A 55,691-nucleotide genomic window follows, 5' to 3' on the forward strand; every position below is an offset into this window, starting at 1 on the left:
TGCGCTGGCCGAACCGGACGGTGATGCCGGTGCCACTGATCATGACTGATCCCTCCCCGCCAGCGCGCTGGAGAACCGGCGCGCGACCACGATCAACACCACCGCGCCGGCCAGCGCGGTCACCGCGCCCACCGGCACGCCAAGCCGCTGGCTGCCCGAGGCCGGGACCAGCAGCGTCACCGCCTGCGCGAGGAAATCCGCACCGCACACACTGGCCGCACCCGCGATCCCGGCCGCGGGCAACAACAACCGGTGCTCGGCCCCGGCCAGCAGCCGGGCGGCGTGCGGGGCGAGCAGCCCGACGAAGGCCACCGCACCCACCGCGGCGACCGCGGCCGCGGTGGCCAGCACCGCGCCGAGCAGGGCCAGGCTCCGCCACGGGGTGACCGCCAGGCCGACGCCGCGGGCGTGGTCGTCGTCCACCGCGAGCAGGTCCAGCGCCGGCGCGACCAGGGCCAGCACCAGCACCACCGCGAGCAACCAGGGCCACAGCGCGTGCCAGTGCTCCCAGGTCCGCCCGTTGAGTGAGCCGACCAGCCAGCGGGCGGCCGCCCCGGCCAGCTGCGGGCGAGCGGTGAGCAGCACCAGGGACAGCCCGGCCAGCACCGCGGACACCAGCACGCCGAGCACCACCAGCCGCAGTGGATCCGCGCCCGCCCTGGAGGCGATCAGCCACAGCGCGGCGCCGCCGAGCACCCCGCCAAGGACCGCCGCCGCGGTGAGTCCGCTCGCGGTCCCGGCCAGGCCGAACACGGTGGCGGTCACCGCGCCGAGCACCGCGCCGGAGCCGACCCCGGTGACCTCCGGCGAGGCCAGCGGGTTGCGCAGCACGGCCTGCAGCACCACGCCGCCCAGACCGAGGCAGGCGCCGGTGCCCAGGGCGACCAGCATCCGCGGCAACCGCAGTTCGCCGACGATGGTCAGTTCCAGTTCGGTCCCGCTGCCGAACAGCGCGCCCAGCGTGTTCAGCGGGCCGACCGAGCTGCCGACGGAGAGCTGGGCGAGCGCGGCCACCGCCAGCAGCACCGCCAGCACGGGCAGGGCGAGTGCGCGGGTCATCCCAGTGCCTCCCGGTCCGCGCGGCGACGGAACATCAGCAGCGCGCCCAGCACCACCGCGACCACCGCGGTCAGCCCGCCCACCGGCAGTTCGACCGGGTAGAGCACGGTGCGGGCGAGCAGATCGGCCACCACCACCAGCAGCGCGCCGAACAGCGCCGACCAGGCCAGCCAGCCCCTGGCCTCGGCCGAGGGACGCAGCCGCCGGGCGAGTTGCGGGCCGAGGAAACCGACCCAGGCGATCGGCCCTGCCGGTCCGACCGCGACCGCGACCAGCGCACAGGCCAGCACCAGCACCGCCAGCCGGGCCCGGTCGGCGCGCAGGCCCAGGGCCGAGGCGGTGTCATCGCCCAGTCGCAGCAGGCCCAGCGCCGGCACCGCGAGCAGGGCCAGCGGCAACGCGGCGAGCAGGCCGGGCGCGGCGAAGGCGACCGTGTCCCAGGTGGTGCCGGTCAGCGAGCCCAGCAGGTAGCGGAAGAGCACGCCCTGCTCCCGGGAGTCCGACAGCGACAGCCCGGTGAACATGATCGCCTGCAACCCGGCGCTGACCGCGGCCCCGATCAGCAGCACCGCGGCCGGTCCGACCGCCTTCCGCGCGGCGAGCAGGGTCAGCAGCCCGCCGAGCACCGCGCCCAGCAACGCAGGCACCAGCGGCGCGCCCGGCACCGGCAGCGCCCACACCACGGTGATGGCCACCGCGGCCGAGGCGCCGCTGGAGACGCCGAGCAGCTCCGGCACGGCCAGCGGATTCCGTAGCGACTCCTGCAACAGGAGTCCAGCCGCGCCCAGTGCCGCGCCCGCGCACAGCCCGAGCAGCAGCCGGGGCGTGCGCAGCAGCACCACCACGGCGTGCTCGAGGTCGGTCTCGGCGGCGAAGGCGGCAGGCAGCCGGTTGATCCCGACCAGCGGGGTGCCCAGGCAGAGCGTGGCCGTGCCGACCACCAGTAACGCCAGCACGGCCAGCAACGGTGCGCGGAACCGTCTCACGCCGCGGGCGCCGCGGACACCTTGGCGATCGCCTCGTCGATGATCGCGCCGAGGCTGCGGGTGCCCCGGCCGGAGCCCCAGAGCTTGGGCACGACCTCGTGCACCTGACCGGACTGCACGGCCTTCACCTGCTTCCACACCGGGTTCGCGGCGAGCTGTTCGGACAGCTTCTTGTCGGTGGCCGCGAAGATCAAGGAGTAGACGAAGACCACGGTCGGCTGCTTGGCCAGGATCTCCTCGACGCTGTAGGTGTTCGCGGTCTCGGCGTTGGTGCCCTTGGCCGGGAACGGATAGCCGAAGAGCTGGCCCAGCAGCTTGCCGTTAATCGAGTCGGCGGTGTCCACGCCGATCGAGTCGGCGCTGCCGAACATCAGCAGCACGGTCTGCTTGTGCAGGCCCTTCTGCTTGCTGGTGGCGATGGCCTGGGCCAGTTTCGTCCGGAATTTGGTCTCCGCGGCCACGGCCTGCTCGGTGCGACCGGTGAGCGCGCCGAGGTTACGCAGGTAACCGACGGACTGCTCCCAGCTGTTCGGGTTGACCGTCCACAGTGGAGCGTTGAACTTGGTCACCGCGGGCCGGAGTCCGTCGTGCACACCGGAAAGTCCGATCACCAGGTCCGGTTTGAGCGCGCCGATCGCCTCCACGTCCTCCTGGCCGAAGCTGCCGGGGACCACCGGCACCGACTTGCCGGCCTCGCCGGCGAGCTGCGGCAGGGTCAGCAGCACCGCGTTGGAGCTGCCCGCCGGTTTCAGTCCGAGTTCGGTGAGCGCGTCGTCACACAATCCGGTGAGGCAGACGATCCGCTCCGGGATCTTGGGCAGGGTCAGGTTCTGCCCGTTCGGGTCGGTCACGCTGAGCGAGGGCGTCAACGGCGCGGCACTGACCGGAACGTCGGCTCCGGCGCTGCCCGCGGTGTTGGTGGGAGCGGTTGCGGGTGGTGCCGCGGTGCACGCGGAAACCAGGACTGTCGACACTGTGACCAGGCTGAGCAGGCCGATCTTGGCGTGCGGCGGACGCACCAGGCACCTCCAGGGGGGAACGGGACCAAGCAAGACGATAACGGTTTTCATCTTGCCTTGGTTTTGTCACCCGGAAGTCGTGGGGACCGTCACGATCCCCTAACGCCACGCTTGGTGAAATCCACTGTTCGAGCGGCCGGTCATCGCGCACCGCGACCGCGCTATGACCCACCGGTGGCCAAGTACGGATTGTCGCGCCGGTACCCTCACTTTCGTGTCCAGCAGCACTCTTGAAAATCCAGCGGTGAACACTGCCCGCGCGTACCGCAGCTGGGGCCGGGCCTTCGCAGACCTGCGCGCCGGATGGAACCAGCGCTCGCTCTGGGGCCACCTCGGTTGGCAGGACATCAAGCAGGGCTACCGGCGCTCCGTGCTCGGTCCACTGTGGATCACCATCAGCACCGGCGTCATGGCGCTGGCGATGGGCATCCTGTTCTCGGCGATCCAGAACGCGCCCATCGAGTTCTTCCTGCCATACGTGACCGTCGGTCTCGTCTGCTGGACGTTCATCTCGAACTGCGTGAACGAGGGCGCGAACGTCTTCATCGCCAACGAGGGCCTGATCAAACAGCTCCCCTCGCCGCTGACCACCCACGTCTTCCGGCTGGTGTGGCGGCAGGTGCTGCTGTTCGCGCACAACTTCCTGATCTACTTCATCATGCTGGCGATCTTCCCGCAGGACCTGAAGTGGACCGTGGTGTACGCGATCCCGGCGTTCGTGCTGATCGTGCTCAACGGCGGCTGGGTCGCGCTGCTCACCGGCATCATCAGCACCCGCTTCCGGGACATCCCGCCGATCATCGGCAGCGTCGTGCTGCTGCTCTTCTACATGACCCCGATCGTGTGGGACTTCAACATCCTGGCCAACCACTCGAACCCGGTCGTCCGGGACCGCGCGTGGCTCGCCGAGTTCAACCCGTTCCTGCACTTCATCGAGATCATCCGGCGGCCGCTGCTGGGCCAGGACCAGCTGTTCCACCACTGGCTGATCGTCGGCATCATCACCGTGGTCGGCTGGGTGGCCGCCCTGGTGCTCCTGCGCAACTACCGTGCCCGCGTGTCCTACTGGGTGTAAGGGGGCTGAATTCCCATGGTCAGCATCGACGTACAGAACGCCTGGGTCGAGTTCCCCATCTTCGACGCCAAGACCCGGTCGCTGAAGAAGGCCGTGCTCGGCAAGGCAGGCGGCAAGATCGGCACCGACAACAAGGTGCCGGTGATCGAGGCGCTGCGGGATGTCTCCATCTCGCTGCAGCACGGTGACCGGGTCGCGCTGGTCGGGCACAACGGCGCGGGCAAGTCCACCCTGCTGCGCCTGCTCTCCGGCATCTACGAGCCGACCCGCGGCAGCTCGCGGATCATCGGCAAGGTCGCGCCCGTCTTCGACCTCGGCGTCGGCATGGACCCGGAGATCTCCGGGTACGACAACATCATCATCCGCGGGCTGTTCCTGGGCATGACCCGCAAGCAGATGGAAGCCCGCATCGACGACATCGCCGAGTTCAGCGAACTGGGCAACTACCTGTCGATGCCGCTGCGGACCTACTCCACCGGTATGCGGGTGCGCCTCGCGCTCGGTGTGGTGACCTCGATCGACCCCGAGATCCTGCTGCTGGACGAGGGCATCGGCGCGGTTGACGCGGCCTTCCTGGACAAGGCGCGGGACCGGCTCAACGACCTGGTCAAGCGGTCCGGCATGCTGGTGTTCGCCTCGCACTCCGACGAGTTCCTGAAGAGCCTGTGCAGCACCGCGATCTGGGTGGACCACGGGCAGGTCCGGGAGCATGGTCCGCTGCGCGAGGTGCTCACCCACTACAAGGGCAGGGACCCGTTCGCCAATGACGACGAACACGCTTCCGTGGGAGCTGGTGGCACACCATGACTGATCGGGCTGGGTCGAAGTCGCCGGAGGGCAAGGTCATCGCGGTGGTGGTCACCTGCCGCCGGCGTGAACTGCTCGCCGATTCACTGAAGGTGATCGCGGCCCAGACCCGTCAGCCAGACCACCTCATCGTGGTCGACAACGGGCCGGACCAGCCTGCGCGCGAGGTCGTGGAGGCCACCCCGATCCCGACCACCTACCTGCTGTCCCAGCGCAACCTCGGCGGCGCGGGCGGTTTCGCCCTGGGCATGCTGCACGCGCTGGCCATGGGCGCGGACTGGGTCTGGCTGGGCGACGATGACGGCCGCCCCGCCGACGACACCGTGCTGGAGGTGCTGCTGGATGAGGCCAAACGCCGCAACCTGGCCGCGGTCAGCCCGGTCGTGGTCAACATCGAGCACCCGGACACGCTGGCCTTCCCACTGCGCCGCGGCCTGACCTGGAAGCGCCGCCGCGAGGAGCTGTCCAGCCCGGACAGCCCCGACTTCCTGCCCGGCATCGCCTCGTTCTTCAACGGCGCCCTGTTCCGCGCCTCCACCCTGGACGTGGTGGGCGTGCCGGACTACCGGCTGTTCTTCCGCGGCGACGAGGTCGAGATCCACCGCCGGGTGGTCCGCAGCGGCCTGCGCTTCGGCACCACGCTGAAGGTGGCCTACGCCCACCCGGACGGCTCCGACGAGTTCAAGCCGATGCTCGGCGGCCGCTTCCACGCCCAGGACCCCGGCGACCCGGTGAAGCGCTACTACACCTACCGCAACCGCGGTTACCTGCTGTCCCAGCCGGGCATGCGCAAGCTGGGCCTGCTGGAGGCGGTCCGGTTCGGGCTGTACTTCCTGGGTCAGAAGAAGGACCCGAAGGCCTTTGCCGAGTGGGTGAAGCTCGTGCTGCAGGGGCGCAGGGAGAAGTTCTTCCGCAAGTGAGTCGTTGATCGCCAAGTTCGCCCGTAGCGGATCCGCTACGGGCGAACTTGCGTTGTGCCCCAAGGGTTTCCATGGTCACCTTGCCCCCATGGCACAGAAACAGGCACTCATCCTGCACATCGCCGGGGTTGGCGAGCCGGTGCGGATCGCACTGACCGACGAGGCCGCGGCGGACCTCGGCCCCCGGCTGCGCAGGCACCTGGAGACCGCGAGCACCCAGGCGGTGCCGACCGAGGACGGCGGGGAGATCGTGGTCAATTTCGCGCAGGTGGCCACGGCGCATATCGGCCCGGTGAACGCGCCGGGTGGGCTGTACGGAAAGGCACCGGTGGCGGCCAGCCGGGAGACCGCGCTGACACCCTGATGACGGCTGGGCTGACGAATACATGGGGAAGCCCCAGGCGCTTGAATCAGAGGCGACACTGGGGCGTTCGTCTGTGACGGTAGCATCGGTGCATGTCGTCTGTCGAGGCTGATGTTTCTGTGGTGTGGAGCATGCTGTCCGAGCCTCGGATGGCCCCATACCTCAAACAGGCCCGCAACGACAAAGGTGAGGCTCTTTCACTGTACGAGTGGAGTGCGCGAACATCAGCGGCGGCTTTCGAGGCTGTCGGGCATCTTGAAGTGCTGCTCCGCAACGCACTGGATCGTTGCCTCCGTCAACATTTCCACGAGGACCGGTGTGGAATTCCGTGGTTTCTGCTGCCAACGCCCGGCGGGGACCATGTCGCCGTTGCGGTGGCCGCCGTCCGAGAGCGCCTTCGGCCGCAGCGGAAGGAGACCCGGCACCAGATCATCGCCGGACTGAGCTTCGGGTTCTGGTCAGGGCTGCTCGGCCCCAGGTACGAGGAACTGTGGCGCGACTGCCTGCACCGGGCCTTCCCAAACTCCTCCGGCAAGCGCAAGCAGATCGCCGTGGCCGTCGAGCGGGTCCGGAAGTTCCGCAACCGTCTCGCCCACCACGATTCAACGATCAACGTCGACATTCCCTTTGAGGTCAGGCAGATCTTCGAACTGGCCGCCTACATCGACCCGGCTGCGGCGAAGTGGCTCGAACGGCGCAGCACCGTGATGTCCGTGTACGCCCAGCGGCCGGTCACCGAAAATGACACCGTTGTAATTCCGGCCAGGCAGGCCTGGCCGCTCTATGAAAATTGCCACGCCTATGTGTGTCAATCAGGGCGCGCCTTCCGGCCGGTCGAACGGGTCGCGTTCTACGCCGATCGGGAGATCAAGCCGGAAATTCCGGCGGTGCTGCATCGGCGAGACAACGTGGAGTGGTCCGCGGAGGAAATAAGCCGGCTGCGCAGGTCGGAAAACCGGTTCGATCGGAAGATCGCCACGGTCATCGAGGTATCCCGGCCGGACTGGGCGGACGGGCGGTACCAGGTCTTCCTGTTGACCGGTCCAGGGCATCCCGAACACCGTCGGCTGGGCGCACCGCTGCCGCACGCCGGCACCGGGCTGGGCTCCGCCTTCGTGCGGCGGCAGCGGTACGTGTCGCTGCACGCGCTGGAGACCGCCACGAGCACCGTGGACCTTGATCGGTATCGCCCGGTTGGGTCGGCTGCGTAACCACTCCGGCGCGGAGTGTAATCTCCGCCCCGATGTCCGTTCGCCGCTCGTCAAGCCTCTCCCTACCCGCCCTGCTGGGCCGGGTGGCGGCATCGCTTGCGCCGAAGGTCACCGAGGCGTTGCTCCGAGTGGAGCTGCCGGCGGCCTCCGCGGCGCAGCGGGCGGCCGCGGTGGCGCATGTGCGCGGGGCGGTGCTGGGGATGCCGGATCTGCTGCGGTGTGGGGTGGCGGTGGCGGCGGTGGGGTACCTGGTGGCGCGGCGGGTGCTGGGGCCGGGGGTGGCCCGGGTGAACCTGCCGGTGGTGGCCGAGTTCGTGCGGCTCACCCGGGGGCTGGGGCTGGCCGGGGCGTTTGAGCGGGAACACCGGTGAGCCGGGTGTGGGACGCGCTGGTCATCGGGACCGGGCCGGGGGGTGCGGTCACCGCGCGGGCGCTGGCCGAGGCCGGATTGCGGGTGCTGGCGGTCGAGGAGGGGGACTGGACCGAGCCTGGTTCGGTCGAGCCGTTCTCGCTGGAGCAGATGCGGCGGCAGTACCGGGGTGGCGGGCTGACCGCGGCGCTGGGGCGGCCGTCGGTGGCCTACACCGAGGGGCGTGGGGTCGGTGGCGGGTCGGAGGTCAATTCCGGGCTGTACCACCGGCCGTCGGCTGAACTGCTCGACGGCTGGTCGCGGGACTGGCGGATTGACGGGCTGGGCGTGCCCGAGCTGTCCGCGCACAGCGATCTGATCGAGAAGGAACTGTCCGTCTCGACCCTGCCGTGGGCCATGCCGGCCTCTTCGCAGGTGCTGGCCCGGGGCGCGGATGCGTTGGGGTGGCGGGGTTTTGAGGTTCCCCGGTGGGCGATCTGCGATGAGCGCGGGGTGCGCAGGCAGACCATGTCGGTCACCTACTGGCCGCGGGCGATCGCGGCCGGAGTGGAGCTGCGGCAGCGGACCCGGGCGCTGCGGCTGGAGCTGAGCGGGCCGCGGGCGGTGGCCGCGGTGCTGCGGGATGTGGGCACCGGGCGGACCGAGCGGGTGCGCTTCGAGCACGTGTTCGTCTGCGCGGGTGCGATCCAGACGCCGGCGTTGCTGCAGCGGTCCGGGTTGCGGCGCAATATCGGCGGCAACCTGTCGGTGCATCCGACGGTGAAGGTGACCGCCGAGTTCGACCAGCCGGTCAACGATCCCGCTGCTGACGTGCCGGTGTACCAGGTCAAGGAGTTCGGCCCGGCGTTGTCCTTCGGCGGTTCGGCCTCCCGGCCCTCGTTGCTGGCGCTGGCGCTGAGTGAGAACTGGCCCGCGTTCGGACCCGCGATGCGGCGCTGGCAGAAGCTGTTCGTCTACTACGCGGCGATCCAGAGCGTTGGCCGTGGGCGGGTGCTGGCGCTGCCAGGGTTCGCCGATCCGCTGGTCAGCTACCGGCTCACCCGCGGTGATCACGAGTTGCTGCGCAGCGGGCTGGCCCGGCTGGCGCACCTGCTGCTGGCCGCCGGGGCCAGCGTGCTCTACCCGTCCTTCCGCGGTGCTCCGGTGGTGGCCAACCCCGCCGGGATCGCCGCCGCGGCCGCGGCCATGACCCCGGCCCGGTCCAGCCTGATGACCGTGCACCTGTGCGGGACGGTGCCGATGGGCGAGGACCTCGCCCGCTGCGGCGCCGACTCTTACGGCCGGGTGCACGGCACGGTGAACGTGCACGTCAACGACGCCTCGCTGCTGCCGTCAGCACCCGGCGTCAACCCCCAGGGCACCATCATGGCGGTCGCCGCGAGGAACGCGCAGCGCTTCCTCACCGGCCGCCTCGACTGAGCAGAAGGTCTTCATGTCCGACCTGGTTCCACCGGCTGAGCTGACCGTCCTGACCGGGGCGAGTGGCTGGTTCGGCCGCGCCTACCTGGCCCACCTCAAGGACACCGCCGAGGGCCGGATCCGGGTGCTGGTCCCGGCCGCCGCCGAGGTGCCCGCCGTGCTCGCCGCGCATCCCGGGGTCGCGGTGCACGTCGGGGACATCGCCGATCCGGAGGTGACCCGGCGGTTGCTGGCCGGGGCCGGGGGCGCGAGCGTGGTGCACGCGGCCGGGGTGATCCACCCGCGCCGCACCGAGGAGTTCACCAGGGTCAACGTGCTGGGCACCAAGGCGTTGCTGGCCGCGGCGCGGGCCGCGGGGGTGCGGCGGCTGACGCACATCTCCTCGAACTCGCCGTTCGGGGTGAATCCGGGTCCAGCGGAGGTGTTCCGGCACAGCGAGCCCTACCGGCCCTACCTGGGCTACGGCGAGTCCAAGATGCATGCCGAGATCGCGGTGCTGGCCACCAACGGCGACGGCCTGGAGACCACCGTGGTCCGGCCGCCGTGGTTCTACGGCGAATGGCAGCCCGCGCGGCAGACCACCTTCTTCAGCCTGTGCAGGCACGGCCGGTTCCCGTTGCTGGGCGACGGGTCGATGCGGCGCTCGATGACCTACGTCGGCAACCTGATCCAGGGCGTGGAGCTGGCCGCCCGGCACGTCAAGGCGCCCGGCAACGGCTACTGGGTGGCCGATGAGCGGCCGTATCCGATGCGGGAGGTCGTGGCCACCGTGCGGCAGGTGCTGCGCGAGGAGGGCTACGCGATCTCCCGGCGCCAGCTGCGGCTGCCGCAGGCACTGGGCGCGCTGGCCGAGCGCGCGGACCGGTTGGTGCAGGCCACCGGCCGGTACAGCCAGGAGCTGCACGTGCTCGGCGAGCTGGACAAGACCATCGCCTGCGACGTCGCCACCACCACCGCGGACCTGGGCTACCGGCCCACCGTCGCGCTGGCCGAGGGCATGCGGCGCAGCATCCGCTGGTGCCGGTCCCGCGGCATCGATCTCTAGGAGAACTTCCGTGGCACAGACCGCCCTGGTGACCGGCGGGTCGGGGTACTTCGGCTCGCTGCTGGTGCGCAGGCTGCGCGAACGCGGTGACGCGGTGCGGGTGCTCGACCTCAACGACGCCGCCGATCGACCGTCCGATGTGGACTTCGTGCGCGGGGACATCCGCGACGCCAACGCGGTGGAGCATGCCTGCGAGGACGTCGAGGTGGTCTACCACAACGTCGCGCAGGTCCCACTGGCCCGCGATGCCGCACTGTTCGAGTCGGTCAACGTCGGCGGCACCGAGACCCTGTTGCGCGGCTGCGCCGACGCCGGGGTGCGCAAGGTCGTCTACACCTCCTCCTCCGCGGTTTTCGGTGTGCCGCAGGAGAATCCGGTGTTCCCGGACACCCCGCCGCGCCCGGCCGAGGAGTACGGGCGGGCCAAGCACGCCGGTGAGCTGCTGTGCCGGGCCGCGGTGAGCCGGGGCCTGGACGTCTCGATCGTGCGGCCGCGCACCATCCTCGGGCACGGGCGGCTGGGCATCTTCGGCATCCTCTTCGACTGGATCGCCGACGGCGCGGACGTGTTCGTCTTCGGCAGTGGCGACAACGTGTACCAGTTCGTGCACGCCAACGACCTGGCCGAAGCCTGTGCGCTGGCCGGGAAACGGGCCGGTCCGGCGACCTACAACATCGGCGCGCGGGAGTTCGGCACCATGCGCGCGGCGCTGGAGAACCTGTGCGCGCACGCGGGCACCGGGTCCAGGGTGCGCTCGCTGCCGGTCGGGCCTGCCGCGCTGGGCATGCGGGCCTCGGCCCGGCTCGGGCTGACCCCGTTCGGGCCGTACCACTGGATCATGTACTCGAAGTCGCTGTGGTTCGACACCTCCGCCGCCGAGCGGGATCTGGGCTGGCGGGCCGAGTACTCCACGGACGCGATGTTCGCCGACTCCTATGACTGGTTCCTGGCCAACCGGGATTCGCTGGCCGGTGCGAACGCCTCGCACCACCGGTCCCCGGCGAAGCAGGGCGCGCTGACCCTGCTCAAGAAGATCATGCGGTGATGGCCCGGCGCTGGCCGTTGCTGCTCGCGCTGTTCGCGGTGCTGACCGGGCTGGTGCTGCCGCTGCTGCCGGTGCGGGTGGCCGATCCGGTGGTGAGCTGGCCGAAGCCGGGCGGGCCAGCGGAGTCCACGGTGGCGTTGTTCGTGCCGTACCGGCCGCTGCGGGTGGAGCTGACCGTGTCCTGCGCGGTGCTGCGGGAACCACGCCAAGTCACCGTGTTCTCCACCTTCCGGCCGGATGACGCGGACGGGCGGCTCGCCGGACTGTATGTGTCCACTGTGGACGGTCGGGTGCAGGTGGCGGCCAACGGGCGCGAGGTGTTCGGCGGTCCGGTCGGCGGTGGCGCCTGCCAGTACCTGGTGACCGCAGGGGACGGGCGGATCTCGGTGCGCCGGGACGGGGTGGAACTCGCCGCGGTGGACGGGCTGGTGCCGCAGGTGGCCGCGTTCGTCACCGAGCTGCCCCCGGCCCTGGCCACCGGGCGGATCTCGCTGACCGCGCACGCCGACGCCCGGTTCCAGGCCAGTCCGACGCTGGTGAAGTACCTGCTGCTCGCGCTGTCCGGCCTGCTGGCACTGGCCTGCGCGGGCGTGCTGCTGGTGCGTTTCCGCCGGAAACAGCGGCGGGGACTGCCGCGGCCGGGCGTGGTCGACCTGGTGGTGCCGGGGGTGCTCGCGGGCTGGGCGCTGATCGGGCCGATGACCACCGACGACGGCTTCTACGTGTGGATGGCGCGCAACGTGGCCAACGTGGGCTACGTCGGCAACTACTACCACTGGTTCAACGTGCCCGAGGCGCCGTTCGGCACGCTGCAACGCTTCTACGCCGAGTGGGCTGCGATCTCGCTGCACCCGCTGTGGTTGCGGTTGCCCGCGGTGCTGGCCGGGGTGCTCGCCTTCTGGCTGCTGCGCGGGGTGCTGCGCCGGATCCAGGCCGTGCGGCCGTCGGTGCACGCGCCGGGCTGGCTGCTCGCCGCGGCCTTCCTGTGCTGGTGGCTGCCGCTGGACCTGGGGGTGCGACCGGAACCGCAGATCGCGCTGGCCACCGCGCTCACCGCCTACGCCGCGGCGCGCGCCCGGCTCGACGCGGAACCGGCCTGGCTGGCACTGGCCGCGCTGGTCGCCGGGGTCGCGGTGACCATCACGCCCAGCGGGCTGCTCGCGCTGGTGCCGCCGCTGCTGGTGCTGCCCTCGGTGCTGCGTGCCCTGCCCGCGCGCGACCAGCGGATCACGTTGTGCGCGCTGCTGATCGGGGCAGGCTCGATCGCGTTGCCGCTGGTGTTCGCCGAGGTCGGCTTGGGCGCCCTGCTGGAGGCGACCGCGGTGCACGGCTGGTACGGCGCGCATTCGCCCTGGTACCTGGAAATCCAGCGGTACCAGTCGCTGCTGGGCGGGCTCGGCGAACAGGGCAACGTGCTGCGCCGGGTGCCGGTGCTGCTCGGCGCCGGCGCGCTGCTGCTGGTGGCCGTGCTGCGCACCCGGCATCGCGGTGGCGCGCTGGCCGGGGCCGGGTGCTGGCCCTATGCCTGGCTGGCGCTGGGTTTCGGGGTGCTCGCGCTGACCCCGTCGAAGTGGACCCAGCACTTCGGCGCGCTCGCGGTCTTCGGTGCGCTGGCGCTGGCCTGCGCGTTCGGCAGTCTGCCGCGGATCTTCGCCGAGGCCCGCGCGGGCTGGCTGCTGCGGCTGGGTTCGCTGCTGCTGGTGGTGCTGCTGCTCGGGGTGGCCTGGCACGGGCCGAACTGGTGGTGGTCCCATTCCGACCGCGGGATGCCGTTCCGGCAGCAGGAGCTGTTCGGCGGGGTGCTGGGCAATCCGCTGGTGCTGCTGGCGATCGGGTTGCTGGCCGGGTTGCTGATGACCCGGCGGCGACCGCTCAACGACGAGCGCGGCCGGTGGATCGCGGTGTTCGGCTGGGCCGCCGCCGGACTGGCCAGGGTGTCCATGGTGTTCGCGGTGCTGCTGCTGATCGGGTTGTTCGGGTTCACCGCGGTGCGCGAGCCCTGGTCGCTGCGCGGCTCCTGCGGGATCGGCGATGCCATCCGGGTGCGCACCGACCGGGAGCCGATGCGTCCCGCGGAACCCGCTGCGGTGCAGGGATTTCTGCCCGGCCGCGGGTACACCGGCGAGTTCCCGCCACCGCCACGGACCGGGCCGGTGTGGGGCAGTTTCGCTGATCTGGATCGCGGCACCGGTGCGCTGAACACCGGCTGGCACACCGCGACCGTCGCCCCGGGTGACGTGCTGGTGGTCTCGGCGGCCGGGCTGACCGGCAAGGCCAACGCACTGCGGGCCGAGGTCGAACTGCCCGGCGCGGCCCCGGTGTCCCGGTCCCTGGACGACGAGCTGGACAGCCCGGAGTGGCGGGACTTCGTCCTCGGCACCGCCACCGAATCCGGGACGGCGAAGGTGCGGATCTCGGCCGTGGACAACAGCATTGGCCGCGGTGGCTGGCTCGCGGTGTCCACACCCGGCCGGGAGCACACCCACCCGCTGGCCGCCGACACCGGACCCGGGGACGGACCGACCCTGGTGGACTGGCCGATCTCCTTCGCGCTGCCCTGCGCCCGGCCGCCGGTGCTGGCCGCCGGACTGGCCGAGCCACCGGCCCGGATCCTGTTGACCGACGAGGACTACACCGAGATGGCCGCGATCACCCGCGATCCGCTCTGGGGCGGGGCGTACGCGAACCTGCTCGCCGTGGCGAAGTACCGCGGCGTGTCCACCCACCTGCCAGGGCGGCCGTGGGGGCGGTTCGTGGACGTGGCCTACGACTACCGGCTCGACGGCCACGCGGTGCGCGTCGAGTACGTGACCAGGCCCGGCTGGTGGCGCGGGCCCAGCATCGCGAACAAGGACTATTCCGGCCGCACCACACCGACTAAGGCGCCCCGATGAACTCGCGTGCCGCGCTCGCGCTCGCCCTCAGCACTGTCCTGTGTGGACTACTCCTGCCGTTCGCCCCGGTGCTGGTCAACGATCCGGTGCTGAGCTGGCCCAAGGATCCGGCCCGGCCGGAGTCCAGTCTGGCGCTGCTGGTGCCCTACCGGCCGCTGAGCCTGGATGTGCGGCTGCCCTGCGCCACGCTGCGACCGGCCAAGGCCGACACCGTGGTCTTCGCCAGCCACCGCCCGGACGACGCGCACGGGGCCGCCCGCGGCCTGACCGTGCTCGCCGGGGCCGGCAACGTGCGGATCACCTCCGATGGCGCCGCTCTCTACCAGGGTGGCGCGCCGGGCGGCGACTGCGTGCTGCGGATCAGGGCGAACACCACCGAGACCGTGGTGGAACTCGACGGCGACCGGCTGACCGCGGCACACCGGGACCCACCACAGGTCAGCGCGTTCGCCACCACGCTGGAACCGGCCGCGGCCAGTGGCCTGAGCGCGGTCGCGCACACCGACGCCCGGTTCGAGAGCAGCCCGGCGCTGCTGAAGATGCTGCTGCTGGCCACCCAGGTGCTGCTGCTCGGCGGCTGCCTGTTCCTGTTGTGGCGCGGTGATTCCCGGCGCAGACGGCGCTGGCTGCCGCGGCGGCCGGGCTGGCTGGACGGGGTCATGCTGATCGTGCTCGGCGCCTGGGCGGTGGCCGGGCCGATGACCGACGACGACGGCTTCTACGCGGCGATGGCGCGGGCCGCGGCGGACACCGGGTACGTGGGCAACTACTACCACTGGTTCAACGTCACCGAGGCCCCGTTCAGCCTGCTGCAACAGCTGCTCACGCCGTGGGTGCAGCTCAGCCAGGCCCCGCTGTGGCTGCGGCTGCCTTCGCTGGTGGCCGCGTTCGGCACCTGGCTGGTGCTCAGCCGAGGGGTGTTGCCCCGGCTGACCGAGCGCCAGCCGCGGATCCTGACCGCGGCGGTGCTGCTGTGCTGGCTGCTGCCGTATGGCATCGGGGTGCGGCCGGAGCCGTGGGTGGCGCTGGGCTCGGCCTCGGTGCTCGCGCTGGTGCTGCGCGCGCTGGCGCACGGCCGGGCCTTTCCGCTCGGCGTGGCCGCGGCGCTGGCCGGGCTGTGCGCGGCCATCACCCCCAGCGGACTGGTCGCGTTCACCCCGTTCCTGGGGCTGGCCCGGCCGCTGAGCCGGTTGCTGAAGGCGCGGCGGGGCGGGCTGCTGGTGCTGGCCTGCGCGTCCACCGGGCTGCTCGCGGTGTTCGCCGACACCAGCCTGGGCGCGGCGCTGGAGGCGACCAGGGTGCACGGCGAGATCGGCCCGGCGCTGGCCTGGCACGAGGAGATCGTCCGGTACTTCTTCCTGCTGGACGAGGGCAGCATGGGCTCCTTCGCCCGGCGGTTCCCGGTGCTGCTGGCGCTGGGCCTGCTCCTGCTGCTGCCGGTGCTGCGGCTGCGGATCCGCAACCGGGTCAGCGACACGCTGCCGCCACTGGCCGCGGCGGCCGGTCCGGGAATCGCGCTGGCCGCCGGACTGGGCCTGCTGTGGCTGGCGCCGTCGAAGTGGACGCACCACTTCGGCTCACTGACCGCGCTGGCCACCGTGGTCACCGCGCTGGTGCTGGCCGAACTCCCGGCCGCACTGCGGCTGGCAGGCTACACCTGGCGCGGCGGGCTGGCGCTGACCGCGGGCAGCGCGGCACTGGTCGCGCTGGCCATGGCCGGACCGAACACCTGGTACGGCTACTCCCAGTTCGGGGTGGACCCGAAACTGCCCTCGATCCTGGCGAACCCGTTGCTGTGGCTGGGCATCGGCCTGGTGCTGGCCTGGTGCTGGCGGGACCTGCTGCCCGCGCCGCGGCTGATCCTGGTGCTGGGCCTGGTGACCAGCCTGCTGCTGACCGTGGGCACCTTCGCACTGGCCACCTGGCGGCTGCGCGACTCCTGGTCGATGGCCAAGGAGAACTTCCGGCACGTGGCCGGTCAGAGCTGCGGGATGGCCGATGAGGTCAGCACCCTGACCTACCAGCGGCTGACCCCGCAGCACAGCGTCCCCTCCCCCGGTGGCGCGCCCAGTCCGCCGCCGGAGGAGCAGCCGGTGTGGGGCACCTTCGGCAGGCTGGGCGGTCCCGGCCACGAGTGGTTCACCGGTGAGGTGCTGACCCCCTGGCACGCCCTGCCCGCGCTCGGGCCGGGTCAGGACATCTCGGTGCAGCTGGCCGGGAAACTCAACGGCGGCAACACCGCCGCCGTCCACTTCGGACACCAGGGCCGGGTGCTGTCCGAGCAGACCGTCACCGACGTGCAGGACTCCCCCGACTGGCGGGAGACCGGCCTGCGCCCACCGCCTGGGGCCACCCAGGTCCGGGTCAAACTGCGTGACGGCACGGTCGGCGCCGGTGGCTGGCTGGCCACCACCGCACCCCGCCTGCGCTCGGCCCACCCGCTGCTGGCCCTGCTCGGCCCGGACCGCCCGGTGATGATCGACTGGCAGCTCTCACTGGCCTTCCCCTGCCTGCGTGCCGCCCGGGTCAGCCACGGCCTGACCGAGGCCCCCGAGTACGTGCTGGTCCCGCGCATCCGCGACCGCTGCAAACGCTACGGCGCCGCCTGCCTGCCCTTCGGCGTGCCGGGCATCGCCCGCGAGGAGCCCCAGGGCGGCTCGTTCCTGCCCGCCCACCAGGCCGCCGCGGCCCGCCCGGAACTGCCGACCCGGTTCGCCGGGCTGCCGGAGCGGAGCAGGCGGATGGGCGATGACTGGGGTGCGCTGATCCGGTACGACTACCCGTTTGACGGGCACGGGTACCGGCTGGAGCTGCGGGAACGGGTGATGGCCGGGTGGGAGTGGGGGTGGCGGCAGCCGATCGTGCCATCGCTGGAGAAGCAGCGGGAGCGGTACGCGAACAACTAGGCCCAGATGCTGCTGATGGGGGCGGCGGTGATGCGGTCGCCCATCGGGAAGACGTGCGGGCCGGTGTGCAGGACGATGCCGTGCACGAACTTGTCGCCGAGCTGATCGCGCAGCCACTCCAGGTGCTTGGCCGAGTCCTGGCCCGGCGCGGCGCTCGCCTTGATCTCGATGCCGATCACCCGGTGCCCACCCAGCTCGATGACCAGGTCCACCTCATGCCTGCCGCCCTGGTCCCGCAGGTGGTAGATCCTCGGGGCGTGCTCGCTGAGCGGCAACTCGGCGCGGAGCTGGGCGAAGACGAAGGTGTCCAGGAAGCGGCCGAGTAGATCGCCGTCCCGGAGCAGACCGTCCTCGTCCAGGCCCAGCGCGGCGGCGAGCAGGCCAGTGTCGAGCACGTACCGCTTGGGACCGCGGACCAGCCGCTTCAACCGGTTGGAGTGCCAGGCGGGCACGGTCCCCACCACGAACAGGTTGGTCAGCAACCGCTCGTAGGCCTCGCCGGTCTTCCGGTTCACCCCCGCGGTGTCCAGCAGGGTCTGCTCGGTGGGCAGTCCGGCGGTGTTCAGGGCGTACGCCTCGAAGTACCGGTGCAGCCGGGCCGGATCGCGCAGCACGTCGACCTGGGCCAGGTCCCTGGTGAAGAGCTGGTCCAGGTAGCTGTGCGCCCAGCGACGGCGGCCGCGTTCGCTCAGGTGCAGCGCGGCTTCCGGGAATCCGCCCTGTAGCGCCAGCCGCAGGTAGGCACGCAGGTCGGCCCGATAGGGCGGGGCGCGGAGCCCGGCCCTGCCCTCGGCGAGGACGCGGTCGACGAACGGGGGTCTGCTCAGGTCGGCGCCGATCAGCTCCCCGACGGTGAGGCCGGACATGTCCACCCGCAGCAGGCGGCCGGTACCCGGCCAGGTTGGCTCTTCCAGGTCGGCGTGCACCGAGCCGGTGATGATGAACCGGCCGGGTCTGCGTTCGGTGTCCACCGCCCGTTTGACCGCGCTCAGCACGGACGGCACCAGCTGCCACTCGTCCAGCAGCACCGGCTCGGGCAGGCCGCGCAACACCACATCCGGATCAGCCGCCAGCGCGGTCGCCTCGGCAGGTTGATCCAGCCGGATGATCGTCTTCGCATGCTCGGCGGCACTGGTCGTCTTGCCGACGCCACGAGGACCGAGCACCAGGAGGGCGGGGAACTCGGCGACCAGCTCAGCGATCAGCGGGTCACAGAGGCGCGGCAGGTACCCTTCCACAACAGCACAGTACCACTTTCATGCATTGATTAATACCCATTTGATGCACTTGCCGGTACCGGTCTCACACGCCTCTGAGTACTACTTTCGTCCGCGGTCAGCTCAGGTAGACCGCGACCGAGAGGGTGGCCAGCCAGCACAGGCCGAGGGCCTGCAGGGGGCGGTCGGAGAGGATCAGGTGTTCGGGGGCGCCGGCGTTGGCGCTGTCCACGTCCACGGCGTAGCGCAGGACCGCCATCACGAACGGGATCATGGACAGCACGGCCCAGACCGAGTGCGAGCGTTCGCGGATCTCGAAGGCCCACAGGCCGTAGGTCATGATCAGGACGGTGGCCGAGCTGCCCCAGACGAAGCGCAGGTAGGACGAGGAGTAGCGGTCCAGGCTGCGGCGGATGCGGGCGCCGGTGCGTTCGGCGTAGCGCAGTTCGGCATAGCGCTTGCCCGCCACCATGAACAGCGAGCCGAAGGCCGCGGCCAGCAGGAACCACTGGGACAGCAGGATGCCCGCGGCGGCGCCACCGGCGATGGCGCGCAGCAGGAAGCCGGAGGCCACGATGCACAGGTCGATCACCGGCTGGTGTTTGAGCGCCAGGCAGTAGCCGACCTGCACGGCCAGGTAGACCGCGACCACCGCGGTGAGGTCCAGCGCGGCGACCGTGGCGGTGGCCAGGGCGGCGGTCAGCAGCACCGCGGCCAGGGCCAGGGCCAGCCGGGGCGGCACGATGCCTGCGGCGATCGGGCGGCGGCACTTCACCGGGTGCGCGCGGTCGGCCTCGACGTCCTGGACGTCGTTGACCAGGTAGATGGCCGAGCCTGCCAGGCAGAAGGCGGCGAAGGCGATGCCGGCGGCGGCCAGCACCCTGGGGTCGCCGACCGTGCCGCTGGCGAACGGGGCAGCCAGGACCAGCACGTTCTTCACCCACTGGCGCGGCCGCAGCGCGCGGGCCAGACCGCGGAGCTGGACGCCGAAACCCAGGCTGGGGGCCGGGGCGATCGCCGAGGCGGTCACCGGAGCAGGCCCATGGCCGAGCGCACGCCCGCGCCGACCGCGGCGCCCAGGGCGGCCCCGGCCAGCACGTCGCTGGGGTAGTGCACGCCGAGCACCAGCCGGCTCAGCGCCATCGGCGGCACCACCGCGGAGAGCAGCACCGGTGTGGCGTGCCTGCCTGCCAGGCCGCCGAGCAGCACTGCGGCGGCGGTGCTGCTGGTGGCGTGCGCGGACGGGAAGCTGAGCTTGCTGGGGGTGCCGGTGCGGACCTCGATCTCCGGGTGGTCCGGGCGCGGCCTGCGCACCGCCCGCTTCACCGCGATCGAGGCCGCGTGCGCCAGCGCCACGCCCGCGGTGGCCGCGATCCACTGGGGACGGCGGCGGCGGTCCAGGGCCGCGCCGGCCGCGCCAAGGGCCAGCCAGCCGGCGGCGTGCTCGCCGAACCCGGAGAGCAGCTTGGCCGCGGTGATCGCCCGCTGATCCGACAGTGCGCGCTGGATGCCTTGCACGGCAAGGCGTTCCAGCTTCATCGGTCGCCACCGAAGGCCCGTTGCCACGCCTCGTGCGCGGTCAGGTCGGGCAGTGCGCGGCGGAAGTCCTTGCGGCTGCGCGGGAACTCGCGCAGCAGCCGCAGGTGGTTGCCCAGCGCGCGGCCGAGCAGTCGCCAGAAGACCCGCGGATCGCGCTTGCGGAAGGCCACCCCGCGCCCGTCCGCGGTGGCCACGGTCGCGCCGTCCAGCCTGGCCAGCAGGAACCAGCGGGCGTCCTGGGCCGGGATGTTGAGCTGCGGGCGCAGCAGGTGCTTGGTGTTGGTGGGCAGCACGTTGCGCACGATCGCGGACAGCACGGTGCGGGCGATGGTGAGCGGGGTGCCCGGCGGGCGCAGGAACCGTTCGGCCTTCACCGCGTCCATCGAGGGCAGCGGCAGCCGCCGGGCCGAGGGCAGCACCCGCCCGTCGTCGTACTCGCCGCGCTGCTCGCGGATCTCGCCGAGCGCGGTGGGCAGCTTGCGGAACAACGACTTCGGCCCGTCCAGGAAGTCCCGGATGGCCATGTCCTGCAAGGCCACCGTGGAGTACTCCAGGGACAGCAGGTGCTTGAGCGTGCTGCGCAGGCTGTGCCGGACCAGCTCGCCGCCACGCGGGTGCGGGCTGTACAGCGCGGCCGCCACCAGCCGGTTGCGCAGGTGGAAGTAGGCCTGCCAGTCGGTGGAGTCATCCTTGTCCGACCACGGCATGTGCCAGATCGCCACCCCGGGCAGGGTCGCGGTCGGGTAGCCGGCGCGACCGGCGCGCAGCCCGAACTCCGCGTCGTCCCACTTGATGAACAGCGGCAGCGGCAGCCCGATCTTCTCCACCACCTGCCGCGGGATCAGGCACATCCACCAGCCGTTGTAGTCCACGTCGATGCGCCGGTGCAGCAGCGGCGCCTCGCGCAGGGACTCCCTGGCGAAGTCGTGGTCGTAGCGCACGTTCGGCGCGGCCCGCCACATGAACTTGCGCCGGTCCACCACCTCGCCCATGGAGTGCAGGTGCGAGCGGGCCTGCAGGTTGAGCATCTGCCCGCCGACCAGGGTGGGGTGCTCGGCGTAGCGGGCGAAGGCCAGCGCGCGCAGGATCGAGTCCGGCTCGATCACGATGTCGTCGTCCATCAACAGGATCTGCTCGCAGTCGGTGCCGCGCACCGCCTCGTGCATGACCCTGGCGAACCCGCCGGAGCCGCCCAGGTTCGGCTGGTCGTGCACCCGCAGCCGCTCGCCGAGCCGGGCCGCGGCGACCTCGAAACCGTTGGCGTCGCTGACCTTCTTGTTGCCCTGGTCGGCCACGATGACCGCCTGCACGGCGGCCAGCACCAGTGGGTCGGCGCCGATCGCGGCCAGTGCGCCCACGCAGTCATCCGGCCGGTTGAAGGTGCAGATGCCGATGGCCACCGAGGACGCCCGCAGCGGCTCGATCCCGGCGTGCCAGCCCGCGGCGAGCAGGGTGACCTCGTGCTCCTCCTCGGTGGTGATGTCGAACCAGTACCAGCCGCCGTCCTCGAACGGGGCCAGGTCCAGCACGAACTTCAGGTCCGAACGCGAGCCGCCCGCACGCACCTCGCCGCCGACGTGGATCTGGGTGCCGTCGGCCTTGGAGCGGTACAGGTCGATCCGGCAGTCCCCGTCCACGCTCAGGTGCAGCTCGACCTGTTCGAGGGTGGTCCAGCGCCGCCAGTAGCTGGCCGGGAAGGCGTTGAAGTAGGTGGCGAAGGAGATCTCGGACTGTTCCGGGATGCGCAACGCGGTGCGGGACAACGGTTTCGCCCGCCGCTTGTTGGTCAGGTCCTCGTCCAGGTAGAGCGCGCGCACGTCCAGTGGATCGCCGGGCCGGGGCAGGATGATCCGCTGCAACAACGTGCCGGGCGGCGCGGCGGGCTGCTGGGGCAGGCTCACGGACTGCGCCGTGGTCGAGCTGGACATCGTGGGGACCTCGTCTGGGAGCGGGGGCGTGGGTGCAGATCACACGCGACACAGAAAAACCCAAGAGGGGGCGGCCAATTCGCCGCCCCCTCTTGGGCATCGGTCCACTTCAGACAAACCTCAAGGCTTACAAGATCAGCCCATCGGGTGGTTCTGGCCTAATCAGGTCTAACCGTGAAACGTCTGCTTCCAGGCGTCCCGGCTGGTCAGCTCGGGCAGCGCCTTGCGGTAGGCGCGCTTGAGCCGCGGCCACTCCTGGACCAGGCGGCGGTGGTTGGCCGCCGCGCGGGCCATCAGCTGGCGGAACACCTTCGGGTCCCGCCGCCGGAAGGCGACGCCGCTGCCGTCGGCGTTGGACACGGTGGCGCTGTCCAGCGCGCCGAGCAGGAACCACCGCGCGCCCTGGGCCGGCACGTTGATCTGCGGGCGGTCCAGCGCTTCCTGGCTGGGCTCCTGCAGGTGGTGGGCCAGTGAGAGCGCCGCACGAGCCGCGATCACGACCGGGTTCACCGGCGGCTTGAGCAGCCGCTCGGCCTTGACCGGGTCGAAGGTCGGGGCGGGGAACTCACCGGCCGACGGCAGGATCTGCGCGTCGGTGTAGCCCTTGCGCAGCTCCCGCACCTCACCCAGCGCGGTGGGCAGGTTCGCGAACAGCTTGTCCGGCCCGGCCAGGAAGTCCTCGATGGCCTTCTGGTGCAGCATCACCGTGGAGTACTCCATGGAGAACAGGTGCCGCAGCGAGGACTTGAGGCCCTGCTTGAGCAGTGTTCCGCGCACGTCGTACGGGGAGTGCAGCGCGGCCATGATCAGCCGGTTGCGCACGTGGAAGTACGCCGTCCAGTCGGTGGCGTCGTCCTTGTCCGTCCACGGCATGTGCCAGATCGCCGAGCCGGGCAGGCTGACCGTCGGGTAGCCGTGCTCCAGCGCGCGCAGCGAGTACTCGGCGTCGTCCCACTTGATGAACAGCGGGAGCGGCAGGCCGATCTCCTCCACGATCTGCCGCGGGAAGGAGCACATCCACCAGCCGTTGTAGGTGCCGTGGATGCGGGCGTGCAGTTCCTTGGTCTCGCGCAGCGAGTCGGTGCCGAAGTCGTGATCGGTCATCGCGCCGGGCGCGGCCCGCCAGAAGCACTCCTTGAGGTCGACGACCTCGCCCATGCTGTGCAGCCGGGTACGGGCCTGCAGGTTCATCATGTGCGAGCCGACGACCACCGGGTTGATCAGCGCGCGGGTGAACGCGTTGGCGCGCAGCACGCTGTCCGGCTCAAGGCGCACGTCGTCGTCGAGCAGCATGACCTGCTCGCAGTTGGTGTTCTCCAGGAACTCGTAGAACACCCGCGCGAAGCCGCCGGAGCCGCCCAGGTTGGCCTGCTCGATGACCTCGAGCTTGTCGCCGAGCACCTTGGCGGCCTTGTCGAAGCCAGGGGTGTCCTTGACCTTCTGGTTCGGGCCCTGGTCGACCACGAGGATCTTGCCGACCACGTCCAGCACGGCCGGGTCCTCACCAAGGGCCTGCAGGGCGATCACCGCGTCCGCCGGGCGGATGGTGGTGATACCGACCGCGGTGCGCTGGGTGGGCAGCTCCTGCTCGGTGGTCCAGGCCGCGTCCCGGATCTCCAGCGCGGTGTCGTCGGTGAAGACGTCGAACCAGATCCAGCCGCCGTCCTCGAACGGCTGCAGGGAGACCCGGAACTCCAGCGTGGTCGCGGCCTTGGTGCTGCGCACCGGCCTGCCCTGCAGGTGCACGATGTCGCCGTTGGCCTTGGAGCGGTAGACGTCGATCCGCCCGGCGCCCTTGACCGTCATGCGCAGCACAGTCTCGTTGACCGTGGTCCACCGCTTCCAGTAGGAGGCGGGCAGCGCGTTGAAGTAGGTGGAGAAGGACACCTTCGCCGAGGCCGGCACGGTCACCGACCGGCGCGAGGTGACGAGGCAGCGGTTGGCGGCCGTTTCCGGCTCGTCCAGGTAGAGCGGCCGAACGTCCAGCGGGTCGTCCTCCCGGGGGAGGATGATCCGCCACAGGATCTGACTGGCGGGCACCTCGTCGTTCTTGGGCGCCACACGCTGCGAGGTCACATCGCTGAGCTTGCTGTCCTGGGCGTGTTCTGCGACGGCTGGGGTGCCGCCAACCTGCTGCTCCGTCACGTTCTCAGTCCTCCAGGGAGCCGTCGAAAGCGCGACCCTCGGTGAAGTAAGGGGCGATCTTGTTGTCGAACGCCGACAACGCCGACCCGATGGCCATGTGCATGTCGAGGTACTTGTAGGTGCCGAGGCGACCGCCGAAGATCACCTTGCGCTCCTTCGCCTCGGCCTTCGCCAGCTCGCGGTAGCGCTCGAGCTTCTGGCGGTCCTCGGCGGTGTTGATCGGGTAGTACGGCTCGTCTTCCTTCTCCGCGGCGCGGGAGTACTCGCGGACGATGACCGTCTTGTCCGTCGGGTAGTCGCGCTCCGGGTGGAAGTGCCGGAACTCGTGGATGCGGGTGTAGGGAACGTCCGCGTCGTTGTAGTTCATCACCGGCGTGCCCTGGAAGTCGCCAATCGGCAGCACCTCCGGCACGAGGTCGACGGTACGCCAGCCCAGCCAGCCCTCGGAGTAGTCGAAGTACCGGTCCAGCGCCCCGGTGTAGACGATCGGGGTGCCCTCGGGGATCTCGTGCTTGATGTCGAAGAAGTCCGTGCTCAGCCGAACCTCGATGTTCGGGTGCGCGGCCATCTTCTCCAGCCACGCGGTGTAGCCCTCGACCGGCAGACCCTCGTAGGTGTCGTTGAAGTACCGGTTGTTGAAGTTGTAGCGGACCGGCAGCCTGCTGATGATCGCGGCGGACAGCTCGGTGGGGTCGGTCTGCCACTGCTTCGCGGTGTAGTCCCGCACGAACGCCTCGTAGAGGGGGCGCCCGATCAGCGAGATCGCCTTCTCCTCCAGGTTCTTGGCGTCCTTGGAGTCGATCTCGGCGGCCTGCTCGGCCACCCACGCCTTCGCTTCCTCCGGCGTCAGGTACTTGCCGACGAACTGGGAGATCAGGCCCAGCCCCATGGGGAACTGGAAGGCCTGCCCGTCGTGCATGGCGAAGACGCGGTGCTGGTAGTCGGTGAACTCAGTGAACTGGTTCACGTACTCCCAGACGCGCTTGTTGGAGGTGTGGAAGAGGTGCGCACCGTACTTGTGCACCTCAATACCCGTTTCGGGCTCGGCCTCCGAGTAGGCGTTGCCGCCGATGTGGTCGCGTCGATCGATCACCAGCACGCGCTTGTTCAGCTTGCTGGCGGTCTGTTCAGCGACAGTAAGGCCATAGAATCCGGAACCGACGACAATCAGGTCGTAACCCGCGAAGCTCACGGCAAGCCAGGGTACCGACGTCATCTGAAACCTCCGAATCGGCCGTCGCCCGCGGTACGCCGGCGACTACGGAACTGCACGACACACAGGGCCAGCGCGGCCAGCAGACCGGCCAGCGCCGAACCAATCCCGATCTTGAAACCGGGTGGGTCCCAGTGCAGGCGCAGCTCACCGGAGCGCACTCCGGCCGGCAGCTCCACCACCACCGTGCCTGCCGGGCCATTACGCACCGCAACCGGTTGGTCGTTCACGGTCGCGCTGTACCCCGGCCAGTTCAGCCGGGCGAACGTCAGCTCCGCTTTGCTTTCCAGCGGCCCTGATCTGCTGAAACGCACCAGCTCAGTGCGTTGTCCCGCCAGCTTGTCGGCCTCGATCCGGACTCCGGCGCCAACCTGGCTCAACCGGCCCTCGGACCACTCCAACGGCTGGATGCGCCGGAGCACTGTGACCGCATCGTTACTTTCCTCGACCCGCCAACCGGGGTAGACGACGGGTGGATATGCCGGTTCGGGCAGGCCGGCCAGCGGGTCGGGTTCGATCTTCGCACCCGGGATCGGGGGTGCTTTGACCTCCGGCGTGGTGAACAAGCTGCGCTGGACCACGATGGTCTCGACCCGCAGCAGGTCTGCGAGTGACCTGCCCGACTCGGTGGGCTGGAACAGCGCCGGATAGGCCTTGCGGCAGCTGCCGCCGTAGAAGGTCAGGCACAGCGCCTTGTGCAGCGGCTTGAAGCCCATGCCGGTGTAGGCGGTCAGCGTGGGCACCCCGGCAGCGGCGTACATGTTGCCGAAGAGCAGGTCCCGGTTCTCCCCGTTCGGGCCCGGCAGGCCGCGGTCGGCGATCTGCACGGTGGTGCCCCGGTAGCGCTTGGCGAACTGCTCGTGCAACTGGTCGGTGGACCGCGGGAACTTGTACCCGGCCACGTCGGCGTTGTACGGCTGCCAGGTGGTCTGCAGCAGCAGCACGACCGCGGTGCCGCCGCAGAGCACGGCCGCGCTCAGCCGCCCGGTCCAACGCCCGCCGCGACGGGCGGCCAGCACCACCAGCGCGGTCAGCCCGGCGAGCAGGGCAAGCGAGAACAGGTGCCGCAGCGAGATCTTGGGCCAGGCGGCGAAGGCCAGGTAGCCGCTGAGCAGCAGGATGCCGCCGGTGGCCAGCACGCGTAGCCGCAGCCGGTCGGTGCGCAGGCCGGCGCTGAGCAGCACCGCGGTGAGCACGGCCAGGGCCAGGAACAGCGATTCCACGTGCCGCAGCGGCCAGCGGAACATCCACAGGTTGGACGGGCCGAGGCTGAGCAGCAGGTAACCGCCCGCCACTACGAAGGCGGCGGTCAGCTCCCGCCAGCGGCGCTTGAGCACACCGAAGTCCAGCCAGGCCAGCAGCGGCAGCACGAACCAGGCGAAGTAGGTGGCAGGCACGGTCATCCGGAACGCGTTGGGGTTGAAGGTCCGGATGCTGGGCAGGTGGCTGGGCATGCTCAGGTTGAGCAGGTCGGTGAAAGCTGGCACCAGCTGGCCGAGGTTGAACAGCTCCTTGCCGGTGCGCAGGCCGACCGTGGCGGCGCCCAGCAGCGGCAGGAACACCAGCGGCACCACCGCGGCCACGCAGCCGCCGACCAGCAGCACCCGGTACACCGCGCGCCGGTCCTTGCGCAGCCAGAACTCCAGCAGCAGGCCGAGCAGCACCGCGCACACGCCGAGCACGCCGTAGGGGTTGCCGTTGGTCACGCACAGCGCGCCGAAGACGAACGGCCACACCGCGTAGAGCTGCCCGCGCGCGGTGCGCCGGGCCGACCACCAGACGTAGGGCACCCAGGCGAAGGCCATCAGCCCGGCCACCCAGGTGCTGGCCTGGAAGTAGAGGGTGAAGCCGCCGAAGGGCAGCGCGACCGCGAGCGCGGCACTGGCCCAGCGGGCCGCGCCGTACTCCCGGCAGAGCAGGTAGACGCCGAGCGCGAGCAGCACCAGGAACTCGGTCTTGACCACGGTGGCGGCCAGCGCGAGGTCGTCCAGCCCGGCCACCAGGACGTAGTTGGCCAGGTTGACCGGGTTCCACACGCCGAAGAGCGCCTCGGCGGCCAGGTTGCCGCCCATCCAGGCGTCGTTGTCCAGCAGCGGCGGCCAGTTCCCGGCCAGCAGCTGCTCGCCCAGCCGGTGCCACATGGGCAGGAACTGGGCGGCGCTGTCGTCGGTGAAGTAGAAGGTCGGGTTGTGCAGCAACGGAACCTGGGCCAGCAGCGCGACGAACACGCACAGGCCGAGGGGAACGCTCGCGCGGTTGAGCCAGATCTTCACCGGGCAGCTGCCTTTTCCTTACCCACCAGCACGAGCTGGGACACGACGAAGGTGACCGGGATCGCGAGCACCGCGACCAGCAGCGGCGCGATGGTGGAGTTCAGCCCGCCCAGGTCGACCAGCAGGTAGAGCCCGAGCGAGGTGATGACGAAGTTGGCCGCGTTGGACAGCGGGAAGAGCAGGAACTTCTTCAGCGTCGGCTTGGTGCGGAAGGTGAAGTGGCAGTTGAGGAAGTACGAGCCGACCATGGCCAGGCAGAAGGCCAGCACGTGCGCGGCCAGGTACGGCAGCACCTGGTGCAGGGCCAGGTAGAGCCCGTAGTAGACCCCGGTGTTGACCGCGCCGACCAGCGCGAAACGCAGGATGCGGCCAGGGATCACCGGCCGACCGCCCAGGGCGCGGTGGCACGCTGGTGCAGCTCCTCGGAATGCTCGACGGCCTTGGGGCCCAGCACGGTGAGCGCGGGCGGCTGCGGCTCGCTGGCCTCCTTGACCAGGAAGTGCGGGCGGCGTTTGGTCTCGTAGTAGATCCGGCCCAGGTACTCCCCGATCACGCCGAGGAAGAGCAGCTGGATGCCGCCGAGCCCGGCGATGCCGACCATCAGCGTGGCGTACCCAGGCGCGTCCACCCCGGTGAAGATCACGTCCAGGGCCACGTACCCGGCGTAGAGGAAGGCCAGCGCGGTGACCATGACGCCGAGGTAGATGGCGATCCGCAGTGGCCGGTTGTTGAACGAGACCACGCCGTCGATGCCGTAGTTGAGCAGCGCGCCGAAGCTCCACTTGGAACTGCCGTGCTGCCGCTGCACGTTGTCGTAGTCCACGATCGCGGTGTCGAAGCCGATCCAGGAGAACAGGCCCTTGGAGAAGCGGTTGTACTCACCGAGGGAGAGCAGCGCGCGCACCGCTCGGTGGCTGAGCACCCGGAAGTCGCCGACCCCGTCCTCGAGGTCCACCTCGACCATCTTGTTGATCAGCCGGTAGTACAGCCGGGAGACCAGCGTGCGAGCCCGGCCGTCGCCGTCCCTGGTGCGCCGGGCCACCACCTGGTCGTGGCCCTCGTCCAGCCTGGCCAGCATCGCGCCGAGCAGTTGCGGCGGGTGCTGGAGATCGGCGTCCATGATCGCCACCGCGTGTCCGGAGGCTTCGCTGAGCCCGGCCAGCATGGCGGCTTCCTTGCCGAAGTTGCGGCTCAGCGCGATGTAGCGGAACCGGGGGCTGAGCGCGCTGATCCGGCGCATCTCGGCCAGGGTGCCGTCGCTGCTGCCGTCGTCGACGAGCAACACCTCGAAGTCATCGGCCACCGCCGGTAACACCTCAAGGAGGGTGGCGTGCAGTTGGGCAAGCCCCTGCTCCTCGTTGAAGCAGGGCACCACGACGGACAGGCGCCGACTTCTGGTCTGTGTCACGCTCGGGGGACGCTTCAGGCTGGCTTCAGGTTGCACCGATATGGGGAACTCGTCCAACAAATGGCTACGTTCGGTGTCATGCGCCGCGATTCGTTCCCCCATTGGGGAAGCCTGCTGCTCGCCGGAGTGCTGAGCGTAGCCCTGATCGCCTGCAGCAATCCCGAGCCGAAGCCCGCTGCGCGACCGGAATCGGACACAGCGCGGTTCATGCAGGTCATCGCGCACGCCGATGACGACCTCATCTTCATGAACCCGGACCTGACGGCCGGGATCCGGGCAAAGAAGCCAACCGTCGCGGTGTACCTGACCGCGGGCGAAACGGACAAGCCCGATGCCAATGGCTACGCAGCGCAACGGCAGGCTGGCACCCGGTCCGCATACGCGCGAATGGCCGGGGTGCCGGACCGGTAGCGCGCGGAACTTCTGCACAGTGATCCTGATCACGGCGTCGAGCTGTACACATTGGATGGCAGGCCCGAGGTCCAGCTGGTGTTCGTGAACCTGCCAGAGGACAACGATCCGCGGGCCAACGGCGGCAAGCACGCGCTGACCCGGCTCTGGCAGGACCACCGCGGAGGCGCTCAAGCTGCACACGCTCACGCCCGCAGGCGGTCAGGTGCCGCGCAGCTACGAGTACACCCGCGGCGAGGTGATCGACCTGCTGGTGGAGCTGTTCCGCCGGTTCCGGCCGACCGTGGTGCGCACCCAGGACCCCAGCCCGGACCCGAGGTACCAGCGGAACTGGGCCCGGTTCAACGACCACCCCGACCACGTGATGGCGGCCCGGCTGACCGGCGAGGCGGTACGCGCCTACCAGCGCTCCGGCCGCAGCGCGGTGGAGCTGAACTACCGCAACTACAACGTGGCCGAGGCCCCGGTGAACCTGGCGCCCGGCCAGCAGCGGGACAAGGTGGAGACCTTCGGCGCCTACGTGCCGCACGATCCCGAGGTGAGCCTGGGCGAGCCCTACGACGGCTGGCTGCGCCGCCAGTACCAGCGCTGGCCTGCCGGCACGAGCTGGGCCGGGACCGACGCGGACGGCTCGTGGTACGCCTTCGCGGTGCGCTCCGGCGAGCTGACCTACTGGCGCCGCACCGGTGCCACCTGGTCCGGACCGACCGCGGTCGGCGGGGCCGTGCTCAACCCCGGGGTCAGCGTGGCCGCGGACGCGCGGGGCAGGCTGCACGTCTTCGCCCGCAGCCGCGATTCCGAGGATGTGGTGACCACCAGCCCCGGCTCCTGGACCTGGACCAAACTGGGCAGCCCGAACGAGCGGGTCCTGCCCGGCAGGCGCGGCGCGGTGGGCACCCCGGTGGCGGCCAAGGACCCGGGTGGCGCGCTGGTGGTCTTCGTCAAGAACGGCGGCGGCGGGGTGAGCGCGCTGCGCCAGTCCACTTCGGACGGCTGGCCGACGGCGTGGCTGGACCTCGGCGGCGCCGACGTGCAGGACGGCCTGTCAGTCGGCCCCGGCCTGACCGTCGCGGCGAGCACCCGCACCGAGGTGCTGCGCTGGAAACAGCAGGGCGAGGGCTTCACCGCCGAACCGCCGGTCCGCGCGCCCCGCCCAGCCGGGCCACCGGTGACCGGCGGCGGACTGCTGGCCTACCCGGTCGAGGGCACCGGCGCGCTGGCCATCGCCGCCGGGTCGGATCCCGTTGTGCGGCAAGGCACCGAGGGCCTGACCGACCTGGGCCTGGCGATGTCCGGCGAGATCGTCACGCTCTACGGCAGGCGAGTCGACGGCTCGCTCACCGTGGGCGTCGGCCGGGGCGCGAACCTGACCTGGTCGGAGCTACCCGGCCCGGTGCTCACCCAGCCCGCCGCGGTGGCCGGGCCGGACGGCGTGACGCTGACCGCGATCGGCGAGGACGGCAGGCTGCTGGTCAGCACCGCCCCGCCGGGCGGCTCGTTCCCGGCCTGGACCGCGGTCGGCTGACCGCGGCCCTCGGCACTCAGCGGTCCAGCGCGCCGGGCTTGATCCGGTACAGCCGGTCGGACGGGCTGTCGTCCACCAGTTCCAGCGACTTCACCAGGTCCAGGTTGCGCAGGCCGTTGGCCCGGCGGTTGGTCTCCCGGATCATGCCGAAGCTGACGTAGACATACTCGATCTTGAGGTCCTTGGCGGCCTTGCGCACGTCCGCGCTGGTGTCGAGCTGGTTGAACTTCTCCAGCAACAACTTCCGCGGCTTGTCCAGCGCCTGGTAGCTCTCCGGCGCGACCACGTGCCCGAACACCGGGGTCAGCCCGGCCAGCGCGCGCATCCAGGCAGAGCCGTCGAACGGGTCGTTCATCACCACGTGACCAGGTCCGACGATCGGCTTGATCCGCTGCAGCGCCTGCCACTCGCCGGGGGTCACGGTGACGCCGATGTGCCAGCCCCAGCCCATCCGGTTGGCGTTGCGGGTGACGTAGAAGCCGCGGCTGGCCACGCCGACCACGCTGAGCAGCACCAGCAGCAGCACCATCGGCCGGGCCAGCACCCGCAGCCGGGCCAGCCTGTCCCTGGTGCGCAGCTGGTGCAGCAGCCAGTCCCGGCTGACCAGCACGCCGCTCGCGGTGATCACGATCATGCCGATGGTGGCGATCGCGGCCAGCCGGTACCGGTCGTCCCACCAGGGCCGGGTCAGGATCGAGACGATCGGGTGGTCGTAGGAGTAGGCCAGCATGGTCAGCACGCCGAAGAACCCGCAGCCCAGCAGGAACCAGGTGTACCGGCGCAGCCGCTTGATGGTCAGCAGGCCGATCAGCGCGAACGGGGTCAGGAACCACTGCGGGAACGGCGAACCGTGGTTGAGCGTGATCAGCTCGGCCACCGCGGCAGGCGGCGAGCCGACCGAACCCCAGTTCACCGGCTCGTCCGCACCGGCCGTGGACAGCGCGCCGAGCAGGTGCGGCAGGCCGATCAGCACGGCCAGCGCGCCCACGCCGAGCAGCGCGGTCACCCCGGGCAGGATCTCCGCGCGGTGCCGGTACCAGTGCTGACCGATCTGGAAGACGGCGAAGCCGAGCGCGATGAAGGCCGCGCTGGGGTGCAGCGAGACCAGGCCGACCGCGGCGATCGCGGTGAGCAGCACCAGGCAGATCCGCCGGGTGGCCAGCACCTGGCCGAGCAGCACCAGGAACGCGGGCACCAGCACCAGGCCGGTGGTGTAGGGCAGCAGCGGGCCGCGCCAGAGCACGTCCCAGGGCACCGAGGAGAAGGAGGCGCTCAGCACCGCGGTCACGCCGACCAGCAGCGCGGGCGCGCGCATCGTGCGCAGCACCGCGACCAGGCCGGTGACCAGGAACAGCGGCACCAGGATGAGCTGGGCGTTGAGCACCTGCGGGATCGGCATCCCGGTGAGGTCGTAGGCCACCGCGGCGATCAGGTGGTACCCGTTGGGGTAGAAGAAGCTGTCCAGGTTGTAGTTGTTGATCGCCTTGAGCGCGGCCGGGGTGCCGTCGCCGGTGTCGGCGATGAACCGGACCACCGCGCCGTGGAAGATCGCGTCCCAGTCCTGGTGGATGGCATCCAGCGAACGCAGCCCGAGCAGCACCACGAACGCGCCGACCAGGGTGGCGAAGGCGACCGCGCCGATAACCCCCCACTGCGCGCGCCTGGTCCAGGCGGGCAGCGGCTCCTGCTGCGCCTTGGCCGGGCGGCGGCCGCGCAGCCAGGCGGTGACCAGGTAGATCAGCAGCATCAGCACGAACAGCGCCAGCGCCGAGCCGAGCAGCGTCACCGGCCCCCAGGACAATCCGAACTGCTTGGCCACCGGGCCGACCGCGCCGCCGATGCCGTAGGTGAGCACCGGAGCCACCGCGACCAGCCGCCACCCCCGCAGGCCGGCCGCGGCCGCGATGGCCAGGCCGGGCAGGAACAGCAACAGCGCGTAGCTAAGCACCAGCGCGACATCCGCGCCTGTCAGTGAGAACACCTTTGTCCTTGCTCTCCGGTCGTCCCCCCGGCCACAAGTCGTGCCAAGCCTACGGATCCGCCTGTTCGGCCCGCGCACCAGGCCCGTTTGCCGCCGTACGGTGTCCGCTATGGCACATATCGCGGTGGTCGGCGGTGGCATCCTCGGACTCGCCGTGGCACATGAACTGGCCACGCGCGGTAAGCAGATCACCTTGCTGGAGAAGGAGAACGACTACGCGCGGCACCAGACCGGGCACAACAGCGGGGTGGTGCACGCCGGGCTCTACTACGCGCCGGGCAGCTTCAAGGCGCGGATGTGCGTGGCAGGCAACGCCTCGATGACCGCTTTCGCCAAGGAGCACGGGGTGGCGATGGAGGTGTGCGGCAAGCTGGTGCTGGCCACCGAGCCGGACGAGTTGCCCCGGCTGCACACACTGCGGAAGCGGGCGCTGGCCAACGGGGTGCCCGCGCGGCTACTGAGCCAGGCCGAGGCCAGGGAGTTCGAGCCCGAGGCGCGCTGCGTTGCCGGGTTGCGGGTGGAGTCCACCGGGATCATCGACTACCGGGGCGTGTGCGCGGCGCTGGTGCGGCTGCTCGGCGAGTACGGCGCGGACCTGCGCACCGGGGCCGAAGTGCGCGCGGTGCACGCGCGGCCGGAGGGGGTGGTGCTGGTGACGCCCGGCGGCGAGGTGCGGGCGGACGCGGTGGTCAACTGCGCCGGGCTGCACAGCGACCGGATCGCCCGGCTGGCCGGACTGCGCCCGTCGGCCCGGATCGTGCCCTTCCGCGGCGAGTACCACGAGCTGCGGCCGGAGGCCCGCAAGCTGGTCCGCGGACTGATCTACCCGGTGCCGGACCCTCGGTTCCCGTTCCTGGGCGTGCACCTGACCCGGATGCTCGACGGCGGCGTGCACGCGGGCCCGAACGCGGTGCTCGCACTGCGCCGCGAGGGCTACCGGTGGCGGGACATCTCAGCCAGGGACCTGGCGGGCACGCTGGGCTTCCCCGGGTTCTGGCGGCTGGCCCGCAAGCACACCCGCACCGGCGCGCAGGAGCTGCTGCGGTCCTTCTCCACGGCCCGGTTCGCGGCCAGCCTGGCCCGGCTGGTGCCCGCGGTGACCGCCGCCGACCTGGTGCGGGCCGAGGCCGGGGTGCGCGCGCAGGCGCTACGCCCGGACGGCACGCTGGTCGATGACTTCCTGATCGAACGCGCACCGCGCCAGGTGCACGTGCTGAACGCGCCGTCCCCGGCGGCGACCAGCGCACTGGAGATCGGCCGCCACGTCGCGGACGAGGTGACGGCCGTGCTCCGGTGAGTCAGGCGGTGACGACCTTCGCCTCCGCGGACGCGGCGGGCGTCTCCGCGGCGGCTGCCTCGGTCTCGGCGACCGTCGGCTCGGTGTCGGCGGGCTCGTGCACCGGCTGCGGCGCGACGGCCGCGGTGAACACGTTCAGCCCGCGCTCCCGGTTGACCAGCTCGGCCTCGCGGATCGCGATGGCGCGGGCCAGGTCGGTGAAGCGCTGGTCGATCCCGCGGAAGCGCAGGTAGGTGTTGAACGCCAGGAAGATGAACGCGACCGCCAGCAGGTAGAGCAGCAGGTCGGCGCCACGACCGACCCCCACCAGCTTGGACACCACGGTGAGGTCGTCCGGGCGGGCCACCGCGTACACGCAGAAGGCGATGAAGCCGAAGAACGCGATCCGCTTGCCTGCCTGCATCCGCACGCTGTGCCTGCGCCGGGTGAAGAAGAACAGCAGGATGACCACGGACAATAGGAGGACGAGCTGGATGATGAGCATTGCCTAGTTCCCCCGCTGCTTGACCGAGAGGTCGAACAGGATGTTGACCCCGTTGACCAGGGACTGTCCCTTGGACATGGAGTACTCGGTGTAGAGGATCGTCACCGGCACCTCCTTGACCCGGACATTGGCCACGGAGAGGAACGAGACGATCTCCGAGGCGTGCGCCATGCCGTTCATCGAGATGCGCAGGCGTTCGACCACCGGACGGCTGAAGACCCGGAGGCCGTTGTGCGCGTCGGTGAGTTGCAGCTTGCGCGCCTTCGGGCTCAGCGCGACAACGGTGCGCAGCACCACGCGCTTGATCCACGGAACGGTGACCGCCTTGTTGAGGAACCGGGAACCGAGCGCGACATCGCAGCTCCCCGACTTCACCTCGGCGATCATGGCCAGCGCGTCCTCCACGCGGTGCTGGCCATCGGCGTCGAAGGTGATGAAGTACTTCGCCCCCGGCCTGCCGAGCGCGTAGGACAGCCCCGTTTGCAGTGCGGCGCCCTGCCCCAGGTTCACCGGGTGGCGGACGAGGTGCGCGCCCGTGCGGGCGATCTCCTCGGCCGACCGGTCGGCGCTCCCGTCGTCCACACAGACGATGTTGGGGAAGGTCTTCCTGGTGTTCTCGACTACCTCGGCGATGACCTTGTCTTCGTTGTAGACGGGTACGACCACCCAGACGTCGTCGTGGTCAGACATGCCGGAAGGCTCCAAATCAGCGGACAACACGACCGGGCTATGGTAGGCCAACCAGCTTGACACCGGTGCACAAGGGGCGTTCATGCGAGTTCTGGTCACGGGCGGAGCCGGGTTCATCGGCTCCCATCTGAGCGATCGGCTGCTTGCCGAGGGTCACCAGGTGACCGTGCTCGACGACCTGTCCAACGGCCGGGTGGCCAACCTGGACGGGGCCGTGACCAGCGAACGGTTCCGCTTCGTCGAACTCGACGTGACCGGCCCGGAGCTGGCCGCCACAGTGGCCGAGGCGCAGCCCGAGGTGATCTTCCACCTGGCCGCGCAGGTCGACGTGCGGGCCAGCGTGGCCGATCCGCTGCACGACGCCAGGGTCAACGTGCTGGGCACCATCGCGGTGCTGGAGGCCGCCCGCGCGGCAGGCACCCGCAAGGTGCTCTTCGCCTCCTCGGTGGCCATCTACGGCCCCACCACGGACCTGCCGGTGGCCGAGACCGCGCCGGCCAACCCGCTCTCGCCGTATGCCAGCAGCAAGCTCACCGGCGAGACCTACCTGCGCCAGTACCGGCAGCTGCACGGGCTCGACTTCACCGCGCTGGCCTTCGGCAACGTCTACGGCCCGCGCCAGGACCCGCACGGCGAGGCAGGCGTGGTGGCGATCTTCGCCGGCGCGCTGACCAGCGGCGGACCCACCAAGGTCTTCGGCGAGGGCGGCAACACCCGGGACTACATCTACGTCGGCGACATCGTGGACGCGCTGGTCAAGGCCAGTGCCGAAGCCGGCGGCGGGCAGCGGTTCAACCTGGGCACCGGGGTGGAGACCTCCGACCTGGAACTGCACCGGATCGTGGCCAAGGCCGCCGGGGTGGACCAGGAGCCGGAGTTCGCCCCCGCGCGACCGGGCGACCTGGCCGCGATGGTGCTGGACTCCGCCGCCGCGCACACCGAACTGGGCTGGCGCCCCGCGACCGACCTGGCCGAGGGCGTGGCCGATGTGGTGGCCTGGGCCCGGCAGCGGGCTTCGGTCAGCTGACCCGCACCGGCGCGCGGTGACCGATCGCGCGCCACAGCCCGGCCGCGGTCACCAGCACCACCAGCAGCGGCCCGACCAGCTGCGCCACCACCGCGGCCGGGATCGGCTCCATCGGCAACAGCACCAGCAGGCCGACCAGCACCGCGGTGCCGATCACCCAGCCCACCGAGACCACCCGGTGCCGCCCGAAGGCCACCAGCGCGGGCTGAAGCACCTGGGCGATCATCAGCAGCACGGTGGAGAGTCCCAGCAGGCCCATGTCCAGCGCGCCCGGCGCCACCTCCGTGTTGAAGAAGGTCACCACCAACCAGGGTCCGGCCAGCGCGGACAGCAATGCGCCTGGCAGGCCTACCCCGGCCACCGCGAGCAGGATGAGCCCAATCCGGCGACGCGCCTCGGCCAGATCACCGCGCACCGCGGCCGCGGTCAGCGCGGGCAGCATCATCGCCTGCACCGGCCCGAACAGCAGCAGCGGCACCCGGGTGAGCACAAAGGCCATGCCGAAGGCGAAGGCCACCTTGGGCGCGTCCTGCATCCGGCCGCTGACCACCAGTGGGGCCAGATTGGCCACCAGCTGGGCGAGCAGGGTGGCCAGGCCGAGCAGGACCAGTCCGTGCGCGATGGTCCGGGTGCTGTGCCCGGCCAGCACCGCGGCCGCGTTGACCGGGTCCGCGGGTTCGGCGGTGACCTTGGTCGCGGCCAGCACCCGGCGCAGCCAGGGCAACGCGACCAGCAACGCGAACCCGCCGCCCAGGGCGAAGACCAGTCCGTAACCGTCGACCGCGGCGTAACCGAGCCAGGCCAGCAGCACACAGGGCAGCAACCGGCTCAGGCCCTCGGTGGCCAGGCTGGCGGCGTAGCCGGTGAGCTGATGTCCGGCCGCCAGCAGCCCGCGGGCGAAGAAGATCGCGGCCGAGGCCAGCGTGCCCACCACGATCCACACCAGCAGCGAGGGATGCCCGCCCAGGTTGTTCTCCACCAGGATCGGCGAGAGGGCCAGCACCACCAGCACGGTCACCCCGGCCAGCCCGGCGCCGAGCAGCGCGGCCCGCCGGATCCCCGGCCGCGGGTCCACCCCGGCCGCGGTCCCACTGCTGAGCACCCGGTTGGTCTCCTGCTCCAGCGCCACGAACAGGCCGGGGCCGAGGATGTTGATGATCATGTACAGGCCGAGTACCCCGACCTTGTCGGCCGGGGTCAGGGCGTAGCCGATCAAGCCGAGGAAACCGAACCCGGACGCGCCGAGCACCGCGAGCCCGAGTCCCATGAGCACCGCAGAGCGCGCGGAGGAGTTGGCCATGCGCCAACCCTAGGGTCAGCGCAGCGCGTGCCCGAGCAGGGTCCGCACTGCCGCGCCCTGACCGGAAACCACCGCACCGGGGAGCTGGGTCAGCGCGTTCAGCCGGGAGAACAACCGGCGGCGGGCGGCCTTGGCGGCCTGGTGCCAGCCGCGCTCGCGCAGTTCGGCCTCGATCTGGGTGAAGTAGTCCCGCTCCTGCTCGAACCGCTGCCCGGTCTTGGCCGCGGAGCTGGAGTGCCCGGCCCGGTGCCGCCGGTACTGGAACGCGGGCTCCTCGCCGACCACCAGCGAACCGCCCTGCAACAGCACGTCCACCACCAGCCCGAGGTCGTGCACCGCGTCGGTGCCCTCGCGGAACGGCAGGTGCGCGGTGGAATCGCGGCGGTAGGTGATGGCCGGGGTGTAGAGCCAGTTGCCGCGCAGCAGACTGACCGCGGCCGCCTCGCCGAGCAGCTCGGTCTCCTTCTTGCCCGGCCCGGCCAGCGCCTTGACCCGGTCCGGCAGCGGCAGGAACGGCTGATCGGTCTCGTCGATCACCCGCACCCCCGGCTGCACCAGCGCGGCGTCCGGGTAGCGCGCCAGCAGCTCGGCGAGCTGACTGCCGTAGTTGGGCAGCAGCAGGTCGTCCGCGCCCATCACCACGAAGTGCTCGCGCTCGGCCAGCTGCACGCAGCGGAAGTGGTTGCCCGCGGTGCCCAGGTTGGACTCGTTGCGGTGGTAGACGATGCGCTCGTCGCCGAGGTCGGCGATCCGCTTCTCCACCGCCGGCCCGTCGGGGTAGCAGTCCTCGACGATGACCAGCCGCCAGTCGGTGTCCACCAGCGCGCGAACGCTGTGCACCGCCCTCATCAGGTAGTCCGGATCGCCGTAGTACGGGATGAGAACGTCCAGCTCCATCACGGAGCCGATGCTAGTGGTTGCCGCGGGTGGCTCAGAACCAGCGTTCCAGCACCGCGGCCACGCCGTCCTCGGCGTTGCTCGCGGTCACCTCGTCGGCCAGCTCGATCAGCTCCGGGTGCGCGTTGGCCATGGCCACCCCGTGCCCGGCCCACTCGATCATCTCCAGGTCGTTGGCCATGTCCCCGAAGGCGATCACATCGGCCTGCGCCACCCCGAGGCGCTGCGCCACCCAGGCCAGGCCGGTGGCCTTGGTGATGCCCGGCGAGGCCAGCTCGATCAGCCCCGCCGAGGTGGAGAAGGTGATGCCGACCGCCCCGGCCAGCACCGCCTCGGCCGCCACCGCCATCGCCTCGCTGTTCATGCCCTCGTGCCGGACCAGCAGCTTGATCGCCGGGTGGCCGAGGATCTCGGCCCGGCTGGCCTCCACCGACTGCGATTCCGGCCAGGCGTGGGTGTACCCGTGCTCGCTGAGGAAGGCGCCGTAGGGCTGGTCGGGCAGGAAGGTCGGCTCGTCCCCGTTGGGCGGCCGCTCCACCGCGAAGGCACAGCCCGGGATCGCCTTGGTCAGCGCCGAGGCCACGTCCCCGAGCAGCACCGGCTCCAGCAACCAGCTGCGCACCACCTGGCGCTGCCCCACGTCGTAGACCAGGGCGCCGTTGGCGGTGACCGCGTACCCGTCCAGCTCCAGCTCATCGCTGACCAGGTGCACCCAGCGCGGCGGCCTGCCGGTGGAGAGCACGAACGGGATGCCCGCCGCCCGCACCGCGCCCACCGCGCGCCGGGTGCGCTCGCTGAGGCGATCCAGCGGGTCGATCAGGGTTCCGTCCACGTCCGAGGCAACCAGCAAAGGTTTACGCACGCCGTTCATCCTGCCCGACTAGGGTCCGCGGACATGCGTTTCGGCATTGTGATCCTGCCCGAGCACCGCTGGCCGGTGGCCGCTGAGAAGTGGAAGACGGCCGAGTCGCTCGGCTTCGACCACCTGTGGACCTACGACCACCTGGCCTGGCGCTCGCTCGCGGACGGGCCGTGGTTCGGCACCGTGCCGACGCTGACCGCCGCGGCCACCGTGACCGGCACCGCCCGCCTTGGCACCTTCGTGGCCTCGCCCAACTTCCGGCACCCGGTCAGCTTCGCCCGCGAACTGCTCTCCCTGGACGACATCTCCGGTGGCCGGTTCACCCTGGGCATCGGCTCCGGCGGGATCGGGCACGACGCGACCGTGCTCGGCGGGCAGGTGCTGCCGCCCGCGGCCCGGTTCCGGCGGTTGCAGGAGTTCGTGGAGCTGCTTGACCTGCTGCTCACCGAGGACCACGTGAACTACGCTGGCGAGTTCTTCACCGCGGTGGACGCGCGCACCCAGCCGGGCTGCCTACAGCCGTCCCGGCTGCCCTTCGTGGTGGCGGCCAACGGGCCCAAGGCGATGCGGCTGGCGATCGAGCACGGGGCGGGCTGGGCGACCGTGGGCACCGGCGGAGAGACCGCGGACGAGTGGTGGCGGAACCTGCGGGTGGTGACCGAGAAGTTCAACGAGGTTCTGGCCGCCGCCGACCGGATCCCGGGCTCGATCCAGCGCTACCTCCAGCTCGACGCCTGCCCGGTGTTCTCGCTGTCCAGCGTCGGCGCCTTCGACGACGCGGTCGGCCGGGCCGCCGAACTGGGCTTCACCGATGTGGTCACGCACTGGCCGCGGCCGGATGACTGGTACGCGGGCAAGGAGTCGACCTTGTTCGAGGCGGCCGCGAAACACCTCACGCCGCGGGCCTGACACCCGGCCCCGGCACGACGACTGGCCCGGACCTGGGATGGTCCGGGCCAGTTCGGTCGATGCCTAGTGGTGGCCGGGGGTGGCGTCCGCGGACGCGCCCTTGAGCATGAACCAGGCGCTCACCGCGGCCACGCCGATCACCACGGCCGAGGCGACGCTGGCCCAGTGCATGCCGTCCACGAAGGCGTGCTTGGCCACGTCCACCAGTTGCCGCCCCACCTCGCCGAGATCCTTGGCGACGTCGGTGGCGCCGCCAAGGGAGTCCTTGGCGATGGCCACCTTGTCCGCGGGCACGCCCAGCGGCGGGATCACGTTGGCCCGGTAGACCGCGGTCATGATCGAGCCGATCAGCGCGATACCGAGAGCTGTGCCCAGCTCGTAGGCGGTCTCGGCGACCGCGGCCGCGGCGCCTGCCTTCTCCTTGGGCACCGCGGAGAGCACCACGCTGGCCGAGATGGTGAACGAGGCGCCGCAACCAAAACCGACCAGCAGCAGGATGATGCCGAACGGCAGGTACGGGCTGTCGCCCTGGATGAACACGATCGCACCCAGCGAGAGCGCGGTCAGGCCAAGACCGCTGGCGCACACCACCCGCGCCGAGTGCCGGGCGGCGAAGGCACCTGCCAGCAGACCGGAGATCACCGAGCCGACGGTCACCGGCAGTTCCCGGATGCCCGCGTCGAAGGGCTGGTAGCCCTGCACCAGCTGGAGGAACTGGGCGCCGAAGAAGACCACGCCGGAGAGCGCGAGCACCGCGAGCAGGTCGGCGAAGACCGCGCCGCTGAACTTGCCGGTGCGGAACAGTCGCACGTCCACCAACGGCACCGGCAGCTTGAGCTGACGGCGGGCGAACCAGGCCAGCACCAGCACGCCGATGCCGATGCCGAGCGCGGCGGGCAGGCCGAAGCCGACCGCGGCGATCTCCTTGATGCCGTAGACCAGCGCGATCATGCCGACCAGCGAGGCGACCGCACTGGGCAGGTCCCAGGCGCCCGGATTGGGGTCCTTGGACTCCGGCAGCACCTTCCAGCCGACGATCAGCAGGATGATCATCACCGGCACGTTGATCAGGAAGACCGAGCCCCAGTGGAAGTTCTGCAGCAGCACGCCGCCGACCACCGGGCCGACCGCGGCGCCCGCCGCGGTCATCGCACCCCAGATACCGATCGCCATGACCCGCTCTTGGGGGTCGGTGAACAGGTTCCGGATGATCGACAGGGTGGAGGGCATGATCGTCGCGCCGGCCAGGCCGAGCAGCGCGCGGGCCGCGATCAGCAGCGCCGAACTGGTGGCGAAGGCGGCCAGCACGGAGATCAGGCCGAAGCACACCGCGCCGATGAGCAGCAGTTTCTTCCGGCCGATCCGGTCGCCGAGGGTGCCCATGGTGACCAGCAGGCCTGCCAGCACGAAGGAGTAGATGTCACCGATCCACAGCAGCTCCTGGCTGGTGGGCTTGAGTTCCTCGGTGATCATGGGTAGTGCCAGGTGCAGCACGGTGCCGTCCACCGCGATCAGCAGCACCGCCAGGACCAGCGCGGACAGCGCGATCCAGCGCGCCCGCGGCGATACCGGCGATAACTCGGTGCCGGTATTGGTCGTCTCACTCGTCTCGCTCACTGAGCCCCTCCCCGGAGCATGCCGCCGATGAGCAGCTCAGCCACCGCGCGCGGCGCATCCCTGGGGGCGAGCTTTCCGTCCAGCACCGCGAACCCGGCGCCGGTGAGCAGTGCGACCAGCGCCTCGACCATCCACTCCGCGGTGAGGTCGACCCGGAACTGGCCGGATTCCTGACCGCGCCGGATCAGCGCGGTCAGCCGGCTGTCCAGCAGGTCGTAGCCCGCGTCCAGCTCGGGTTTGGTGATGAGCTGGTGCTCACCGGTGAGGAAGGCGTAGAGGTCCGCGATGGGCATCAGCTCCCGCACCACCCGGCGCACCGCCTCGGCCGCGTCGCCGTCCTCCGGCTTGGCCGCCTCCAGCGCGGCCTCGCCCTCGGACAGCGCCAGCTTGGCCAGTTCGACGACCAGCGCGTCCCGGCTGGGCACCAGCCGGTGCAGCGTCGCCCTGCTGATCCCCGCCGACTGCGCGACCTCGGCCATCGCCGAGTTGGGCCGCCGCACCAGCAGCGCGGCAGCCGCGCGCAGCACTCGTTCTCGGTCTGCCACCATGAGACAACGCTACCACCGGTGAGACACGACTGTCTCATTCCGAGGCTGAACCGAAACTGTTGGTCCTCGGGTTGTTGCCCCTTGGACTACCGGTTGACCGGCTTGAGCGTGTCCTCGCCGCCGAAGAACGGCCGCAACGCCACCGGCAGCCGGACCGAACCGTCCTCCTGCTGGTGGTTCTCCAAGATCGACACGATCCACCTGGTGGTGGCCAGCGTGCCGTTGAGGGTGGCGGCCACCTGCGGCTTGCCGTCGGCGTCCCGGTAGCGGGTGTTCAGGCGGCGGGCCTGGAAGGTGGTGCAGTTGGAGGTCGAGGTGACCTCGCGGTAGGCCTGCTGGGTGGGCAGCCAGGCCTCGCAGTCGAACTTGCGGGCCGCGCTGCTGCCCAGGTCGCCTGCTGCCGTGTCGATCACCCGGTAGGGCAGCTCGACCTTGGCCAGCATCTCCTCTTCCCAGGCGAGCAACCGCTGGTGCTCGGCCTCGGTGTCCGCCGGCTTGCAGTAGGTGAACATCTCCACCTTGTCGAACTGGTGCACCCGGATGATGCCGCGGGTGTCCTTGCCGTAGGAGCCCGCCTCGCGGCGGAAGCAGGTCGACCAGCCCGCGTAGCGCTTGGGACCGTGCGCGAGATCGAGGATCTCCTCCGAGTGGTACCCGGCCATCGGCACCTCGGAGGTGCCCACCAGGTACTGGTCGTCATCGCGCAGCCGGTAGACCTCGCTGGCGTGCGCGCCGAGGAAACCGGTGCCCTCCATGATCTCCGGGCGCACCAGCACCGGCGGGATCATCATGGTGAAGCCTGCCGCGGTGGCCTGCTGCGCGGCCAGGTTGAGCAGCGCGAGCTGCAGCTGCGCGCCGACGCCGGTGAGGAAGTAGAACCGCGAGCCGGAGACCTTGGCCCCGCGCTCCATGTCGATCGCGCCCAGGCCCTCGCCCAGTTCCAGGTGGTCCTTGGGCGTGAAGGTGAACTCGCGCGGCTGGCCGACGTGCTTGAGCACGACGTAGTCGTCCTCGCCGCCGTGCGGGATGCCGTCCACGATGATGTTGGAGAGCCTGCGCTGGGCGGCGATGAACTCCGCGTCCGCCTCGTGCTGCTCGGCCTCGGCCGCCTTGACCTCGGCGGCCAGCTCCTTGCCCTTGGCCAGCAGCGCCGCGCGCTCCTCGCCCTGGGCCCGCCCGACCTGCTTGCCGAAGGTCTTCTGCTCCCCGCGCAGGGTGTCCGCCCTGGAGACCACGGACCGTCGCCGCTCATCCGCACTCAGCAGCGCGTCCACCAGCGCCGGGTCTTCACCGCGGGCACGCTGCGAGGCGCGCACCAGGTCCGGGTTCTCGCGGAGGGTCTTGAGGTCGATCACAGTCCGTCAGCCTAGCGCCTGACCAGGGTGATCAACGCGGCGGGCGGGTCCATTCGGACGCGCCCGCCGCGCCGGGAGGTCAGGAGATGGCGACCGCGACGACCAGACCGAGGCCGAGGTGGGCCGAGGCCACCACCAGGCTGGCCGGGGTGAACTGGTCAGCGCGCAGGATCGCGCCGATGTTGATCCGGGTGGCCCACTCCAGCACCCGCACCGCGAGCACCTGCACGATCACGCCGACCAGACCGAAGATCAGCGCCAGCAACAGCCCCTCGGTGAGCTTGCCGGCGGCGTTGTAGATGGCCACCACCACGATGAAGGCCATGCTCAGCAGACCGGCGGCGGTGATCACCACCGCGTTCGGTGAACCGGCCCGCACCATCTCGTTGAGCTTGCCCGGCGTGGTCAGGTCGATGGCGTAGAAGCCGACGAGCATGAGCAGCAGGCCAACCACCGCGTACAGCGCGATGGCCCCGATGCCCCGGACGACGTTGCCGCCGAAGCCGGGCTCCAGCGCGAGGCTGGACACGGTGATCAGGTCGTACACGAGTGTTCCTCCTTGATACTGACCGTCTGCCTCGGACGGTCCAGTGTGGACTAAGACGACTGCGGAATCCGGTGCGGCACGAACGCCGCGCCGTCGTCGGTCACCAGACCGACCGTTTCCCTGATGCCCAGCCCCGCGGCGTGGTCGCCGACCACCCAGGCGCCGAGCACCGGCCGCATCCCGTCGAACTCCGGCAGCGGCGAGAACAACTGGTAGACGAACCCCTCGGCGCCGTACACGCCGCCGGTCCGCTGTTCCATCCCCGGCGCCACGATGTCGATATTGGCGCCTTCCCTGCCCAGCAACGGCTTCTTCACGTACTCGGTGAGGAAGCCGGGTTCGTTGAGGTAGGCGGGCAACAGGTTCGGGTGCCCCGGGTACATCTCCCACAGCACCGCGAGCAGCGCCTTGTTGGAGAGCAGCATCTTCCACAGCGGCTCGATCCACAGCGTGCCGGGCAGGGTCTCCACCGCGTGCTTGCCGAAGGGATCGTCGACCAGCCACTCCCACGGGTAGAGCTTGGCCACGGTGCCCATCGGGTCCTCGCGCAGGTCGACGAACCGGTGCAGCACCGGATCCCAGCCGATCTCCTCGATGGCCAGGCCCACCGTGTCCAGCCCGGCCTCGGCCGCGGTCTCCTGCAGATAGGCCGCGGTGAGGTGGTCCTCACCGCTGGCATCGGCCCCGGAGAAGGTGAAGTGCACCAGCGGCGAGGGCAGCTGATCGGCCAGCTCGCCCCAGCGCTCCACCAGCTTCTCGTGGATGGAGTTCCACTGGTCGTGGCCCTCGTGGGTGTCGGTGAGCCAGTGCCACTGCACCACCGCGGCCTCCAGCAGGGAGGTCGGGGTGTCCGCGTTGTACTCCAGCAGCTTGGCCGGGCCGGACCCGTCGTAACGCAGATCGAAGCGGCCGTAGAGGTGCGGGTCATGCCGCCGCCAGGACTCGGCGATGGCGGGCCACACCCACTCCGGCAGCCCGAAGTCCTGGTACCGCTCGGTGGTCACCACGTTGTCCACCGCGTCCAGGCACATCGAGTGCAGCAGCTCGACGTCGGCCTCCAGCGAGAGCACCTCGTCCAGCTCGAAGACGTAGTGCACCGACTCGTCCCAGTACGGCCTGCGGCTGCCGTCGGCGTTGGTCGCCGGGCTGCCGTAGACCAGGCCCTGCTCGGCGATCCGCGCTTCCCAGTCCGGGCGCGGGGCCGATCGCTCACGACGCACGGTCAGCTGCCTCCGCTGGAGCCACTGGAGCCGCCGCTTCCACCGCGGATGCCGAAGCCGCCGCGCTGGATGCTCTTGCCGCTGGCGGTGCTGATGTTGGCGTCCTTGGGCCGGATCGAACTGCCACCGGTGATCTTCTGGCCCGTGCTGCCGGTCCCGCCGTAGTTGTAGCTGTACTGGCGGCCGCCGTTGTAGATGAAGATCCCGCCGCCGCCGTGGCTGGTGCCACCGTGCGAGCGCGCGTAGTCGTCATCGCAGTAGTCGTCGTCGACGACCACCCCGTCCTGATCCACGCAGCGCGCGGTGACGTCATCGGGCTGCTGCGCGGCGTACCAGATGGCCACCAGCGCGACCACGCCCACGGTCACCCCGCCGCCGATGAGCAGCCGCTTGCGCAGCTTGGCCTTGCGCTCGGCCTCGGCGATCTCGGCCTGGCGCGCGGCCAGCTCGGCCTCGTCGGCCTCCTGGCGAGCACGCTGCTCGGCCAGGGTCGCCGGACGCGCCCTCGTCCTACTCGGGTCCTGGTGGCTAACCTGTCCTCGCCTGGGAGGCACAGGAGGCTGCGGGTTACCCGGATTCACGTTCTCAGTCATCGACCACTCCCGGCGCGCACCGTACCTATGTCGTCCGTTTGACGGAGCAAGGTGGCTGAATAGCAATACACGTCACCTGGACGGCCGTATGTAATGGGGGCCTCACGGCATCATGGAGAGGATGCCAGGGCCCCAGACGTCGACCGCTGATCGGATTCGCCTCATGAACAACACGGCCAGCACCCGCCGCGTGATGGCAGGGGCGTTCGCCGGTGCGCTGCTGGTCCTGGCGTTGAGCACCGCCCTAGGTTGGCACGTCGGCCCCGAAGTCGCAGGGGAAACCGACGGACCCACCAACGCGGTGCGGGACGCGCCTCCCGGCACCTGTCTGACTTGGACCCGCCCGGACGCCGGGGACGCGCGGCGGGTGAAGTGTGATGATCCGCACCTGTTCGAGATCACCGGTTCGGTCGACCTGGCCGCGGACTTCCCGCCCGGCGCCCCGTTCCCGGACTCGGTGCGCTGGGAGGGCATCGCCGCGGACCGCTGCACCGAGATGTCGGTGCAGTACCTGGACGGCCGGTTCGACCCCAACGGCAAGCTCGGGGTGAACCTGCTGCGCTCCGGTGAGAAGAGCTGGAACTCCGGGGAGCGCAAGGTCTGGTGCGGGATGCAGGACTCGGCCCCGTCCGGGCTGCTCTACCCGACCGTGGGCAGCGCGAAGACCGCCGACCCGTCCAACGTGCACCCGCAGGGCATGTGCCTTGGCATCAGCGGCAAGCAGGTCTACGACCCGGTGGAGTGCGGCAAACCGCACGCCTACGAGGTGGTCGGCGTGGTCAACCTGGGCGCCCGGTTCCCGCAGGAGTTCCCGGCCGAGCCGCGGCAGGACGAGCTGCTCGCCGGCGAGTGCGCGCGCACCGCGGCGGACTACGCGGGCGGGGCGGAGGTGGTCAGCCGCAAGGGCCTGATCGTCTTCTGGGACACCCTCAAGCAGGACAGCTGGCTGGCAGGCGCCCGCCGGGTGGAGTGCAAGGTCGGCGCGAAGCTGAAGGACAACAGCGGACTGGCCCCGGTCTTCGGCAGCGTCAAGAGCGAGATGCGGGTCGGCACCGAGGCCGCGCCGGTGCTGCTGTCCAAGCTGCCGCCGGGCGCCCCTGCCCCGCCGGGCAGCCCCGGCACCGACGTGCAGCGGGACGCGGGCGTGCCCACCGACGCCAACTCCGAGCACCCCGGCGGCACGCCAGGGCCCACCACCACCACCAGCGGCGGCTAGCCGTGCCGGTGGACATGACGCCCGCCCGGTTCGACGAGCTGGTGGGCGAGGCGCTGGACGAGGTGCCGCCGGAACTGGCCAGGGCGATGGACAACGTGGCCGTCTTCGTCGAGCCCCGGCACCCGGTGGAATCCGGGCTGCTGGGGCTGTACGAGGGCATCGCGCTGACCGAGCGCAACTCCGACTACGGCGGGGTGCTGCCGGACCGGATCACCATCTACCGGGACGCCATCCTGGACATCTGCGAGACCGAGGACGATGTGGTCGAGGAGGTGGCGATCACCGTGGTGCACGAGATCGCGCACCACTTCGGCATCGACGACGCCAAGCTGCACGAATTGGGCTGGGGCTAGAACCTCTCGACACCCAGCCACTCGACGAACCGCCAGCCACCCGAGCTGTCCGGATCGGCCTCCAGCAGCACCCGGCCGGTGTTGGGCAGGTACGGGTGCCCGGCCAGCACATCGGTGCTGCCGTCGAGCAGGTGCACCGCCATCAGCCGGATCGCCGCGCCGTGGCTGACCAGCACCACCACTCCGTCGCTGTGCTCGGCGGTGATCCGCCGGACCGCCGCGCCGAACCGCTCGACCACCTCGAACCCGGTCTCACCGCCGGGCGCCGACCCGGACAGGTCGCCGTCCAGCCAGGTGTCCACCACCGCGCGGAAGGCCAGGATCGCCGCGTCGTCGTTGCGGCCCTCCAGCTCCGGGCCCACCTGGGTCTCGTGCACGCCCTCAAGCACCCGCACCGGCAGCCCGTGCCGCAGTGCCACCGGGGCGGCGGTCTGCTGGGCGCGCACCGCGACGCTGGCGTAGACCGCGGTGACCGGCTCGATGGCCAGTTCCTCGGCCAGCTTGTCGGCCTGGCGGCGACCTTCGGCGGTCAGCGGCGGACCGGGCGGGCGGGAGTCCAGCGCGTGCCGCACGTTGGCGGGGGTCTGGCCGTGCCGGACGAGCATCAGGCGTAACGAACTCATGCCTGCCCGCCCGCGCGCACCTGGGCCAGCCACTGCGCGGCCTCGGTGAACTCGGCCGTGCCGGTGCCCGGCGGAGGCGGCGGCGAATCGCCGTCGGCGCGGCCGAAGGAGCCGAGGAAGCGCACGTCAGAGCAGGTGCGGTGCAGCGCGGCGAGCGCCTCGCCGACCCGCGGTTCGGCAATGTGCCCGGCGAAGTCGAGGAAGAACCGGTAGATACCCAGCTTCTCCCTGGTCGGCCGGGACTCGATCCGGCACAGGTCGATCCCGCGCAGGGCCAGCTCGACCAGCACCTCCGACAGCGAACCTGGCCGGTTCTCGGTGACCACCACGATCGAGGTGCGGTCGTTGCCGGTCGGGGCAGGCACCAGGCCGGGCTTGCGGACCAGCAGGAACCGGGTCACCGCATCGGCCACGTCGCCGATGTCGGCGGCCAGCGCGGTCAGCGCGGAGCCCTCGGCCGCGATCGGCGCGGTGATCGCCGCGTCCGCGGTGCCCTCGGCGACCGCGACCGCGGCGGCCGCGGTGGAGGTGGTGGCCAGTTCGGCCGCGCCGGGCAGGTTGGCCGCCAGCCACTCCCGTACCTGGGCCAGCGCGTGCGGGTGGCTGGTCACGGTGCGCACGTCGGCGGGCTTGGTGCCGGGGCGGACCAGCACGGTGAAGCGCACCGGCAGCACCGTCTCGGCCACCGCGACCAGCGGGCTGCCCAGGGCCAGGCCGTCCAGGGTGGGCGGGACCGAGCCCTCCACCGAGTTCTCCACCGGCACCACGGCGGCGTCGACCTTGTCCAGCCGCACCATCTCCAGCGCGGCGGCGACCGTGCTGGCCGGGATCAACTCGTGGGTGGCCGGGTCGACCAGGCGCCGGGTCGCCTGTTCGGTGAAGGTTCGTTCCGGCCCCAAGTAGGCGATGCGCGGCATACCTCAGCCTAACGCCGTAGTGGGAGGTCGCTGTGGCCTTGCTCTCAACCGTGAGAACACCCACACGACTGGTGGAAGACCCGGTGACCGGCCGTGTTGGTTTGCTGCAATGCTTTCCCCGTGACCGGCGATGCTTGGGGCGTGACCGGGAAAGTGCAACCGCAGGCGGCCGTGCCGCGCCTGGTGCTGTGCGCCGTGGCGGGTCCGCTCGGCTGGGAGTGGGAGCGCGCCGCCACCGGCCGCTCCGGGGTGGAAGTGCACCAGGGTTCGGTGCTGGATCTGGACGTGGACGCCGTGGTCAGCCCGGCCAACTCCTACGGCTGGATGCGCGGCGGCATCGACGCGGTCTACGCCACCGCCTTCCCCCAGGTCGAGCAGTACGTGCGCAGCGCGGTGCTGGCCCTGCACGGCGGCGAGCTACCGGTCGGCGAGGCGCTGATCGTGCCCACCGGCGAACCCGCCCCGCAGTGGCTGATCAGCGCCCCCACCATGCGGGTGCCCGGCGAACTGCTGCCCAAGGACACCGTGCACCCCTACCTGGCCGCCCGCGCCGTGTTCCGGCTCTGGCAGCAGGGCAGGCTGGAGGACGGCACCCCGGTGCGGCACGCGGTCCGCTCCATTGCCCTGCCTGGTCTGGGCACCGGCATCGGCGGGGTGGATCCGGCCAGCTGTGGCCGCCAGGTCACCGCGGCCTGGGACGAGGTTTTCGGCGTACGCTGAACGCGAAAGGGGCATTCCCGTGGTGCAAGCACGGGAATGCCCCTTTTGTGTTGGGGTTTTTTTCCGGGTCAGCCTGCCTCGACGGCGGGCACCTCGGTGGCCTCCGCACCGCGGATGGCGATCTTCGCGGGGGCGGCGGGCACCTTCACGACCTCGCGGATGCGGACCTTGAGCAGGCCGCGGTCGTAGTCGGCCTCCACCTGTCCGGCGGTGACGCCTGCGGGCAGGGAGAACTCGCGCCGGAACTCGCCGTGCCGGATCTCCTTGCGGATCAGGCCGCCCTGCTCCGCGCTCTGCTCGTCGTGCCTGCGACCGCTGATGGTGAGGCGGCGCTCGGCCACCTCGACCTCGACGTCCTTGGCCACGTCGACGCCGGGCAGCTCCAGGGTGAGCACGACGTCGGCGCCGTCCTTGCGGACGTCGGCGGCGGGAACAAAGCCCTGGGCCGAGGGCGCTGAACGGGTCAGGCCGTCGAAGACATCACGGTCGAACTGGCGGACCAGCGCGGTGAACGGGTCCCACGTGGAGCGGACTGCAAGAGCCATGTTCTTTCACCCTTTCCAGGTTCCTCACCGGCGGCTTTAGCACTCGCCGGTCATGAGTGCTAACGACCCGGGCGCCGATGTTGTTCCCGCCGCCGTAGCCTGAGTTCATGCCGATCCGGGTCCTGCTGGTAGACGACCACGAGGTGGTCCGGCGCGGGCTGCGCGATCTTCTGTCCACCGAGGACGACATCGAGGTGGTGGCCGAGGCGGGCAGCGTGGCCGAGGCCGAGGTGGTCGCGCTGGCGCACCGGCCCCAGGTCGCGGTGGTGGACATGCGGCTGCCCGACGGCGACGGGGTGGCGCTGTGCCGCACCCTGCGCGCCCAGGGCCCGGACGCGCCGCACTGCCTGGTGCTGACCGCCTTCGACGACGAGGCCGCGCTGGTCGGCGCGATCATGGCCGGGGCCTCGGGCTACCTGCTCAAGCAGGTGCGCGGGCAGGATCTGGTGACCGCGGTGCGCGAGGTCGCGGCCGGGCGCTCGCTGCTGGACCCGGTGACCACCGCCAGGGTGCTGGACCGGCTGCGCCGCGGCGATCCCGAACCGCCGGACGAGCTGGCCGGGCTCACCGAGCAGGAGCGCAAGGTGCTCGGCCTGATCGGCGAGGGCCTGACCAACCGGCAGATCGCGGAACGGCTGTTCCTGGCCGAGAAGACGGTGAAGAACTACGTGACCTCGGTGCTGGCCAAGCTCGGCATGGAGCGCCGCACCCAGCTCGCGGCCTGGGTCGCCCGGCACTCACACGGGACCGACTGACACGCTGCCAGCATGGCGAGCGTGATCGGCAACTGGCTGAACCCGGCACGGCCGGAGGTCGAGGTGATCACCGACCCGGTGCAGCGCCGGGCGGTGTGGATCGAGCTGGCGATCGTGTTCGCCGCGACGCTGGGCCTGTCCGGGCTGCGCAGCCTGCTCTCCATCATCAGCTCGCTGTTGCAGCCCAAGCCGTTGAGCCAGCAGTCGGTGGCGCTCAACGTCTCCCGCTCCACGCTCAGCCTGCTCGACCTGGCCCATCAGCTGCTCGGCGTGCTGCAACTGCTCGCCTGGGGCGGACTGGGCGCCTACCTGCTGTGGAAGGCGGGCAAGAAGCTCGCCGAGATCGGTCTGGACCGGAGCAGGCTGGGCTCGGACGCACTGCGCGGACTGGGCCTGGCCGCGCTGATCGGCCTGCCCGGCATCGCCTTCTACCTGATCACCAGGGCACTCGGGCTCAACCTGACCGTGGTGCCCTCGGCGCTGGATGACACCTGGTGGCGCACGCCGATGCTGATCCTGTCCGCGATCGGCAACTCCTGGGCCGAGGAGGTGCTGGTGGTCGGCTACCTGATCACCAGGCTGCGGATGCTCGGCTGGTCGGAGAACAAGTCGCTGGCCGCCTCCGCGGTGCTGCGCGGCTCGTACCACCTGTACCAGGGCTTCGGCGGGTTCGCGGGCAACATCGTGATGGGGCTGGTCTACGGCCGGGTGTGGCAGCGCACCAACCGGCTGTGGCCGCTGGTGGTCGGGCACGCGGTGATCGACGTGATCGCCTTCGTCGGGTACGCGCTGCTCAAGGGCGCGGTGTCCTGGCTGCCCTGAGCTAGGAAGACGGACGGGATGATCTCCAGGGTGGGGGGCGCGGAGATCATCCCGTCCGTCCGATGCCGGAGGGGGCGGGCAGCTATCCCCTGCGGCTTTGGCGCGGTCTGACCGGGCGGTGTCAGACCGAGAGGTATGGGTCAGTCCGGATATGCCAAGGCAGCGAAAAGCTTCTTCATGTTTTCCGGACGGGGCGGGATCACATTCCCGGCGACTGCCAGGAGCGCCATTTCCGGCAACCCGGCGGCGGCGCGGTCAGTGAGCATGCCCATGGGCGACACGATATGCGGAACGCGGCGGATTCCAACCCCTAGGCAGGCACTTCAGCCCAGGGAGGGAGTGCCGGTCAAACCATGGTCGCACGCTGGATCAGACTATCGTCGGTTCAGGTCGCTCCAACGGACCAGCCGGACTTTGCCGCCCTTATAGATCATGGCGAGTCGAGAACAGCGGGTGGTTCAGGAATTTTATAGCCAGATTTCCCGATGTTCTCTTCGACCGAGCGTTTCCAGCTGCCGTCGGAAACCATCTTGCGCAGCGCGGCGGTGACCTTGTCCCGCCGGGCGTCGCCCTTGCGCAGGCCGATGCCGTAGCGCTCCTGCGAGAACGGCTTGCCGACCAGCTTGAACTTGTCCGGCTGCCCGGCGGCGTAGCCGGCCAGGATCACGTCGTCGGTGGTGACCGCGTCCACCGGGTCGTCCGCGTCCTCCAGCGCCACCAGGCACTCCGGGTAGGACGGGAACTCGCGCAGGGTCACGCTCTTGGCGTAGGACTGCTTGACCTTCTCCGCCGGGGTGGAGCCCTTCACCGAGCACAGCCGCCAGTCGCTCTGGTTCAGCGACTCCGGGCCGGTGATGTCCGAGGTGGTCTTGCGCACCAGCAGGGACTGCCCGGCCACGAAGTACGGCCCGGCGAAGTCGACCTTCTTCTTGCGCGCGTCGCTGATCGAGTAGGTGGCCGCGACCAGGTCGACCTTGCCCTGCTCCAGCAGGGTCTCCCGCTCGGCGCTCTTGGCCTCGAGGAAGGTCACGTTGCCGGGGTGCACACCCAGCTCCCTGGCCACGTACCTGGCCACGTCCACGTCGAAGCCGGCGAAGGTGTTGTCACCGGTCTTCTGGCCGAGGCCGGGCTGGTCGAACTTGATGCCCACGGTCAGCTTCGGACCGTCCGGCGGCGGGGTGTCCGCGCCGTCGGCCGAAGAACCGAAGAACCCACATCCCGCTGGCAGCACGGCTAGCAGGGCCACCGCGGCAACCGCGGTGCCCACGTGCCTCAGCGCACGAACCTGACGCATTCCGTCGTCCCCTCCGGACCCGGTCACTCCGGGGGAGGCTACCCGAACGGGTGAGCGTCACAGCGTGAGCGGGGCAGAACCGAAAGCGACGTTGAACCGGTCACACCAGATGACCACACTGCGCAGGCCGTCCAGCTTGGCCTCAGCCGGGATGGCGTAGTTCTGGTTGCCGTGGGTGGCCTTGAGCTTGCCCAGCTTCACGTACCGGCCGTCGTCGTACTTGCCCCATTCGCCGCCTGCGGACTGGTCGGTGAGCCAGATGTGCAGGTCCGGGCCGTCGCTGCTGGCCAGGCCGGTCAGCCGGAGCACCCGGGAGCCGTCAGCAAGCTTGTGCACGGTGGCCTTGCCCTTGGTCGGGTGCTCCTGGGAGACGAAGTCCCCGGCGGCCAGGGTGCTGGGCTGGGCGGGCGGCGCGCTGGTGGGTGCCGCTGAGCTGGGCACGGGTGTGTCAGTCGAGGTCGGGGCCAGTTCGCTGGTCACCCCGGCGGGCAGCGCCTCGTCCAGGGTGCTGCTAGTGAACAGCTTCCAGGGCTGGAACAGGTACAAACCGACGCTCAAAACCGTTGCGACAATCACAATCGCAACCAAAACGACCGGACGACGCAACAAACCGCGCTTCGACACCGTGTCCTGGTTCACAATCCACCTTCCGAGGTTCGACTCCTTACATCCTGACCCAGATTCACTGATCAGCGCGCTGCCGTGATCTTTCGAGAGCATTACGCTCCGCTGCGTGAGCGCCCACCAGATCGCAAGCGAGACCCCTGCCGAGCCGATCCACCGGGTGGACAGCGAGGTCGGCCCGTTGCGCACGGTGCTGCTGCACCGTCCTGGCGCGGAACTGAAGCGCCTCACCCCGCGTAACAACGATCAACTGTTGTTCGACGGGGTGCCGTGGCTGGGCCGGGCCCAGCTTGAGCACGACGCCTTCGCCGAGACCCTGCGCTCGCGCGGGGTGGAGGTGCTGCTGCTCGCGGAGGTGCTGGTGGAGGCGCTGGCCGATCCGCGGGCCCGCTTCGGCGCGGTGCACTCGGCGGTGGATGAGCGCCAGCTCGGCCTGGACCTGGCCGACGCGCTGCGCTCGCACCTGACCGGGATGAAGGCCAAGGACCTGGCCGGGGTGCTGATGGCGGGCATGACCTTCGAGGAGCTGCCGGCCGCCGAGGGCGCCTCGCTGGTGCGCCGGATGCACCAGCCCGCCGACTTCGCGGTCAATCCGCTGCCCAACCTGCTCTTCACCAGGGACTCCTCGGTGTGGGTGGCGGACAGGGTGGCGATCACCTCGCTCGCGCTGCCCGCGCGCAGCCGGGAGACCGCGCTGACCGACCTGATCTACGCCTACCACCCGCGGTTCAGCCGCACCGGCCGTGCTTACGGCGCGCACTCGGCCCCGCTGGAGGGCGGCGACGTGCTGCTGCTCTCCCCCGGCGTGCTCGCGGTCGGCGTCGGCGAGCGCACCACCCCGGCCGGCGCGGAGTCCTTCGCCCGCTCCGCCTTCGCCGACGGCCTCGCGCACACCGTGCTCGCGGTGCCGATCGAGCAGGAGCGGGCCACCATGCACCTGGACACCGTGTGCACCATGGTCGACCGGGACGCGGTGGTGATGTACCCGGCGGTGCGCGAGACCCTCTCCGCCTACCCGCTGCGGCCGGACGGCTCCGGCGGGGTGATCGTGGACGGCCCGCTGCCGTTCCTGGGCGCGGCCGCCGAGGCGATGGGCATCGAGCGGCTGCGGGTGATCGACACCGGCCTGGACGCGGTGACCGCCGAGCGCGAGCAGTGGGACGACGGCAACAACACGCTGGCCGTGGCGCCGGGCGTGGTGGTGGCCTACGAGCGCAACGTGGAGACCAACGCCCGGCTGGAGGACGCCGGGGTGGAGGTGCTGCGGATCGCGGGCAGCGAGCTGGGCTCCGGTCGTGGTGGCCCTCGGTGCATGTCCTGCCCGATTGCGCGAGACACGCTCGGGTGAATTCGCGGAATTAGGCAAGCGCAATTACGGAATGGAATTGCGCGGGCCGTCTGCCAGCTGGTTCAACAAGGCTTGGCTAAGTTAGGCAAACCTGGCTTTACCTGCGGAAACTCGAATTCCGTTGTATTGTTTCGGCCATGACCACGACTACCAAGTTCCAGCAGCTGCTGCAGACCCAGGTCCGGAATGAGCTCAGCGCGTCGCAGCAGTATCTCGCCGTCGCGGTCTGGTTCGACGCCAAGGACCTCCCCCGCCTGGCTTCGCACTTCTACCGCCAGGCGCTTGAGGAGCGCAACCACGCCATGATGATCGTCCAGTACCTGCTGGACAACGGCCTCCCGGTGGCCATCCCCGGGGTGGACGAGGTG

At 70.6% G+C, this 55,691-nt stretch carries 54 protein-coding genes (2 of these 54 running past the window's edge); 23 read left to right on the forward strand and 31 right to left on the reverse strand.

Annotation, left to right across the window (positions count from 1 at the left end; translation table 11 throughout):
- The 4 genes in view from ACTOWY_RS36075 to ACTOWY_RS36090 are tightly spaced (each overlapping or abutting the next) and all read right to left on the reverse strand, a layout consistent with a single transcriptional unit that may run on beyond the window.
- On the reverse strand, positions 1 to 43 hold the beginning of the coding sequence (locus ACTOWY_RS36075; RefSeq protein ID WP_441314077.1) for an ABC transporter ATP-binding protein. 734 nt of this gene lie to the left of the window's left edge; 43 of the gene's 777 nt are visible here — the first part of the coding sequence; its start codon is at positions 41 to 43; its stop codon lies beyond the left edge, outside the window.
- Positions 40 to 1,059 (reverse strand): FecCD family ABC transporter permease, encoded by a 1,020-nt coding sequence (locus tag ACTOWY_RS36080; RefSeq protein WP_441314078.1) that lies wholly within the window; start codon positions 1,057 to 1,059, stop codon positions 40 to 42. The genes ACTOWY_RS36075 and ACTOWY_RS36080 overlap by 4 nt, the downstream gene beginning before the upstream one ends.
- Entirely contained in the window at positions 1,056 to 2,045 is a 990-nt protein-coding gene (locus tag ACTOWY_RS36085) for a FecCD family ABC transporter permease (protein WP_441314079.1), read from the reverse strand. The genes ACTOWY_RS36080 and ACTOWY_RS36085 overlap by 4 nt, the downstream gene beginning before the upstream one ends.
- Entirely contained in the window at positions 2,042 to 3,064 is a 1,023-nt protein-coding gene (locus tag ACTOWY_RS36090) for an ABC transporter substrate-binding protein (protein WP_441314080.1), read from the reverse strand. The genes ACTOWY_RS36085 and ACTOWY_RS36090 overlap by 4 nt, the downstream gene beginning before the upstream one ends.
- 244 nt (positions 3,065 to 3,308) lie before the next feature.
- Between ACTOWY_RS36090 and wzm the strand changes: the two genes are divergently transcribed.
- The 11 genes from wzm to ACTOWY_RS36145 all read left to right on the forward strand — a co-directional run bounded on the left by wzm (position 3,309) and on the right by ACTOWY_RS36145 (position 17,120).
- Positions 3,309 to 4,139 (forward strand): galactan export ABC transporter permease subunit Wzm/RfbD, encoded by an 831-nt coding sequence (wzm, locus tag ACTOWY_RS36095; RefSeq protein WP_441314081.1) that lies wholly within the window; start codon positions 3,309 to 3,311, stop codon positions 4,137 to 4,139.
- A 15-nt stretch (positions 4,140 to 4,154) separates the two neighbouring features.
- Complete coding sequence (gene wzt, locus ACTOWY_RS36100) at positions 4,155 to 4,946, forward strand: galactan export ABC transporter ATP-binding subunit Wzt/RfbE (RefSeq protein ID WP_441314082.1); 792 nt, start codon at positions 4,155 to 4,157, stop codon at positions 4,944 to 4,946.
- The gene (gene glfT1, locus ACTOWY_RS36105) at positions 4,943 to 5,866 is read left to right on the forward strand and encodes a galactofuranosyltransferase GlfT1 (protein WP_441314083.1); all 924 of its coding nucleotides are present in this window, start codon (positions 4,943 to 4,945) and stop codon (positions 5,864 to 5,866) included. Before wzt ends, glfT1 begins: the two co-directional genes overlap by 4 nt.
- 88 nt (positions 5,867 to 5,954) lie before the next feature.
- Complete coding sequence (locus ACTOWY_RS36110) at positions 5,955 to 6,230, forward strand: hypothetical protein (RefSeq protein ID WP_441314084.1); 276 nt, start codon at positions 5,955 to 5,957, stop codon at positions 6,228 to 6,230.
- A 92-nt stretch (positions 6,231 to 6,322) separates the two neighbouring features.
- Complete coding sequence (locus ACTOWY_RS36115; RefSeq protein WP_247761021.1) at positions 6,323 to 7,441, forward strand: hypothetical protein; 1,119 nt, start codon at positions 6,323 to 6,325, stop codon at positions 7,439 to 7,441.
- A gap of 32 nt (positions 7,442 to 7,473) precedes the next feature.
- A complete protein-coding gene (locus ACTOWY_RS36120; protein ID WP_441314085.1) occupies positions 7,474 to 7,812 on the forward strand; it encodes a hypothetical protein in 339 nt (112 codons plus the stop codon).
- Positions 7,809 to 9,230: a GMC family oxidoreductase N-terminal domain-containing protein gene (locus ACTOWY_RS36125; RefSeq protein ID WP_441314086.1), complete on the forward strand. Its 1,422-nt coding sequence runs from the start codon at positions 7,809 to 7,811 to the stop codon at positions 9,228 to 9,230. The genes ACTOWY_RS36120 and ACTOWY_RS36125 overlap by 4 nt, the downstream gene beginning before the upstream one ends.
- 13 nt (positions 9,231 to 9,243) lie before the next feature.
- Complete coding sequence (locus ACTOWY_RS36130; RefSeq protein WP_441314087.1) at positions 9,244 to 10,275, forward strand: NAD-dependent epimerase/dehydratase family protein; 1,032 nt, start codon at positions 9,244 to 9,246, stop codon at positions 10,273 to 10,275.
- 10 nt (positions 10,276 to 10,285) lie between these two features.
- Entirely contained in the window at positions 10,286 to 11,320 is a 1,035-nt protein-coding gene (locus ACTOWY_RS36135; RefSeq protein ID WP_441314088.1) for an NAD-dependent epimerase/dehydratase family protein, read from the forward strand.
- Complete coding sequence (locus tag ACTOWY_RS36140; RefSeq protein ID WP_441314089.1) at positions 11,320 to 14,214, forward strand: arabinosyltransferase domain-containing protein; 2,895 nt, start codon at positions 11,320 to 11,322, stop codon at positions 14,212 to 14,214. The genes ACTOWY_RS36135 and ACTOWY_RS36140 overlap by 1 nt, the downstream gene beginning before the upstream one ends.
- Positions 14,211 to 17,120, forward strand: a complete 2,910-nt coding sequence (locus ACTOWY_RS36145; RefSeq protein WP_441314090.1) for an arabinosyltransferase domain-containing protein — start codon at positions 14,211 to 14,213, stop codon at positions 17,118 to 17,120. The genes ACTOWY_RS36140 and ACTOWY_RS36145 overlap by 4 nt, the downstream gene beginning before the upstream one ends.
- Here the strand turns inward: ACTOWY_RS36145 and ACTOWY_RS36150 are convergent.
- The 9 genes from ACTOWY_RS36150 to ACTOWY_RS36190 form a co-directional block, all read right to left on the reverse strand.
- Positions 17,117 to 18,358, reverse strand: coding sequence for an ATP-binding protein (locus ACTOWY_RS36150; RefSeq protein WP_441314091.1), 1,242 nt, complete (start codon positions 18,356 to 18,358; stop codon positions 17,117 to 17,119). The two genes, ACTOWY_RS36145 and ACTOWY_RS36150, sit on opposite strands and share 4 nt — an antisense overlap.
- Before the next feature lie 97 nt (positions 18,359 to 18,455).
- A complete protein-coding gene (locus ACTOWY_RS36155; RefSeq protein WP_441314092.1) occupies positions 18,456 to 19,367 on the reverse strand; it encodes a decaprenyl-phosphate phosphoribosyltransferase in 912 nt (303 codons plus the stop codon).
- Entirely contained in the window at positions 19,364 to 19,876 is a 513-nt protein-coding gene (locus tag ACTOWY_RS36160) for a phosphatase PAP2 family protein (protein ID WP_441314093.1), read from the reverse strand. Before ACTOWY_RS36160 ends, ACTOWY_RS36155 begins: the two co-directional genes overlap by 4 nt.
- On the reverse strand, positions 19,873 to 21,804 hold the full coding sequence (locus tag ACTOWY_RS36165) for a glycosyltransferase (RefSeq protein ID WP_441314094.1): 1,932 nt from the start codon (positions 21,802 to 21,804) through the stop codon (positions 19,873 to 19,875). The genes ACTOWY_RS36160 and ACTOWY_RS36165 overlap by 4 nt, the downstream gene beginning before the upstream one ends.
- A 168-nt stretch (positions 21,805 to 21,972) precedes the next feature.
- Positions 21,973 to 23,949 carry a glycosyltransferase gene (locus ACTOWY_RS36170; protein ID WP_441314095.1) on the reverse strand — a complete coding sequence of 659 codons (1,977 nt, stop codon included), beginning with the start codon at positions 23,947 to 23,949 and terminating at the stop codon, positions 21,973 to 21,975.
- Positions 23,950 to 23,953: 4 nt separating this feature from the next.
- Positions 23,954 to 25,165 carry a UDP-galactopyranose mutase gene (gene glf / locus ACTOWY_RS36175; RefSeq protein WP_441314096.1) on the reverse strand — a complete coding sequence of 404 codons (1,212 nt, stop codon included), beginning with the start codon at positions 25,163 to 25,165 and terminating at the stop codon, positions 23,954 to 23,956.
- Positions 25,162 to 27,435 (reverse strand): hypothetical protein, encoded by a 2,274-nt coding sequence (locus ACTOWY_RS36180; RefSeq protein WP_441314097.1) that lies wholly within the window; start codon positions 27,433 to 27,435, stop codon positions 25,162 to 25,164. Before ACTOWY_RS36180 ends, glf begins: the two co-directional genes overlap by 4 nt.
- Positions 27,432 to 27,815: a GtrA family protein gene (locus tag ACTOWY_RS36185; protein WP_441314098.1), complete on the reverse strand. Its 384-nt coding sequence runs from the start codon at positions 27,813 to 27,815 to the stop codon at positions 27,432 to 27,434. Before ACTOWY_RS36185 ends, ACTOWY_RS36180 begins: the two co-directional genes overlap by 4 nt.
- Complete coding sequence (locus ACTOWY_RS36190) at positions 27,812 to 28,843, reverse strand: glycosyltransferase family 2 protein (RefSeq protein WP_441314099.1); 1,032 nt, start codon at positions 28,841 to 28,843, stop codon at positions 27,812 to 27,814. The genes ACTOWY_RS36185 and ACTOWY_RS36190 overlap by 4 nt, the downstream gene beginning before the upstream one ends.
- Before the next feature lie 78 nt (positions 28,844 to 28,921).
- On the opposite strand from ACTOWY_RS36190, the gene ACTOWY_RS36195 reads away from it, so the two are divergent.
- Together ACTOWY_RS36195 and ACTOWY_RS36200 are read left to right on the forward strand one after the other, a co-directional pair.
- On the forward strand, positions 28,922 to 29,254 hold the full coding sequence (locus ACTOWY_RS36195; RefSeq protein WP_441314100.1) for a PIG-L family deacetylase: 333 nt from the start codon (positions 28,922 to 28,924) through the stop codon (positions 29,252 to 29,254).
- Positions 29,255 to 29,459: 205 nt separating this feature from the next.
- A complete protein-coding gene (locus tag ACTOWY_RS36200) occupies positions 29,460 to 30,779 on the forward strand; it encodes a hypothetical protein (protein WP_441314101.1) in 1,320 nt (439 codons plus the stop codon).
- Between the two features lie 16 nt (positions 30,780 to 30,795).
- On the opposite strand, the gene ACTOWY_RS36205 is transcribed toward ACTOWY_RS36200, so the two are convergent.
- Positions 30,796 to 32,760, reverse strand: a complete 1,965-nt coding sequence (locus ACTOWY_RS36205; RefSeq protein WP_441314102.1) for a DUF6541 family protein — start codon at positions 32,758 to 32,760, stop codon at positions 30,796 to 30,798.
- A gap of 109 nt (positions 32,761 to 32,869) precedes the next feature.
- On the opposite strand from ACTOWY_RS36205, the gene lhgO reads away from it, so the two are divergent.
- A complete protein-coding gene (gene lhgO, locus ACTOWY_RS36210) occupies positions 32,870 to 34,057 on the forward strand; it encodes an L-2-hydroxyglutarate oxidase (protein ID WP_441314103.1) in 1,188 nt (395 codons plus the stop codon).
- Position 34,058: 1 nt separating this feature from the next.
- Here lhgO and ACTOWY_RS36215 read toward each other — a convergent pair whose 3' ends face one another.
- Together ACTOWY_RS36215 and ACTOWY_RS36220 are read right to left on the reverse strand one after the other, a co-directional pair.
- Positions 34,059 to 34,541 (reverse strand): DUF2304 domain-containing protein, encoded by a 483-nt coding sequence (locus ACTOWY_RS36215; RefSeq protein ID WP_441314104.1) that lies wholly within the window; start codon positions 34,539 to 34,541, stop codon positions 34,059 to 34,061.
- 3 nt (positions 34,542 to 34,544) lie between these two features.
- A complete protein-coding gene (locus ACTOWY_RS36220; RefSeq protein ID WP_185001135.1) occupies positions 34,545 to 35,231 on the reverse strand; it encodes a glycosyltransferase family 2 protein in 687 nt (228 codons plus the stop codon).
- 82 nt (positions 35,232 to 35,313) lie between these two features.
- Here ACTOWY_RS36220 and ACTOWY_RS36225 point away from each other — a divergent pair, with 82 nt between their 5' ends.
- Positions 35,314 to 36,258, forward strand: a complete 945-nt coding sequence (locus tag ACTOWY_RS36225; RefSeq protein ID WP_441314105.1) for an NAD-dependent epimerase/dehydratase family protein — start codon at positions 35,314 to 35,316, stop codon at positions 36,256 to 36,258.
- On the opposite strand, the gene ACTOWY_RS36230 is transcribed toward ACTOWY_RS36225, so the two are convergent.
- Genes ACTOWY_RS36230 through ACTOWY_RS36240 form a run of 3 tightly spaced genes read right to left on the reverse strand, consistent with a single transcriptional unit; the run spans position 36,251 to position 39,317 of the window.
- Positions 36,251 to 37,558, reverse strand: coding sequence for a lipopolysaccharide biosynthesis protein (locus ACTOWY_RS36230; RefSeq protein WP_441314106.1), 1,308 nt, complete (start codon positions 37,556 to 37,558; stop codon positions 36,251 to 36,253). The genes ACTOWY_RS36225 and ACTOWY_RS36230 overlap by 8 nt on opposite strands.
- Before the next feature lie 15 nt (positions 37,559 to 37,573).
- Positions 37,574 to 38,455 carry a glycosyltransferase family 2 protein gene (locus ACTOWY_RS36235; protein ID WP_441314148.1) on the reverse strand — a complete coding sequence of 294 codons (882 nt, stop codon included), beginning with the start codon at positions 38,453 to 38,455 and terminating at the stop codon, positions 37,574 to 37,576.
- 34 nt (positions 38,456 to 38,489) lie between these two features.
- Entirely contained in the window at positions 38,490 to 39,317 is an 828-nt protein-coding gene (locus ACTOWY_RS36240) for a Cof-type HAD-IIB family hydrolase (RefSeq protein ID WP_441314107.1), read from the reverse strand.
- Positions 39,318 to 39,350: 33 nt separating this feature from the next.
- Between ACTOWY_RS36240 and ACTOWY_RS36245 the strand changes: the two genes are divergently transcribed.
- The gene (locus ACTOWY_RS36245; protein WP_441314108.1) at positions 39,351 to 40,226 is read left to right on the forward strand and encodes an LLM class flavin-dependent oxidoreductase; all 876 of its coding nucleotides are present in this window, start codon (positions 39,351 to 39,353) and stop codon (positions 40,224 to 40,226) included.
- 63 nt (positions 40,227 to 40,289) lie between these two features.
- Here ACTOWY_RS36245 and ACTOWY_RS36250 read toward each other — a convergent pair whose 3' ends face one another.
- The 6 genes from ACTOWY_RS36250 to ACTOWY_RS36275 form a co-directional block, all read right to left on the reverse strand.
- Positions 40,290 to 41,843, reverse strand: coding sequence for an MFS transporter (locus ACTOWY_RS36250; protein ID WP_441314109.1), 1,554 nt, complete (start codon positions 41,841 to 41,843; stop codon positions 40,290 to 40,292).
- Positions 41,840 to 42,391, reverse strand: a complete 552-nt coding sequence (locus ACTOWY_RS36255) for a TetR/AcrR family transcriptional regulator (RefSeq protein ID WP_441314110.1) — start codon at positions 42,389 to 42,391, stop codon at positions 41,840 to 41,842. Before ACTOWY_RS36255 ends, ACTOWY_RS36250 begins: the two co-directional genes overlap by 4 nt.
- 86 nt (positions 42,392 to 42,477) lie before the next feature.
- Positions 42,478 to 43,746: a serine--tRNA ligase gene (gene serS, locus ACTOWY_RS36260; protein ID WP_441314111.1), complete on the reverse strand. Its 1,269-nt coding sequence runs from the start codon at positions 43,744 to 43,746 to the stop codon at positions 42,478 to 42,480.
- Between the two features lie 79 nt (positions 43,747 to 43,825).
- Positions 43,826 to 44,293, reverse strand: coding sequence for a DUF350 domain-containing protein (locus tag ACTOWY_RS36265; protein ID WP_247760995.1), 468 nt, complete (start codon positions 44,291 to 44,293; stop codon positions 43,826 to 43,828).
- 50 nt (positions 44,294 to 44,343) lie between these two features.
- The gene (locus tag ACTOWY_RS36270; RefSeq protein WP_441314112.1) at positions 44,344 to 45,513 is read right to left on the reverse strand and encodes a glutathionylspermidine synthase family protein; all 1,170 of its coding nucleotides are present in this window, start codon (positions 45,511 to 45,513) and stop codon (positions 44,344 to 44,346) included.
- Positions 45,514 to 45,515: 2 nt separating this feature from the next.
- Positions 45,516 to 46,106, reverse strand: a complete 591-nt coding sequence (locus ACTOWY_RS36275) for a hypothetical protein (RefSeq protein ID WP_441314113.1) — start codon at positions 46,104 to 46,106, stop codon at positions 45,516 to 45,518.
- Between the two features lie 163 nt (positions 46,107 to 46,269).
- Here ACTOWY_RS36275 and ACTOWY_RS36280 point away from each other — a divergent pair, with 163 nt between their 5' ends.
- Positions 46,270 to 47,322, forward strand: coding sequence for a septum formation family protein (locus ACTOWY_RS36280; RefSeq protein ID WP_441314114.1), 1,053 nt, complete (start codon positions 46,270 to 46,272; stop codon positions 47,320 to 47,322).
- A 2-nt stretch (positions 47,323 to 47,324) separates the two neighbouring features.
- Complete coding sequence (locus ACTOWY_RS36285) at positions 47,325 to 47,675, forward strand: metallopeptidase family protein (protein WP_441314115.1); 351 nt, start codon at positions 47,325 to 47,327, stop codon at positions 47,673 to 47,675.
- On the opposite strand, the gene ACTOWY_RS36290 is transcribed toward ACTOWY_RS36285, so the two are convergent.
- Together ACTOWY_RS36290 and pheA are read right to left on the reverse strand one after the other, a co-directional pair.
- Positions 47,672 to 48,298 (reverse strand): histidine phosphatase family protein, encoded by a 627-nt coding sequence (locus ACTOWY_RS36290; protein ID WP_441314116.1) that lies wholly within the window; start codon positions 48,296 to 48,298, stop codon positions 47,672 to 47,674. The genes ACTOWY_RS36285 and ACTOWY_RS36290 overlap by 4 nt on opposite strands.
- The gene (pheA, locus tag ACTOWY_RS36295) at positions 48,295 to 49,215 is read right to left on the reverse strand and encodes a prephenate dehydratase (RefSeq protein WP_441314117.1); all 921 of its coding nucleotides are present in this window, start codon (positions 49,213 to 49,215) and stop codon (positions 48,295 to 48,297) included. The genes ACTOWY_RS36290 and pheA overlap by 4 nt, the downstream gene beginning before the upstream one ends.
- Before the next feature lie 141 nt (positions 49,216 to 49,356).
- On the opposite strand from pheA, the gene ACTOWY_RS36300 reads away from it, so the two are divergent.
- On the forward strand, positions 49,357 to 49,935 hold the full coding sequence (locus ACTOWY_RS36300) for a macro domain-containing protein (RefSeq protein ID WP_441314118.1): 579 nt from the start codon (positions 49,357 to 49,359) through the stop codon (positions 49,933 to 49,935).
- Positions 49,936 to 50,003: 68 nt separating this feature from the next.
- Here the strand turns inward: ACTOWY_RS36300 and ACTOWY_RS36305 are convergent, their stop codons facing one another.
- A complete protein-coding gene (locus ACTOWY_RS36305; protein ID WP_441314119.1) occupies positions 50,004 to 50,480 on the reverse strand; it encodes an Hsp20/alpha crystallin family protein in 477 nt (158 codons plus the stop codon).
- 107 nt (positions 50,481 to 50,587) lie between these two features.
- Here ACTOWY_RS36305 and ACTOWY_RS36310 point away from each other — a divergent pair, with 107 nt between their 5' ends.
- On the forward strand, positions 50,588 to 51,235 hold the full coding sequence (locus ACTOWY_RS36310) for a response regulator (RefSeq protein WP_247760986.1): 648 nt from the start codon (positions 50,588 to 50,590) through the stop codon (positions 51,233 to 51,235).
- Between the two features lie 12 nt (positions 51,236 to 51,247).
- Complete coding sequence (locus ACTOWY_RS36315; RefSeq protein WP_441314120.1) at positions 51,248 to 52,057, forward strand: CPBP family intramembrane glutamic endopeptidase; 810 nt, start codon at positions 51,248 to 51,250, stop codon at positions 52,055 to 52,057.
- A 140-nt stretch (positions 52,058 to 52,197) separates the two neighbouring features.
- Here ACTOWY_RS36315 and ACTOWY_RS36320 read toward each other — a convergent pair whose 3' ends face one another.
- The 3 genes from ACTOWY_RS36320 to ACTOWY_RS36330 all read right to left on the reverse strand — a co-directional run bounded on the left by ACTOWY_RS36320 (position 52,198) and on the right by ACTOWY_RS36330 (position 53,909).
- The gene (locus ACTOWY_RS36320; protein WP_441314121.1) at positions 52,198 to 52,329 is read right to left on the reverse strand and encodes a hypothetical protein; all 132 of its coding nucleotides are present in this window, start codon (positions 52,327 to 52,329) and stop codon (positions 52,198 to 52,200) included.
- Positions 52,330 to 52,487: 158 nt separating this feature from the next.
- Positions 52,488 to 53,324, reverse strand: coding sequence for a glutamate ABC transporter substrate-binding protein (locus tag ACTOWY_RS36325; protein ID WP_441314122.1), 837 nt, complete (start codon positions 53,322 to 53,324; stop codon positions 52,488 to 52,490).
- A gap of 84 nt (positions 53,325 to 53,408) precedes the next feature.
- Positions 53,409 to 53,909, reverse strand: coding sequence for a DM13 domain-containing protein (locus ACTOWY_RS36330; RefSeq protein ID WP_441314123.1), 501 nt, complete (start codon positions 53,907 to 53,909; stop codon positions 53,409 to 53,411).
- 175 nt (positions 53,910 to 54,084) lie between these two features.
- Between ACTOWY_RS36330 and ACTOWY_RS36335 the strand changes: the two genes are divergently transcribed.
- Positions 54,085 to 55,323 carry an arginine deiminase gene (locus ACTOWY_RS36335; RefSeq protein WP_441314124.1) on the forward strand — a complete coding sequence of 413 codons (1,239 nt, stop codon included), beginning with the start codon at positions 54,085 to 54,087 and terminating at the stop codon, positions 55,321 to 55,323.
- 137 nt (positions 55,324 to 55,460) lie between these two features.
- Positions 55,461 to 55,691: the start of a ferritin gene (locus ACTOWY_RS36340; RefSeq protein WP_247760982.1), read on the forward strand. The gene runs 306 nt beyond the window's last position; the window shows 231 of its 537 coding nt (coding positions 1-231); its start codon is at positions 55,461 to 55,463; its stop codon lies beyond the right edge, outside the window.

It is taken from the genome of Crossiella sp. CA198 (assembly GCF_052078295.1).
In the GTDB taxonomy this organism is placed as follows: domain Bacteria; phylum Actinomycetota; class Actinomycetes; order Mycobacteriales; family Pseudonocardiaceae; genus Crossiella.

Excerpts from the sequence above, each read along its gene's own strand:
- ACTOWY_RS36080 (WP_441314078.1), bottom strand. The coding sequence starts at position 1,059 with ATGACCCGCGCACTCGCCCTGCCCGTGCTGGCGGTGCTGCTGGCGGTG.
- wzt (WP_441314082.1), top strand. The coding sequence starts at position 4,155 with ATGGTCAGCATCGACGTACAGAACGCCTGGGTCGAGTTCCCCATCTTC.
- glfT1 (WP_441314083.1), top strand. The coding sequence starts at position 4,943 with ATGACTGATCGGGCTGGGTCGAAGTCGCCGGAGGGCAAGGTCATCGCG.
- ACTOWY_RS36110 (WP_441314084.1), top strand. The coding sequence starts at position 5,955 with ATGGCACAGAAACAGGCACTCATCCTGCACATCGCCGGGGTTGGCGAG.
- ACTOWY_RS36115 (WP_247761021.1), top strand. The coding sequence starts at position 6,323 with ATGTCGTCTGTCGAGGCTGATGTTTCTGTGGTGTGGAGCATGCTGTCC.
- ACTOWY_RS36120 (WP_441314085.1), top strand. The coding sequence starts at position 7,474 with ATGTCCGTTCGCCGCTCGTCAAGCCTCTCCCTACCCGCCCTGCTGGGC.
- ACTOWY_RS36130 (WP_441314087.1), top strand. The coding sequence starts at position 9,244 with ATGTCCGACCTGGTTCCACCGGCTGAGCTGACCGTCCTGACCGGGGCG.
- ACTOWY_RS36140 (WP_441314089.1), top strand. The coding sequence starts at position 11,320 with ATGGCCCGGCGCTGGCCGTTGCTGCTCGCGCTGTTCGCGGTGCTGACC.
- ACTOWY_RS36145 (WP_441314090.1), top strand. The coding sequence starts at position 14,211 with ATGAACTCGCGTGCCGCGCTCGCGCTCGCCCTCAGCACTGTCCTGTGT.
- ACTOWY_RS36160 (WP_441314093.1), bottom strand. The coding sequence starts at position 19,876 with ATGAAGCTGGAACGCCTTGCCGTGCAAGGCATCCAGCGCGCACTGTCG.
- ACTOWY_RS36165 (WP_441314094.1), bottom strand. The coding sequence starts at position 21,804 with ATGTCCAGCTCGACCACGGCGCAGTCCGTGAGCCTGCCCCAGCAGCCC.
- glf (WP_441314096.1), bottom strand. The coding sequence starts at position 25,165 with ATGACGTCGGTACCCTGGCTTGCCGTGAGCTTCGCGGGTTACGACCTG.
- ACTOWY_RS36195 (WP_441314100.1), top strand. The coding sequence starts at position 28,922 with ATGCGCCGCGATTCGTTCCCCCATTGGGGAAGCCTGCTGCTCGCCGGA.
- lhgO (WP_441314103.1), top strand. The coding sequence starts at position 32,870 with ATGGCACATATCGCGGTGGTCGGCGGTGGCATCCTCGGACTCGCCGTG.
- ACTOWY_RS36215 (WP_441314104.1), bottom strand. The coding sequence starts at position 34,541 with ATGCTCATCATCCAGCTCGTCCTCCTATTGTCCGTGGTCATCCTGCTG.
- ACTOWY_RS36220 (WP_185001135.1), bottom strand. The coding sequence starts at position 35,231 with ATGTCTGACCACGACGACGTCTGGGTGGTCGTACCCGTCTACAACGAA.
- ACTOWY_RS36225 (WP_441314105.1), top strand. The coding sequence starts at position 35,314 with ATGCGAGTTCTGGTCACGGGCGGAGCCGGGTTCATCGGCTCCCATCTG.
- ACTOWY_RS36230 (WP_441314106.1), bottom strand. The coding sequence starts at position 37,558 with ATGGCCAACTCCTCCGCGCGCTCTGCGGTGCTCATGGGACTCGGGCTC.
- ACTOWY_RS36235 (WP_441314148.1), bottom strand. The coding sequence starts at position 38,455 with ATGGAGCTGGACGTTCTCATCCCGTACTACGGCGATCCGGACTACCTG.
- ACTOWY_RS36245 (WP_441314108.1), top strand. The coding sequence starts at position 39,351 with ATGCGTTTCGGCATTGTGATCCTGCCCGAGCACCGCTGGCCGGTGGCC.
- ACTOWY_RS36255 (WP_441314110.1), bottom strand. The coding sequence starts at position 42,391 with ATGGTGGCAGACCGAGAACGAGTGCTGCGCGCGGCTGCCGCGCTGCTG.
- ACTOWY_RS36275 (WP_441314113.1), bottom strand. The coding sequence starts at position 46,106 with ATGACTGAGAACGTGAATCCGGGTAACCCGCAGCCTCCTGTGCCTCCC.
- ACTOWY_RS36280 (WP_441314114.1), top strand. The coding sequence starts at position 46,270 with ATGAACAACACGGCCAGCACCCGCCGCGTGATGGCAGGGGCGTTCGCC.
- ACTOWY_RS36290 (WP_441314116.1), bottom strand. The coding sequence starts at position 48,298 with ATGAGTTCGTTACGCCTGATGCTCGTCCGGCACGGCCAGACCCCCGCC.
- pheA (WP_441314117.1), bottom strand. The coding sequence starts at position 49,215 with ATGCCGCGCATCGCCTACTTGGGGCCGGAACGAACCTTCACCGAACAG.
- ACTOWY_RS36305 (WP_441314119.1), bottom strand. The coding sequence starts at position 50,480 with ATGGCTCTTGCAGTCCGCTCCACGTGGGACCCGTTCACCGCGCTGGTC.
- ACTOWY_RS36310 (WP_247760986.1), top strand. The coding sequence starts at position 50,588 with ATGCCGATCCGGGTCCTGCTGGTAGACGACCACGAGGTGGTCCGGCGC.
- ACTOWY_RS36315 (WP_441314120.1), top strand. The coding sequence starts at position 51,248 with ATGGCGAGCGTGATCGGCAACTGGCTGAACCCGGCACGGCCGGAGGTC.
- ACTOWY_RS36320 (WP_441314121.1), bottom strand. The coding sequence starts at position 52,329 with ATGGGCATGCTCACTGACCGCGCCGCCGCCGGGTTGCCGGAAATGGCG.